This window comes from Streptomyces sp. NPDC050528 (genome assembly GCF_044457795.1).
In the GTDB taxonomy this organism is placed as follows: Bacteria; Actinomycetota; Actinomycetes; order Streptomycetales; family Streptomycetaceae; genus Streptomyces.
The window spans coordinates 109878-167062 of record NZ_JBITHH010000001.1 but is presented as its reverse complement, the minus strand read 5'-3'; the positions used below and the strand labels follow the sequence as shown (position 1 = coordinate 167062).

The following is a 57185-nucleotide window of genomic DNA, read 5'->3' as shown; positions in this document are numbered from 1 at the left end:
CTTCGCGGTGATCAGCTTGGAGACGATGTCCTTGCCGGCCGCCTGCTTGGACACGGTGACCGTGATGTCCGGGTTCTTCTTGTTCCAGATCGCGGCGACCTTGTCCATGTTCGGCGCCCAGGCCCAGTAGGTCAGCTTGACCGGCCCGCTGCTCTTGCCGGAGTCGTCGTCGGAACCGCCGCAGGCGGCGAGGGTGCCCGTGAGGCCTACGGCTGCCGCCCCGGCAAGAATGCTGCGCCTGCTGAACTGGTGGCGGTGGATCGACATCTTCATCTCCCCTGACTGAGTGCGAGCCGGTCACGGCTCTGTGACCGTGCACAGTAGAGAATTGTTTCGGACCCTTGTCAATGGATGAACCCTGGGGTTACCTACTTGTTGCTGACGGATGGACGCCGCAACCATCCATGTGCACGATCACAGAATCAGCAGCATTTCAGTCGCCGCAGTCGCCGATCCCCCGGGAGTGAACCCATGCCGTCCCCCGCCCCCCACGACCGTCTGCCGCTCGCCTTCGGAGGTGACTACAACCCCGAGCAGTGGCCACGCGAGGTCTGGGAGGAGGACGTACGGCTGATGCGGGAGGCCGGTGTCACGGCCGTCTCCCTCGGCGTCTTCTCCTGGGCCCGGCTGGAGCCGCGCCCGGGCGAGTACGACTGGGAGTGGCTCGACACGGTGATGGGCCTGCTGCACGAGGCGGGCATCGCCGTGAACCTCGGCACGCCGACGGTCGTACCGCCGGCGTGGTTCTACCGCGCGCACCCTTCCTCGTTGCCCGTGACGCGCGAGGGAGTCCGCCTCGCGTTCGGCTCGCGGGGCGCGATATGCCACTCGAACCCCGAGTACCGGGCGGCGGCGGCCACGATCACGACGGCCCTGGCCGAGCGCTACGGCAGCCACCCGGCCGTGGTCCTGTGGCACGTCCACAACGAGTACGGCGCCCCGGTGCTCGCCTGCTACTGCGACGTTTGCGCGGCGGCTTTCCGCGACTGGCTGCGGATGCGCTACGGCACACTCGGCGCCCTCAACCAGGCCTGGGGAACGGCGTTTTGGGGCCAGCAGTACGGCGACTGGGAGGAGATCACTCCGCCCCGGGCGACCCCGTCCGTATGCAATCCCACCCAGCAACTCGACTACCGCCGCTTCGCCGACGCCCAGGCCCGCGCCAACTTCTGTGCCGAGCGCGACATCCTGCACCGCCTCTCCCCCGGCGTCCCCGTCACCACCAACTTCATGGTCGCCCCGAGCCAGGGCCAGGGCGTCGACTACTGGGCCTGGGCCAAGGAGGTCGACCTCGTCACCAACGACCACTACCTGATGACGGACGGCCGCCGTACGCACGTGAACCTGGCGCTGGCCGCCGACTTGACCCGCTCGGTGGCGGGCGGGGGCCCATGGCTGCTCCTGGAACACGCCACGTCCGGGGTCAACTGGCAGCCGTACAACCCCGCGAAGCGTCCCGGCGAGATGGCGCGGAACTCGCTCGGGCATGTGGCCCGGGGTTCCGAGGGCGCGATGTTCTTCCAGTGGCGGCAGTCGCAGTCGGGCGCGGAGAAGTTCCACACGGCGATGCTGGCGAACTCCGGTACGGACAACCGGGGTTGGAGGGAAGTCACTGAACTCGGCCGCAGGGTCGGGGACTTGAGCCGGGCGGGTCTACGGGGGACCCGGACCCGGGGTGACGTGGCGATGGTGTGGTCGTGGGACTCCTGGTGGGCGCAGAGCCTGGAGTGGCGGCCGAGCCAGGACCTGGATGCGCGGGAACGGTTGGATTCGTTCTACGAGGCCCTGTACGACCGGCACTTGACGGTGGACTTCGTGCCGCCGACGGGGTTGGGGGACCTGGACCCGGAGCGGTATCCGCTGCTGGTGGTACCGCAGTTGTACGCGGCGCCGGTGGGGGTGGGGGCGGATCTGGAGCGGTACGTCTCGCGGGGCGGGACGCTGCTGGTGTCCTTCTTCTCCGGGATCGTCGACGAGAACGACACGTTGCATCCGGGCGCGTATCCGGGGGCGTTGCGGGATGTACTCGGGCTGACTGTCGAGGAGTTCGATCCGTTGCTGCCGGGTGAGGTGGTGTCGGTTCGGGGGGCGGACGGCGCGGTGTACGAGGCGGATCTGTGGTCCGAGGTCGTGATCCCGAGTGAGGGTTGCGAGACGGTCGCGGTGTTTGCCGACGGTCGTACGGCGGGTGGGCCCGCGTTGACCCGGTACGCGCTGGGGGCGGGGGCTTCCTGGTACTTGGCGACGCGGCTCGCCGGCGCCGACCTGGCCGCCGTCGTCGATCTCGCCCTCGGGGACGCGGGGATCACGCCGGTCGATCTGCCCCGCGATGTCGAACTCGTCGTACGGGAGGGCGAGTCGGGGACGTTTCGCTTCGCGGTGAACCACACCGGGGGCGAGGTGAAGGTGGTGCTGCCGGACGCGAGTCGGGCGGCGGTGCCGGCGGGCGGGGTGGAGGTGTTCCACACCCCGCGCTGATCTCGGCTCAACTCGCTGGTTTCTTTGGTCACTTACTGAAGGGAAGCTTTGTGATGCGCAGACGCAGTGTTCTTACGGCGGCGGGTGCGGTCGGTGCAGCCGCGCTCGCGGTGCCGGTGTTGGGTGCGACGCCGGCGATGGCCGCCGACCGGCGCCGGTTGGAGATCCGGGGGATGGACATCTCGTCGCTCCCCAAGGACGAGGCCAGCGGGGCGATTTACCGCCGGGCGGACGGCCGCCGGGACGACCCGATCCGCATCCTGGCCGACGCGGGCGTGACGCACGCGCGCCTGAAGGTGTGGGTGAACCCGGCGGACGGTTACAACAACAAGCGGCACATCCTGCCGTTGGCGAAGCGGTTGCGCCGGGCGGGGATCGGGATCTGGGTCGACTTCCACTACTCCGACACGTGGGCGGACCCGGCGCACCAGACCAAGCCGGCGGCGTGGGCGGACCTGGATGTGGCGGGCCTGACGAGAGCGGTCTACGACCACACCGCCGACGTGTTGGGCGCGTTGCGCCGCCAGGGCACTCCGGCGGACCTGGTCCAGATCGGCAACGAGATCAACGGCGGGCTGCTGTGGCCCACTGGCAAGAACTGGGGTGACGACGCCGGGGGTTGGGGCAACCTGACGACGTTCCTGAAGGCGGGACTCAATGCCGCCCGCGACACGACCCCGCGTATCCGCACGATGCTCCACATCGCATCCGGCGGTGACAACGGCACGTCGCGTTGGTGGTACGACAACGTGGTGGCCGACGGGGTCGACTTCGACATCATCGGCCAGTCGTACTACCCGTTCTGGCACGGTGCGCCCGAGGCGGCGGCGGCCAACTTGGCTGATCTGGCGGCCCGTTACGACAAGCCTGTGCTGATCGCGGAGACGGCGTATCCGTTCACGCTGGAGAGCGAGGACGCGACGAACGACATCATGTACGACCCGTCGCAGCTGACCCCGGGCTACCCGGCGACCCCGGCGGGCCAGGCGGCGTGGCTGCGGACGGTGGCGGACCTGATGGCGAACGTTCCCGGCAACAAGGGGCTGGGTTACTGCTATTGGGAAGGCGTGTGGACATACCGGGCCGGTGACGGCTGGGACCCGACCGACCCGACGTCCGGCAACGCGTGGGAGAACCTGGCGTTGTTCGACTTCGACGACAAGGCGCTGCCGGGGTTGCGGACGTTGGGCCGTTACCGGTCGTAATGCCCACCCGTGACGAGTCCAACCCGTACGGTGACTGTCCGGTGCTTGTCCAGTGATGTCCAGGCTGTCGACAGGGCCGTACGGGTAGGGGCGTTTGCGGCATGGCCGTACGACGGAGGGTCACGGGATGAGCGTGAACAACGAAGTGGACGAACCGGGTTGGGAGGTGGACGCGAACGACGACTGGGGATTGGCGGTCCTCGCGACGGTAGGCCGTCAACTGAGGCTGCGGCGCGAGGCGGCGGGGATGCGCGTGCCGGAATTCGCGGTGGCGATCGGATACGGGGAGGACTTGGTCTACAAGGTCGAGGGCGGAAAGCGGATTCCCCGGCCCGAGTATCTGGACAAGGCGGACGAAGTATTGAGGGCCGATGGGCTGATCTCTGCGATGAAAGAGGACGTGGAGAAAGTCCGGTACCCGAAAACGGTGCGGATCTTGACGACGTTGGAGGCCAAAGCGGTCGAACTGCTCTCGTACGGCAGCTACGCCCTCCATGGCCTGCTCCAGACGAAGGAGTTCATGTGGGAGCTGCTCGGGTCTCAGCGACCCGCGCTTACGGACAACGAGCTGGAGCAGGCGGTGGCCGGGCGCATGGCCCGGAAGAAAATCTTCCACCGCGAACCTGCCCCTGAACTCAGCTTCGTGCTGGAAGAAGCGACGTTAAGGCGCCCGGTCGGCGGCAGGATCGTGTTCCGCAAACAGCTTGAACACCTCGTGGAAATGGGTCAGTTGCGGAACGTCCAAATCCAAGTGATGCCGACGGACCGCTGGGACCACCCTGGCATGGGCGGACGGATCCAGGTGCTGAAGTTCAAGGACGGTACAGCAATTGGTCGCAAGGATGACGGGTACGGCGGGCGCCCTGTCTCCGACCTGAAACAGTTGCGGATCCTTGAGCTGCGCTATGGGATTATCCGAGCGGAGGCCCTGACCACACGGGAGTCACAGGCCTTCATCGAGCAACTGCTGGGAGAGACATGATCCGCAAGGCCCCCGCCGGAGACGCTTCCGAACTGCACTGGTTCAAGAGCAGCTTCAGCGACACCAACGACCCGAACGACTGCGTCGAGGTGGCCACCGCCCCCGGCATCATCCATGTCCGCGACTCCAAGAACGCGCAGGGTCCCCGGTTCGCGGTCACCGCAACCACCTGGACGAACTTCCTGCAACTGACGGAAGAAGCATGACCAAGCCCCCCAACCTGCCGTGGTTCAAGAGCAGTTACAGCAGTAGCAGCGAGGGCGACTCCTGCGTCGAGCTGGCCAACACCCCCAGCACCATCCACATCCGCGACTCCAAGCACACCCCCCACGGCCCCCAATTCACCGTCACGCCAACCACCTGGACGACCTTCGTGACGTACGCGTCCGGCATTTAACAGTTCGGGGCTCAACGCACCGTGCCGGACGTGCGCCGCGCTGCCACCGCTTCCGCCGCCGCTGCCAGCATGCGGTGGAGGACGGGCACCGGTATCGACGGGTTGGCGGCCGCCGCGATCGCCGTGTCGCGGTCGTGCAGCAGCGCGGCGAGGACGCGGGCCGGCAGCCGCGGATTGCGTACCGCGGTGTCGCGGACGTAGTCCGCCGGGTCGTTCAGCAGCCGTACCGCGTCGGCCGGTGACAGCCGGGTGTCCTCGGCCGCGCGACGGCGCACCTCGGCTTCCGGGTCGCGGGCGAGACGGGCGACGTCGGCGAGCGTGGACTCCGGGTCGTCCAGGACCAGGCGGCGCATCCGGCCGGCGGGGTCACCGGCGTAGCGCAGCAGGCCCGTACGGGGGAAGTTGGGGTGGCTACGGGGGCGGCCGGGATGGCTGAAGCTGCCGTCCCACCAGCGCCAGACCTCCAGCAGCATCTCGGCCGGCGCGTCATCGCACGACTCGGCTAGGAACAGGCGGACCCTCCGGTCCTCGTCCCGCGCCAGCCGCTCCACGACGTCCGGTGGAAGATGCCGCGCACGGGCCACGCTCCCGCGGACGAGCGGATGGGACGACGCGGCGAGGCGGCGCATCGCGTCGGCGTCAGCGTGCAGGTCAGCGACCCAGGGCAGAGTGCGCGACATGGACGTCGAGTCGACGTCATGGCGCACCGCGGCACGCTGCTCCTCGTCGAGATCGGGCCGCAGTGCCACCGCCGAGCGGACGTCGTCGTCCGGGTCCTCCGCCAGGACGGCGACGCCGTGCGCGCTGAGCCGAGGGTTGGCGGCCAGCGCTCGGCGCACCTCCGCGTCCCCGTCCCGGACCAGCTCCGCCTCCAACTCGGCCCCGAGACGGCACTGTTCGAGCGCGCGCCGGGGCTCGGGCAGCGCGGCGAAGACGTCCCGAGGCATGGGGACGTCGTGGTGGTGGGCGAGCAGCGCCGCCGTACGCACCGCGTCGTCGGTGTCGGCCAGCAGTCGCACCCGCAAGGGCGCGGCGAGGTCTTCCCACCGGGCGCAGGCGACCACCCGCACCCGGGGGTTCGCGTCGGCCGCGAGGCGGGGGAGGTGGTGTGCGGGGAGCCCCGGGAGTCCGGCGGCCTGAGCACGGGACGGGCCGGCGAGGAGGTCGTCGTACAGGTCCCCGGGGAGTTCGACGCCCCAGCCGCAGGCATGTTCGGCCCAGTGCACGCGCCGGCTCCGCGACGGTTCGGCGCGGATCATGCGTAGCCACTGATCGGACGTGAGCTTGGGCCGGAAGGTGTCCGCGGGCCGTGTGCGCACCCGCGGATCGGGATGCGCCACGGCGGCGTCGAGTACGGCGGGCCGGCCGCAGTCGTGCAGGAAGCCCGTCTCCACATCGAGCAGCCGGATGAGCAGCTCGTCCGGCGCGGCCGGGTTGGACCCGATCCCCTCCGCCCAGTGCAGGGGCCGGGCCGGCCAGCCGGGCACCGCCGCCCACACGTCGGCACGCTCGGCCTCCGTCTCGCGCCCGGCGGTCTCGGCGGCCTCCTCCAGTCGCTCCGGCAGTCGGTCCAGGGCCGTCACCCGAGGCCCGTCCGCGCCGGGCACCTCGGCCAGCAGCACCTGCCCGTCGAGGGCGAGCGCCACGAACCCGGGGCCGCCGAGCAGCCCCGGCACACCGCCGTCGGCGCGACGGACCCGGGTCCACCAGGAGTCGTTGCCGCCGATCCGATGTCCGAGGACGGCCACCAGGAACTCACCGTCGGCATCCGCGAGGCGGCGCCACCACTCGGCGTCGAGCGCTTCCGGGACCGCGCCGTCCGGCGCCGCGATCCCGCGCGCGATCCGCCAGCCGGCCTCCGGCGGGAACAGGCTGCCCGGGCGCATCTCCTCGACGACCGTGAGTCCGGCGCATGACAGCAGTTCGTGGAGTTTCCGTGGGTGTCGCACGCGGTCATGATCCCCACCGACTCCCGGCAGGACAAGGTCCTTGGCCCGGGCCAACCGGCCCTCACCCGCCCTCACCCGCCCTCACAGAATCGCGCCGGGTTCCCCGCCCGTCAGCAATCAGCACGTCCCTCGGAATGCATCATCAAGGCATGTTCACCCCCGAGCAACGCGACCGCACCCGCGCCCACCTCCTCGCCCGTGCCGAGGCCGACGACGCGATCGTCGGCCTCGCCCACACCGGCTCCCACGCCACCGGCACCGGCGACCGCTGGTCGGACACGGACCTCGTGCTGGCGGTGCGGGGCGATGTCGCCGAGGCCGTAGGGCGCTGGACGGCTTGGATCTACGACGAGTTGGGCGCCCGGCACCACTGGGACCTCGGTGTCGGCGCCACCACCGTCATCCGCGTGTTCCTACTGCCCGACTGGTTGGAGCTGGACCTCACCTTCGCCCCGGAGCCGGAGTTCGGCGCCCGGGGTCCGGCGTGGCGAACGCTCTTCGGCACCCCACGCGAACAGCCGCAGTTCGCCGCGCCCGACCGCAACACGGTGATCGGCCACGCCTGGCACCACGCCCTGCACGCCCGCATCTGCCTTGAACGGGGCCGCAGTTGGCAGGCCGCACACTGGATCAACGCCCTGCGCGACCAGGTGATCACCCTGGCCTGCCTACGCCTCGACCTCCCGACCGCCTACTCGAAGGGCGCCCACCTGCTGCCGGACGAGGTCACGACCCCACTGGAATCCACCCTGATCCGCTCCCTCACGGAACCGGAACTCCGCCGCGCCCTCACCGCGACCATCACCGCCACGGCAACGGAACTCGACCACTCCGACCCCCAACTCGCCGCCCTCATAGGCCCGATGCTCACGGAGCTGACGTAACGCATGGGCACGACCACCCACATCGACCTCACCCCGATCCCACCGGGCCAGGTCACCCTCACCGACCGCCGTACGCAACGGAGTTGGACGGTCGACCTCGCCCCCTTCCACCTCGGCACCCTCCCGGTCACCCAGGAGCAGTACGCCCAGGTCACCGGCGAACGCCCCAGCACCACCGCACAGGGCAACGACCACCTCCCCGTGGAGACCGTGTCGTGGCGGGACGCGGTCCTCTTCTGCAACTCCCTTTCACGGCAGGAGGAGTTGACCCCGGCGTACGACGTCGACGCCGACGGCGAGGTCGTCGTACGCGAACCCTCCTGCGACGGCTACCGCCTCCCGACCGAGGCCGAGTGGGAGTACGCGTGCCGGGCGGGCACGAGCGGCCCGCGCTACGGCCCCCTCGACGACATCGCCTGGCACCGGGGCAACTCCGAGGAGCGGCCCCACGAGCCGGGCGCCCGACTCCCCAACCCCTGGGGCCTGCACGACATGCTGGGCAACGTCTGGGAGTGGTGCTGGGACCTCTACGACCCCGAGGTCTACGGCACCTACCGCGTCCTGCGCGGCGGCGGATGGTTCGACGAGCACTGGAGCTGCCGCGCCTCCGTGCGTCGCCGAAGCCACCCGACGTTCCGCGTGGACGACGTGGGCTTCCGCGTCGCCCGGTCCGCGGCCGGCTGAACCCCGGTCGTCAACTACCCGTGCGCCGCCGCCAGATGCTTCGCCAGCCTCGGCGACGCGAACTCCGTCCCGCACACGAACCGCATCACCGGTCCGTACGACGACGCCGACGGCAGCCCCGTGAAGTAGACGCCCGGCACGGACGACACATACCCGGCGCCGAGCTTCGGCGTACCCCGGCTCACCGCGAGCTGGGTGCGCAGCTCGTGCCCGAGGAAGTCCATCGCCGCGATGTCGACCCGGTACCCCGTCGCGGAGATGACGTGGTCGGCGGTGAGCTGCTCCGTCCCCCCGCCCGGGGTCGCGACGGTGAGCGCGGGCTTGCCGTTGGCCCCGGCCGCCTCCGCCCGTACGATCCGCTCGACCTCGCTGACCTGCACCTTCCCCTCGAAGCGCTCGCGCAGCCACCACGCCCCGAGCGGCCCGAGCACCCGGCGGACCAGGTAGTGCCGGGTCTGCGCGGGGAGGTAGCGGTACGGCTGGGGGTAGTAGCTCAGGGCCCACAGCGACCAGGCGCGTCCGAAGGGTGACTCGGGGCGCAGCTTGGGCTGGTCCCACGGCGCGGCGCCGAACGCCACCCGGCCGTGCCCGCGCGAGACGATCCGCACGGTCGCGCCCGCCTCGGCCGCCAACACCGCCGTCTCCAGGGCGGATTGACCGGCGCCTACGACGATCAGCTCCTTGCCCTTGAACCCGCTCAGGTCGTGGTGCTGGGAACTGTGCGAGACGGGAGCGGCGGGCGCGGGCCCGTCGACCGCCGCGGCGGCCAGCTCCGGCGGGAGGTGGGCCAGGCCGTAGAGCCCGGTCGCGACCACGACCGCCCTCGCCGTGAACAACTCCCCCGAGTCCAGCTTGAGTTCGAAGCCGCCGCCCGTCTTGCGGTCGACGGAGACGACCCGCACCCGCTCCAGCTCGGGCACCAGCTTCTGCTGGAACCACTCGCCGTAGGCGATGAAGGTCTCCACGGGGATGATGTCCTCGTCGGTGACCAGGCGGGGGATGCCGGCCGCGTCGCAGTAGTCGGCGAGCTTGTGGCCGGGCTGCGGCGCGTCGAGGCTGGAGGCGGCGGGGGTCGACTTCAGGAGCATCCCGGCGGGCATGTGGTCACGCCAACTGACCATGGGCTCGCCGAAGACGCGGACCGGAATGCCGCGTGCCCGCAGATGCGCGGCGGTGGACAGGCCGAACGGCCCGGCGCCGATGACTGCTACCGGTTGAATCACGAAGTCCCTCCCCAGGACGTATTTCGTCACTTCGTGCGGGAGCAAGTGCCTGAACGTGCTTGCTCCCTGGGCTACTTGCTGCCTGATGCTGGAGTTACTGCCTGATGCTGGAGTTACTGCCTGATGCTGGAGTTACTGCTTGGTGCTGCTGCCGCGCCGGTTGGTGCGCCACAGTTGATACAGGTGCTTCGCTCCTGGCCGAACGAAGCGGGCGAGCATCGTGAAGAACGGCCGCAGGTCGTCACCCGCGAGCCAGGCCAGCTCCGTCCCGCTCGCCCGCGCCGGTGCGTGCGGCGTCGTATAGCCGCTGCGGCGGTAGGCGAGGAGGGCGGGCAGGTCGATGTTCTCCACGATGTACCGGTGGCCGGCGCGCTGTTCCCCCTCCGGGACGGGGCGGCCGGTCAGGTCGAGGTGCATGGCGCGGACGACGTCCACCCCCGACTCGTTCTCGAAGAGCCGGAACTGGGCGCCCATGCGGGGGTTGAAGTCGAGCAGTTTGTACTGACCGTCGCGCCGGTCGAAGCGCAGGTCGAGGTCGATGATGCCGGTGAAGCCGATCTGTTTGATGAAACGTGCGGCGAGATCCGCGAGTTCCGGATTGTCCACGACATACGCATTTGCCGTCATGCCCGCGTGCGGCGGCCAGGAGCGCACCTTGACGCCGGTGAACATGGCGAGCGGGGTCGAGTCCTGGTCGAAGTAGGCGTGCACGATCCAGTCCTCGGCCTCCTCCCTCGGCAGGTACTCCTGGAGGATCACACCGGGGTGCTCGCCCCAGTCCCGCGCGAGCGTGAGCAGCCCCTCGCGGGTCGCGATCCTCGTCGTCCCGTTCACCGCCGGCTGGGAGCGCCGTACGAACGCCTCCCTGTTCTTGGCCACGATCGGGAAGCGCGCCTTCTCCGCGAAGTCGACGATGTCGTCGTACGACTGCGGGAAGGCGGCCGTGGGACTGGGTATCCCGTGTTCCACGCAGAGTTCGTGCAGGCCCTGTTTGCTCGCGAGGTGTCGCGGCAACGTCGGTTCCACCCGCGGGAAGAGGAAGCGGGAGCCGAGCGCGTCCTGGTGCTCGGCGATCAGAACGGCGGCCTCCTCGTCCGTGGGAATGAGGACGGTGGGCCGGCCGATGCGGCGCCCGATGCGCAGCAGGCCCTCCACCAGTCGCCCGGGTTCCTCGGTGCCGGTCGTCGGCCACACGAACGCGCGCTCCAGATAACGGGACGCGGCCGCCGGCGTGTAACGGTCCTCCGTGATCGCATACATCGGGACGCCGAGGCGCCCGAGACTACGGATCGCGCCCACCCCGCCGTGATGCAGCGGATAGTCGCCGAACTTCACGATCAGGCCCGGCACTTCGCGGTCGGCCTCGAAAGGCACGCTGCTGAAGCGCTTGGCCACGGGTCCCCCCACGTGTCCCCCCTACGGACCGGACCCACCCCGTCCGTGTCCCCCAAAGGACGCTAAGCCGGAATTGCCTCTTCCGACAAGGCCTATTCGGACATTGCGAACTCTTTAGACACTGCCGGTTCGCGCAACTCACCCGTAACGTGTGGCGCGGCCACATGCGCGTACGCACGAGAGTGAGGCAGCACCTGATGCCCCCCTTCGATCTCCCCGAGGGCGACCCCTTCGGCCCGCACAACCTTCCCTACGGCGTTTTCTCGCCCGTCGGCTCGGACGAACGGACCGTCGGTGTCCGGCTCGGCGACCACGTGCTCGACGCGGGCGCTGCGGCGGAGGCACTCGGCTCGCCGTACGTCTCCCTCCTCGCCCACCCCACCCTCAACCCGCTGCTCGCCGCGGGCCACACGGCCTGGTCCGACGTCCGGCGCGCGCTGACCGCGTGGGTGACGGTCCCGTCCCACCAGGACACGATCACCCCGTATTTCCACCCCCTCTCGTCGGTGACCCTGCACCTCCCCTTCGAGGTCGCGGACTACGTCGACTTCTACGCCTCGGAGAACCACGCCCGGAACGTCGGCCGCATCTTCCGCCCCGACGCGCCCGACTCCCTGACCCCCAACTGGAAGCACCTGCCCATCGGTTACCACGGCCGCGCCGGCACGATCGTGGTCTCGGGCACGGATGTCGTACGCCCGTCCGGCCAGCGCAAGTCCCCGACCGACCCCGTCCCGGTCCACGGCCCGTCGATCCGCCTGGACATCGAGGCGGAGGTCGGCTTCGTGGTCGGCGCACCCTCGCAGCTGGGCCGGCCGGTGCCCCTCACCGACTTCCGCGAACACGTCTTCGGCCTGTGCCTCCTCAACGACTGGTCGGCACGCGACATCCAGGCCTGGGAGTACGTCCCCCTCGGCCCGTTCCTCGGCAAGTCCTTCGCCACGTCGGTGTCGGCGTGGATCACCCCGCTGGACGCGCTGGAGGACTCGCGCGTCCCCCCGCCCGAACGCACCCACGACCTCCTCCCCTACCTGGACGACACGACGGAGGAACCGGGCGGCTACGACCTCCGCATCACGGTCACGATCAACGGCCACACGATCTCGGAGCCCCCCTTCTCCACCATGTACTGGACGGCCTCCCAGCAACTCGCCCAGATGACAGCGAACGGCGCCTCCCTCCGCACCGGCGACCTCTACGGCTCCGGCACGGTCAGCGGCCCGACGGAACACGAACGCGGCTCCCTCCTGGAACTGACCTGGAACGGCCGCGACCCCCTCGAACTCCCGGACGGCAAGCGAACGTTCCTGGAGGACGGGGATGTGGTCACGCTGTCGGCGTGGGCCCCGGGGGCGGACGGGGTGCGGGTGGGGTTGGGGGAGGTCACGGGGAAGGTTGTGGGGCGGGGGTGAGGGGATGGGGGCGGGGGCGGCAGGACTGACGGGGTCGACGAGCAGATCGTGGCGCGGGACTGAGGCGACGGGGCTGGCGGGGCTGGCGGGGCTGGCGGGGCTGGCGGGGCTGGCGGGGCTGGCGGGCGGATCGTGGCGCGGGGTTGAGGTCACGAGGCCGGCCAGGTCGACAGAGTCGGTCGAGCAGCGACGGATCGACCCGGCGGGGTCGGCGGGACCGGCGGGACCGGCCGGCGGATCGTGGCGCGGGGTTGAGGTCACGAGGCCGGCCAGGTCGACAGAGTCGGTCGAGCAGCGACGGATCGACCCGGCGGAGTCGGCGGGACCGGCGGGACCGGCGGGACCGGCCGGCGGATCGTGGCGCGGGGTTGAGGTCACGAGGCCGGCCAGGTCGACAGAGTCGGTCGAGCAGCCGCAGATCGACCCGGCGGAGTCGGCGGGGTCGGCGGTACCGGTCGGCGGATCGTGGCGCGCGGTCGTGGCGCGAGGGGCGGTGGGTGAGATGTGTTCGGTGGGCTCTGTACACCTGACTCCACGCGCTCGTGCAGTCATACTGACGGCGGGCGGCACACATGTCGTGTACCCGCCCTCGGGTACAGCCGCACCCGCACCCTCTGTTCCCCCTGTTACTTCCGTTGACCAGGATCCGGAGCCCGTGGCATGACTGTCTGCCTGCTCCTGCTGAGCGTCGTCGCCCTCTCGGCCGCCGTGCCGGCTCCGCGCGCGCTGACCCGGGCCGCGTGGCCCGAACGGGAACCCGTGGTCGGCCTGTGGGTGTGGCAGTGCCTGGTCGCCACGGTCCTGCTGTGCTGCCTCGCCGCCCTGGTCCTGGGCGCGGCCGCCGTCTTCCACACCGTCCGCGATCACGTCTTCGCCCCCGCTCCCCCGGCCGTCACCGCGGCCTACGATCTCTCCGCCGCCCCCGCCTGGGCGGTCGCCCTCACGCTGTCACTGGCCTGCGGCGCCGCCTGGACCACCGCGATGCTGGCCCGCGAACTCGCCGAGGCCCGCCGCCGCCGGGGCCAGGCCCGCGCCCACCTCCGCGAACGCGCCCCCGACCTCCCGGCCGGCCTGCCCGCGGCACGCGGCCCCCTCCTGGTCCTTGAGGACGAGTACCCGGATGCCTGGTGGATGCCCGGCCACCCGCCCCAACTGGTCGTCACCACAGGCGCGTTGCACCGCCTCACCGGCCACCAACTGGACGCGGTCCTCACCCACGAACGCGGTCACGCCCGCGCCCACCACGACTGGCTCCTCCACCTCTCAACGGCACTGGCCTCCGGCTTCCCTCACGTCCCCTTGTTCTCCCATTTCTGCGACCAGACCCATCGCCTGGTCGAACTGGCCGCCGACGACACGGCCTCCCGCCAATGCGGCCACCTGACAACGGCGTTGGCCCTCATCGAACTCAACAACCACCGAGGCGTCCTCTCCTGCGCCTCCAGCCACCGCCTCCTCGGCGAACGCGTGGACCGCCTCCTGGACCCCCGCCCCCGCCTCGGCCGCCGCCACCGCGCCCTGACGACAACGGTCGCGACGTTGGTTCCCTTGCTGCCCCTGCTGATCGTGTTCGCACCTGGGCTTACGGCGTTGGGTTGAGGACGCCGGGGGCTCTGGACTGGCGGTGGCGGGGAGGGCTTTCGGCTGGCGGGTCTGGGGTGAGGTGGTGGGTTGAGGTGGTGAGTTGAGGGCGCCGAGTGAGGGCCCTGGGCTGACGGGTTGGCTGACGGCTGCGGGTGAGGGCCCTGGTGACGGCGCTGGGCTGAGAACGGTGGCCTGACCGCGTCGGGTGAGGACCCTGGCCTAATGGCCCTGGCTTTGATAGCCCTCGACTGAAGGCCTGGTTCACGATGCTGGGCTCAGGGGCTGGGCTGGGCTGGGCTGAGGCCTCGGACTCCCGGCCTGGGCTGGGGGCCCTGAACTCACGCCCCCGAACCGAACGTTGGCCCACATCCCAGCACCGAAGCACCTTGGTTCACGATCCCGCGCCGGAGACCCCGAACTCACACCCTGGACCCGTGAGACCTGGACCCACGGCCCTGCACCCGCACCCGCACCGGCACCCGCACCCGCACCCGCACCGGCACCGGCACCGGCACCGGCACCCAACCCGACCACCCGGGGCCGAGGACCATACCGGGCCACCCACGCGCCCCAGCCCCGGTCCCCTCACTCCGTCCCGGCCCCCGCACTCCGGCCCCGGCCCCTTCACCCCGCTGCCGGTCTCCGCGCCTCAGCCCCGGTCCCTACTCCCCACCCCCCTACATCCAGTCCTCCGGCTCCGGCTCCGCATCCATCTCCGGCCAGTAATCCGCCCCGGGGTCAACATCCTTGGCCGCCCGCCCCGTTGCGGGTGCCGGCACCCGCGCCGGTGCCTGTGTGGAACCCTGCGCCGCAGTCACCGTCTCAGTCACCGCCGGCGCCTCCCCCAGCCCCGCCAGTACCCCGATCACACCCTCCCCGTACGTCGCCAGCTTCTTCTCGCCGACCCCGCTGATCTCCCCGAGCTGCCCCACCGACGTCGGCCACACCGTCGCGATCTCCCGCAACGTGGCGTCATGGAAGATGACGTACGCCGGAACCCCCTGCTCACGAGCCTGTTCCGCACGCCACGCACGCAGAGCCTCGAAGGCGGGCTGCAGGGACGCGGGCAACTCCACCGCCGCGGCCTTGGCCTTGCGCTCGCCCCGGCCGGAGGACGACCCCGACTTCGAACTCGCCGGCTTCTTCGGCTCCTTGCGCAACGGCACTTCCCGCTCCCGCCGCAGCACCGTCCCGCTCGCCTCGGTGAGTACCAACGTGCCGTACTCCCCCTCGACCGCGAGCAGCCCCTGCGCCAGCAACTGCCGTACCACGCCCCGCCATTCACCCTCCGCGAGATCCTCACCGATGCCGAACACGGACAGCTGGTCGTGGTCGAACTGGATCACCTTGGCCGTACGACGCCCCATGAGGATGTCGACGATCTGCACGGCGCCGAACTTCTGACCCCGCTCCCGCTGGAGCCGCACCACCGTCGACAGCACCTTCTGCGCGGCGACCGTGCCGTCCCACGTCTCCGGCGGGGTGAGGCACGTGTCGCAGTTGCCGCAGCCCGCCGCGTCCGGGTCCTGCCCGAAGTAGGCGAGCAGTTGGCCGCGCCGGCACTGCGCGGTCTCGCACAGCGCGAGCATGGCCTCCAGGTGGGAGGCGGCCCGGCGGCGGAACGCCTCGTCGCCCTCGCTGGACTGGATCATCTTGCGCTGTTGTATGACGTCGTTCAGGCCGTACGCCATCCACGCAGTGGAGGGCATGCCGTCACGCCCGGCACGACCCGTCTCCTGGTAGTAGCCCTCCACCGACTTGGGCAGGTCGAGGTGGGCGACGAACCGTACGTCCGGCTTGTCGATGCCCATGCCGAAGGCGATGGTCGCGACGACGATCAGACCGTCCTCGCGCAGGAACCGCGACTGGTGCGCCGCACGCGTGCCCGAGTCCAGGCCCGCGTGGTACGGCACCGCCTCGATGCCGTTGCGCGACAGGAACTCGGCGGTCGTGTCGACGGACTTGCGCGACAGGCAGTACACGATGCCCGCGTCGCCCGCGTGCTCCTCGCGCAGGAAGCTCAGGAGCTGCTTCTTGGGGTCGGCCTTCGGCACGATCCGGTACTGGATGTTGGGCCGGTCGAAGCTCGCCACGAAGTGCCGGGCGCTCGGCATGTTCAGCCGCTGGGTGATCTCCTTGTGCGTCGCGTCCGTGGCCGTCGCCGTGAGCGCGATCCGCGGGACGTCCGGCCACCGCTCGCCGAGCACCGAGAGGGCGAGGTAGTCGGGGCGGAAGTCGTGACCCCAGGACGACACACAGTGCGCCTCGTCGATCGCGAACACGGAGATCTTGCCGCGCGCCAGCAGGTCCAGCGTGTTGTCGAGCCGCAGCCGCTCCGGCGCGAGGTAGATCAGGTCCAGCTCGCCCGCCAGGAACTCCGCCTCGACCACGCGCCGCTCGTCGAAGTCCTGCGTCGAGTTCATGAACCCGGCGCGCACCCCGAGCGCCCGCAGCGCGTCCACCTGGTCCTGCATCAGCGCGATCAGCGGGGAGACGACCACTCCCGTACCGGGTCTGACCAGGGACGGGATCTGGTAGCAGAGCGACTTGCCGCCGCCGGTCGGCATGAGGACGACGGCGTCGCCGCCCGCCACCACATGCTCGATGACCTCTTCCTGCTCGCCGCGGAAGCTGTCGTAGCCGAAGACGCGGTGGAGCGTGGCCAGCGCCTCGCTCTCGCCCTGTGCCGCCGGCGTCCGTACTTCGGTCGTCACAACCGTCCCGCCCATCCCGTGCATCGCTCGTCCCCCGTACGTCGTCCCTCGACCACTGCGTCCACGATAGGGCTCCGCGCTGACAGCGTCGGAGTTATCCACAGGCCGGCGACGGTGACCGGGTGTGGTCATTCGAATGGCGTCCGTCACATGGCGCGACCGTCACGGCCGGAACATGCTGCTCGGGCGGGACCGCGGAGGCCCGCCACGCCTCGAACGGACGGCGCGCCGTGCGTGCGGACGCCTCCCGAAAGTCCAAGGAGCCCCACCATGTCCCCTCGGTCCTCTCGGCCCGTGCAGAGCGCCGTCACGACCGCCCTCGCGGTGGCCACGGCCGCGGCCCTCGCGCTGACCGCCGCCCCGGCCCACGCCGCGTCCGACCCCGACCCGTCCGTGTGGACCCAGCTGAGCAAGACGACCCAGGCCACCGCCAAGTACGGGTACGAGGGTTTCGCGGCGGCCGGCGGCTACGCGCGCACCGACACCTGCGTCGCCGACCCGGCCGAGGGCGGCATGGGCTACCACTACGTCAACCCGGCGAACATCGGCTCGGTCGACCCGCAGAAGCCGGCGGCCCTCGTGTACGCGGACGGGTTCACGGACGAGTACACGGGCACGTCCACCGGCGGCCCGCGCAAGCTGGTCGCGGTGGAGTGGGTCGTGAAGGACACGGGGCAGGCCGCGCCGACGCTGTTCGGGCAGACCTTCCAGAAGGGCCAGCTCCCCGGCTACTTCACCCTGCACGCCTGGCTCTACAAGCCCAACTCGGCGGGCCTGTTCGCCTCTTGGAACCCCGAGGTCGTCTGCCCGACGGTCTGACGGCACACACGCGAAGGCCCCGGCTCCCGCGAAGGGAACCGGGGCCTTCGGCCTGCGTTCAGCGCACGAACACCCCGGCCTGGTTCGCCAGGTCCAGGAAGTACTGCGGGGCCACACCGAGGACGAGCGTGGCCGCCACGGCCACCCCGATCGTCGCCATGGTCAGCAGGGACGGCACCGCGACAGTGGGGCCGTCGGGCCTCGGCTCGCTGAAGAACATGAGCACGATCACGCGGATGTAGAAGAACGCCGCGATCGCCGAGGAGAGCACACCGACCACGACCAGCGGGGCCGCGCCACCGGCCGCCGCCGCCTTGAACACGGCGAACTTCCCGGCGAAGCCGGCCGTCAGCGGAATGCCCGCGAAGGACAGCAGGAATACGGCGAACACCGCCGCGACCAGTGGTGATCTCCGCCCGAGCCCAGCCCACTTGGACAGGTGCGTCGCCTCGCCGCCGGCGTCCCGTACGAGGGTGACGACCGCGAACGCGCCGATCGTCACGAACGAGTAGGCGCCCAGGTAGAAGAGCACCGACGAGACGCCGTCCCGGGTGGTCGCGATGACACCCGCGAGGATGAAGCCCGCGTGCGCGATCGACGAGTACGCCAGCAGCCGCTTGATGTCGGTCTGGGTGATCGCGACGATCGCGCCGCCCAGCATCGTGATGATCGCGACGCCCCACATGACGGGCCGCCAGTCCCAGCGCAGGCCCGGCAGCACGACGTAGAGGAGGCGGAGCAGCGCACCGAAGGCGGCCACCTTGGTGGCGGCGGCCATGAAGCCGGTGACCGGGGTCGGGGCGCCCTGGTAGACGTCGGGCGTCCACATGTGGAACGGGACCGCGCCGACCTTGAACAGCAGCCCCATGACGATCATCGCGCCGCCGATGAGCAGCAGCGCGTCGTTGCCCATGGTGTCCGCGAGGGCGGGGTTGATGTTGGTGATGGAGCCGTCGACGACCTGCGCGATCGTGGAGTACGACATCGAGCCCGCGTAGCCGTAGAGCAGCGCGATGCCGAACAGGGTGAACGCGGAGGCGAAGGCGCCCAGCAGGAAGTACTTGACCGCGGCCTCCTGCGACAGGAGCCGCTTGCGGCGGGCCAGGGCGCAGAGGAGGTATAGCGGGAGCGAGAAGACTTCCAGGGCCACGAAGAGGGTCAACAGGTCGTTGGCCGACGGGAAGACGAGCATTCCGGCGACCGCGAAGAGCAGGAGCGGGAAGACCTCCGTGGTGGTGAACCCGGCCTTGACCGCCGCCTTCTCGCTGTCGCTGCCGGGCACGGACGCGCCCTGCGCGGCGAACGAGTCGACCCGGGCACCATGTGCCTCGGGGTCGAGTCGGCGTTCCGCGAAGGTGAACAGGCCGACCAGTCCGGACAACAGGATCACGCCCTGTAGGAACAGGGACGGCCCGTCGACCGCGATCGCGCCCATCGCCGCGATGTGCGCCTTGGTGGTGCCGTACCCCTGGGCCGCGAGCACCACCACTGCCACGAAGCCGAGGATCAGAGCCGCGGCGGACACGAGCACCTGGGTGAGGTAGCGGGCTCTGCGCGGGACGAACGCCTCGACCAGCACCCCGATGAGCGCCGCGCCGAGGATGACCAAGGTCGGCGACAATTGCCAGTACTCGATCTTCGGGGCGTCGATCTTCGAGATCGGGTCGGCTGCGGTTGCCGCCGTTGTCCACAGGCTGTGGACGGCTGTTGCGCTCACTTGGCCGCCTCCACCGAGGGCTTGGGATCCTTCTTGTGCACGTCGGACAAGGTCTGCTTGACCGACGGGTTCACGATGTCCGTGACGGGCTTCGGGTAGACGCCCAGGAAGACCAGCAGCACGATCAGCGGGGCTACGACGACGAGTTCACGCGCGCGCAGGTCCGGCATCGAGGCGACCTCGGGCTTCACCGGGCCGGTCATCGTCCGCTGGTAGAGGACGAGGGTGTACAGCGCGGCGAGGACGATGCCGAAGGTGGCGATGATCCCGATCGCCGGGTAGCGCGAGAACGTGCCGACCAGCACCAGGAACTCACTCACGAAGGGCGCGAGTCCCGGCAGCGACAGCGTGGCCAGACCGCCGATCAGGAAGGTGCCCGCGAGCACCGGGGCGACTTTCTGCACCCCTCCGTAGTCGGCGATCAGACGCGAGCCGCGCCGCGAGATCAGGAACCCGGCGACGAGCATCAACGCGGCCGTGGAAATACCGTGGTTGACCATGTAGAGCGTCGCGCCGGACTGGCCCTGGCTGGTCATCGCGAAGATGCCCAGGATGATGAACCCGAAGTGCGAGATCGACGCGTACGCCACCAGCCGCTTGATGTCCCGCTGCCCGACCGCGAGCAGCGCGCCGTAGATGATGCTGATCACGGCGAGGACCAGGATCACGGGCGTCGCCCACTTGCTGGCGTTCGGGAACAGCTGGAGGCAGAAGCGGAGCATCGCGAAGGTGCCGACCTTGTCGACAACCGCCGTGATCAGTACGGCAACTGGTGCCGTCGCCTCGCCCATCGCGTTGGGCAGCCAGGTGTGCAGCGGCCACAGGGGCGCCTTCACCGCGAAGGCGAAGAAGAAGCCCAGGAACAGCCAGCGTTCGGTGTTGGTCGCCATGTGCAGCGAACCGTTGGCCCGCGCCTGCGCGATCTCCGCGAGCGAGAAGTTCCCGGCCACTACGTAGAGGCCGATCACGGCCGCCAGCATGATGAGCCCGCCGACCAGGTTGTAGAGCAGGAACTTGACGGCGGCGTACGACCGTTGGGTGGCCGCCGCCTCGTCGCCGTGCTCGTGCGCGCTGTCCCCGAAGCCGCCGATGAGGAAGTACATCGGGATCAGCATGGCTTCGAAGAAGATGTAGAAGAGGAAGACGTCGGTGGCCTCGAAGGAGATGATCACCATCGCCTCCACCGCAAGGATGAGAGCGAAGAAGCCCTGGGTGGGCCGCCAGCGCTTGTTGCCCGTCTCCAGGGGGTCGGCGTCGTGCCAGCCGGCCAGGATCACGAACGGGATCAGCAGGGCGGTGAGCGCGAGGAGCGCGACCGCGATGCCGTCCACGCCCAGCTCGTAGCGGACCCCGAAGGCGGCGATCCAGGCGTGGGACTCGGTGAGTTGGTAGCGGTCGCCGCCCGGGTCGAAGCGCACCAGGACGGTGACGGCCAGCGCGAGCGTCGCCAGCGAGACCAGCAGCGCCAGCCATTTCGCGGCAGTGCGCCGGGCGGCCGGGACGGCGGCCGTGGCCACCGCCCCGAGGGCCGGAAGCACCGCCGTCGCTGTCAGGAGGGGAAAGGACATCGGTATCAGACCGCCCTCATCAGCAGGGTCGCGGCGACGAGGATGGCCGCACCGCCGAACATCGAGACCGCGTACGACCGCGCATAGCCGTTCTGCAGCTTGCGCAGCCTTCCGGAGAGGCCGCCCATGGAGGCCGCCGTGCCGTTGACGACGCCGTCGACCAGGGTGTGGTCGACGTAGACCAGGGAGCGGGTGAGGTGCTCGCCGCCGCGCACCAGGACGACGTGGTTGAAGTCGTCCTGGAGGAGGTCGCGGCGGGCGGCCCGGGTGAGCAGCGACCCGCGCGGGGCGACGGCCGGGACCGGCTTGCGCCCGTACTGCGCCCAGGCGATCGCGACGCCGATGATCAGCACCACCATGGTGGCCAGGGTGACCGTCAGGGCGCTGACCGGGGAGTTGCCCTCCTCGTGGCCGGTGATGGGCTCCAGCCAGTGCAGGAAGCGGTCACCGATGCCGAAGATGCCGCCGGCGAAGACCGATCCGAAGGCCAGTACGATCATCGGGATCGTCATCGTCTTCGGGGACTCGTGCGGGTGCGGCTCGTTGCCGTTCTCGTCGGGCTGCCAGCGCTTCTCCCCGAAGAAGGTCATCAGCATCACGCGCGTCATGTAGAACGCCGTGATGGCCGCGCCCAGCAGGGCCGCGCCGCCGAGGATCCAGCCCTCGGTGCCGCCCTTGGCGAAGGCCGCCTCGATGATCTTGTCCTTGGAGAAGAAGCCGGACAGGCCCGGGAAGCCGATGATGGCGAGGTAGCCAAGGCCGAAGGTGATGAAGGTGACCGGCATGTACTTCCGGAGGCCGCCGTACTTGCGCATGTCGACCTCGTCGTTCATGCCGTGCATGACCGAACCGGCGCCGAGGAAGAGCCCGGCCTTGAAGAAGCCGTGCGTCACCAGGTGCATGATCGCGAAGACGTAGCCGATGGGGCCGAGGCCCGCGGCGAGCACCATGTAGCCGATCTGCGACATGGTCGAGCCGGCGAGTGCCTTCTTGATGTCGTCCTTCGCGCAACCGACGATCGCACCGAAGAGGAGCGTGACGGCTCCGACGACGGTGACCACCAGTTGTGCGTTCGGGGCCGCGTTGAAGATCGCTCCGGAGCGGACGATCAGGTACACGCCGGCGGTGACCATGGTCGCCGCGTGGATGAGGGCCGAGACCGGGGTCGGGCCCTCCATCGCGTCGCCGAGCCAGGACTGCAGCGGCACCTGGGCGGACTTGCCGCAGGCGGCGAGCAGCAGCATCAGGGCGATGCCCGTGAGCTTGCCCTCGGAGGCGTCACCGACGTGGCTGAGGACCGGGCCGAAGGCGAAGGTCCCGAAGGTCGTGAACATCAGCATGATGGCGATCGACAGGCCCATGTCGCCGACCCGGTTGACCAGGAAGGCCTTCTTCGCGGCGGTGGCCGCGCTGGGCTTGTGCTGCCAGAAGCCGATCAGCAGGTAGGAGGCGAGACCGACGCCCTCCCAACCGACGTACAGCAGAAGGTAGTTGTCGGCGAGGACGAGGATCAGCATCGCCGCGAGGAACAGGTTCAGATAGCCGAAGAAGCGGCGGCGGCGCTCGTCGTGCTCCATGTACCCGACCGAGTACAGGTGGATGAGCGAGCCGACACCGGTGATCAGCAGGACGAAGGTCATCGACAGCTGGTCGAGGCGGAAGGTGACGTCCGCCTGGAAGCCCTCGACGGGGACCCAGGTCCACAGGTGCTGCATGAGCGTCCGGTGCTCGGCGTTCTTCCCCAGCAGGTCGGTGAAGAGGACGACACCGATCACGAAGGAGGCGGACGACAGGATCGTGCCGATCCAGTGGCCGACGGCATCGAGCCGCCGGCCGCCGCACAGCAGGACGACCGCTCCGAGCAGAGGCGCCGCTACCAGCAGCGCAATCAGGTTCTCCACGATTCAGCGACCCCTCAGAGCTTCATCAGGCTGGCGTCGTCGACCGAGGCCGAGTGGCGGGAACGGAACAGCGACACGATGATCGCGAGCCCGACCACGACCTCCGCGGCGGCGACGACCATCGTGAAGAAGGCGATGACCTGACCGTCGAGGTTGCCGTGCATCCGGGAGAAGGTGACGAACGCGAGGTTGCAGGCGTTGAGCATCAGCTCGATGCACATGAACACGACGATCGCGTTCCGCCTGATCAGCACGCCGGTGGCGCCGATCGTGAACAACAGGGCGGAGAGATAGAGGTAGTTGACGGGGTTCACTTCGACGCCTCCTCGGTCCGCTTGAGGTTCGCCGGCTCGATCTCGGTGCGCTCCAGGCGCTCCTCGGCGCGCTGCTCCAGGGCCCGCAGGTCGCCCAGCGCCTCACTGGACACGTCGCGGATCTGACCGCGGTCACGGAGCGTCTTGCTGACCGTGAGCTCGGACGGGGTGCCGTCGGGCAGCAGGCCCGCGATGTCCACCGCGTTGTGCCGGGCGTAGACGCCGGGGGCGGGGAGCGGCGGGACGTGCTTGCCCTCGCGGACGCGCTGCTCGGACAGCTCGCGCTGGGTCTTGGGCCGCTCGGTGCGCTCGCGGTGCGTGAGCACCATGGCGCCGACGGCGGCCGTGATCAGCAGGGCGCCGGTGATTTCGAAGGCGAACACGTACTTCGTGAAGATGAGGGCGGCCAGGCCCTCCACGTTGCCGTTGGCGTTGGCCGTGCTCAGGCCGTCGAACTGGGTGAGCGAGGCGTTGCCGATGCCCGCGAGCAGCAGGATGCCGAAGCCGAGCCCACAGAGAAGGGCCAGCCAGCGCTGGCCCTTGATGGTCTCCGTCAGGGAGTCGGCGGCCGTGACGCCGACCAGCATCACCACGAAGAGGAACAGCATCATGATCGCGCCCGTGTAGACGACGATCTGCACGATGCCCAGGAAGTAGGCGCCGTTGGCGAGGTAGAACACCGCCAGGATGATCATGGTCCCGGCGAGGGAGAGCGCGCTGTGCACCGCCCTCCGCATGAGGACGGTGGACAGGGCGCCGATCACCGCGACCGTGCCGAGGACCCAGAACTGGAAGGCCTCGCCGGTGGAGGTGGAGTAGGCGGCGGCGAGCTGCGCGCTCATGCCTCCACCCCCTCTTCGGTGGGCTTCTCGCCCTTGGAGACGGCGACTTGGGGCACCGTGCCGGGCGCGGCCTCCGTCACCAGGCCCCGGTAGTAGTCCTGTTCGTCCATCCCCGGGTAGATGGCGTGCGGGCTGTCGACCATGGTGTCTTCGAGGCCGGCCAGCAGCTGTTCCTTGGTGTAGATGAGGTTCGCGCGGCTGGTGTCGGCCAGCTCGAACTCGTTGGTCATCGTCAACGCGCGCGTGGGGCACGCCTCGATGCACAGGCCGCACAGGATGCAGCGGGCGTAGTTGATCTGGTAGACGCGGCCGTACCGCTCGCCCGGCGAGTAGCGCTCCTCGTCGGTGTTGTCGGCGCCCTCCACATAGATGGCGTCGGCGGGGCAGGCCCAGGCGCACAGCTCGCAGCCGACGCACTTCTCCAGGCCGTCCGGATGGCGGTTGAGCTGGTGCCGTCCGTGGAACCGGGGGGCGGTGGTCTTCTCCTGCTCCGGGTACTGCTCGGTCAGCCGCTTCTTGAACATGGCCTTGAAGGTCACGCCGAAGCCGGCCACGGGGTTCTGGAAGCCAGGCTTCGTCTGCCCGGTCTCCTTTGGCTCCTCAGCCATCGGACGCCTCCTTTCCATCCAGAGATCCGTCACTGCCAGTGTCCGGTCCACCACTGACAATCAACTCCCGCTCGCGGCGCGAGGGGCGCCGCGGCACCGGAGGCAACTCCTGTCCCGGCAGCGGCGGTACGGGGAATCCGCCCGCCATCGCGTCGAACCCGGCGGGTTCCTCGGCGGCCCGCGCGTCCTCGTTCGCCTTCTGGCGGAACATGTCCGCGATGAAGGACAGCAACAGCAGGACGAGCACACCGCCGCCCACGTAGAGGGCGATGTCGGCGAAGTCGTAGTTCTCGTTCTTCAGGGTCCGCACGGTCGCGACGAGCATCAGCCAGACGACGGAGACCGGGATGAGGACCTTCCAGCCGAGCTTCATCAACTGGTCGTAGCGCACGCGCGGGAGGGTGCCGCGGAGCCAGATGAAGAAGAACAGCAGCAGCTGGACCTTGACGACGAACCAGAGCATCGGCCACCAGCCGTGGTTCGCGCCCTCCCAGAAGGAGCTGATCGGCCACGGGGCCCGCCAGCCGCCCAGGAAGAGCGTGGTCGACACCGCGGAGACCGTCACCATGTTCACGTACTCGGCGAGCATGAAGAGCGCGAACTTGATGGACGAGTACTCGGTGTTGAAGCCGCCGACCAGGTCGCCCTCGGACTCCGGCATGTCGAAGGGGGCGCGGTTGGTCTCGCCGACCATCGTGATGATGTAGATGATGAAGGAGACCGGCAGCAGGATGATGTACCAGCGGTCGTGCTGTTGTTCAACGATCGTCGACGTGGACATCGACCCGGAGTAGAGGAACACCGAGGCGAACGCCGCGCCCATCGCGATCTCGTAGGAGATCATCTGCGCGCAGGAGCGCAGACCGCCGAGCAGCGGGTAGGTGGAGCCGGAGCTCCAGCCGGCGAGGACGATGCCGTAGATGCCGACCGAGGCGACCGCGAGGATGTAGAGCATCGCGATCGGGAGGTCGGTGAGCTGCATCGTGGTGCGGTGGCCGAAGATCGACACCTCGTTGTCGGCGGGCCCGAAGGGGATCACCGCGATCGCCATGAAGGCCGGGATGGCCGCGATGATCGGCGCGAGGATGTAGATCACCTTGTCCGCGCGCTTGACGATCAGGTCTTCCTTGAGCATCAGCTTCACGCCGTCGGCGAGCGACTGGAGCATGCCCCAGGGGCCGTGCCGGTTGGGGCCGATGCGCAGCTGCATCCAGGCGACGACCTTGCGTTCCCAGACGATCGAGAACAGCACGGTGATCATCAGGAACGCGAAGCAGAACACCGCTTTGACGACGACCAGCCACCAGGGGTCGCGGCCGAACATCGAGAGGTCTTCGGCAGCGAGGTACGGGTACGGGCTCATGCCTCCACCTCCTTGGGGGCCTCGCCCGTGAGCGTGGCCGGGCCGATGCGGACGAGTGCGCCGGGCAGCGCCCCGGTGTCGGAGGCGACGCCCCGGCCGACGGAGTTCAGCGGGAGCCAGACCACGCGGTCGGGCATCTCGGTGATCAGCAGCGGGAGTTCGACGGTTCCGGAGGTGCCGGTCACGGCGAGCGCGTCGCCCTCCTTGACGCCCGCCTCGGCGGCCGTGGCGGCCGACACGCGCGCGTGGGCGGCGTGCCGGGTGCCGGCGAGTGCTTCGTCGCCCTCCTGGAGCGCGCCCTGGTCGAGCAGCAGCCGGTGCCCGGCGAGCACGGCCTCCCCGGCGGCCGGCCGGGGCAGCACGCCCGCGGTCTCCAGCGGATCGCTGGCCCGCGGCCCGTCCCAGGCCCCGAGCCGGTCCAACTCCGCGCGCGTGGTGCGCAGATCGGGCAGACCCAGGTGTACGTCCATGGCGTCGGCCAGCATGTGCAGCACGCGCGCGTCCGTGGGAGCGAGGGTGCGGGTCATCTGGTCGGGCTTGAGCGCCGCGTCGAAGAAGCGGACCCGGCCCTCCCAGTTGAGGAAGGCGCCCGCCTTCTCGACGACCGCAGCGACCGGGAGGACGACATCCGCGTGCTCGGTGACCTCGCTGGGCCGCAGTTCGAGCGACACCAGGAAGCCCACTTCGTGCAGTGCCGCACGCGTGCGTGCCGGATCGGGCAGATCACCCGGCTCCACACCGGCGACGAGCAGCGCCCGGAGTTCACCACCGGCGGCGGCCTCGACGATCTGGCCGGCGTCGCGGCCGTAGCGGTGCGGGAGTTCGGCGACGCCCCAGGCGACGGCGACCTCCTCACGCGCGCGTGGGTCGGTGGCCGGACGCCCGCCCGGCAGCAGCGACGGCAGCGCGCCCGCCTCGATCGCACCCCGCTCCCCGGCCCGGCGCGGAATCCACACCAGCCGGGATCCGGTCGCGAAAGCGGCCCGTACGGCGGCGGTCAGGCCCCCGGCGACGGCGGCCAGCCGTTCGCCTACGACGATCACCGCGCCCTCGGTGCGCAGCGCCTCGGAGGCGGTGGCGCCGTCATCCTCAAGACCGACCCCGCTGGCGAGCGCGTCGAGCCACTCGGTCTCGGTGCCGGGAGCGGCCGGCAGCAGGACGCCACCCGCCTTCTCCAGTCCGCGCGTGGCATGAGTGGCGAGCGAGAACACCCGCTGCCCGTGCTTGCGCGAGGCCTTGCGCAGCCGCAGGAAGACGCCGGGCGCCTCCTCCTCGGACTCGAACCCGACCAGCAAGACGGCGGGCGCCTTCTCCAGGGAGGTGTACGTGACGCCGTTGCCGTCGAGGTCCCGGCCGCGGCCCGCGACCCGGGCGGCCAGGAAGTCGGCCTCCTCGCTGCTGTGCACGCGCGCGCGGAAGTCGATGTCGTTGGTGTCGAGCGCCACGCGCGCGAACTTGCTGTACGCGTAGGCGTCCTCGATGGTGAGGCGGCCGCCGGTCAGCACACCGGTACGGCCGCGCGCCGCCGACAGGCCCTGGGCGGCGGCCTCCAGGGCCTCCGGCCAGGACGCGGGCTCCAGGACACCGTCCGCGTTGCGCACCAGCGGCGTCTGCAGCCGGTCGCGCTGCTGCGCGTACCGGAAGCCGAAGCGCCCCTTGTCGCAGACCCACTCCTCGTTGACCTCGGGGTCAACGGCCGCCAGGCGCCGCATGACCTTGCCGCGCCGGTGGTCGGTGCGCGTCGCGCAGCCCCCGGCGCAGTGCTCGCACACCGACGGCGTGGAGACCAGGTCGAAGGGGCGGGAGCGGAATCGGTACGCCGCCGAGGTCAGCGCGCCCACCGGGCAGATCTGGATGGTGTTCCCGGAGAAGTACGACTCGAAGGGGTCGCCCTCACCGGTGCCGATCTGCTGGAGCGCGCCCCGCTCGACCATCTCGATCATCGGGTCGCCCGCGATCTGGTTGGAGAAGCGGGTGCAGCGCGCGCACAGCACGCACCGCTCGCGGTCCAGCAGCACCTGGGTGGAGATCGGGACGGGCTTCTCGTAGGTCCGCTTCCGGCCCTCGAAGCGGGACTCGGCGTTGCCGTGGGACATCGCCTGGTTCTGCAGGGGGCACTCGCCGCCCTTGTCGCAGACCGGGCAGTCCAGCGGGTGGTTGATGAGGAGCAGCTCCATCACACCGTGCTGGGCCTTCTCGGCCACGGGCGAGCTGAGTTGGGTCTTGACGACCATGCCGTCCGTGCACGTGATCGTGCAGGACGCCATCGGCTTGCGCTGGCCCTCGACCTCGACGATGCACTGGCGGCAGGCGCCGACCGGGTCGAGGAGGGGATGGTCGCAGAACCGGGGGACCTCGATGCCGAGTTGCTCGGCGGCGCGGATGACCAGGGTGCCCTTGGGCACGCTGATCTCGGCGCCGTCGATCGTCAGCGAGACGAGATCCTCGCGCGGGACCGCCGCCTCCCCTCCACCGGAGGGAGCGCTTGTGGTCACCGTCATGCGTTCACCTCCGTGCGGTCGGCCCAGGCCGTGGACTTGGCCGGGTCGAAGGGGCAGCCCCGGCCCGTGATGTGCTGCTCGTACTCCTCGCGGAAATACTTGAGCGAGGAGAAGATCGGCGAGGCGGCGCCGTCGCCGAGGGCGCAGAAGGACTTGCCGTTGATGTTGTCGGCGATGTCGTTCAGCTTGTCGAGGTCGGACATCGAGCCCTTGCCGGCCTCGATGTCGCGCAGCAACTGCACGAGCCAGTACGTCCCTTCGCGGCACGGCGTGCACTTGCCGCAGGACTCGTGGGCGTAGAACTCGGTCCAGCGGGTGACGGCACGCACGACGCAGGTCGTCTCGTCGAAACACTGCAGAGCCTTGGTGCCGAGCATGGAACCCGCGGCGCCGACTCCTTCGTAGTCGAGAGGGACGTCGAGGTGCTCGTCGGTGAACATCGGCGTGGAAGACCCGCCCGGCGTCCAGAACTTGAGGCGATGTCCGGCCCGGATTCCGCCGCTCATGTCGAGCAGCTGACGGAGGGTGATGCCGAGCGGTGCCTCGTACTGGCCGGGGCTGGTGACATGGCCGCTGAGCGAGTAGAGCGTGAAGCCCGGGGACTTCTCGCTGCCCATCGACCTGAACCATTCCTTGCCTTTTTGCAGAATGGCGGGAACTGACGCGATCGACTCGACGTTATTCACAACAGTCGGGCACGCATAGAGGCCCGCGACCGCAGGGAAAGGGGGACGGAGCCGCGGTTGACCACGGCGGCCTTCGAGCGAGTCGAGCAGTGCGGTCTCCTCACCGCAGATGTACGCGCCCGCACCCGCGTGCACGGTGACCTGGAGGTCGAGCCCGCTGCCCAGGATGTTCTCGCCGAGGTAGCCGGCCGCGTAGGCCTCGCGCACGGCCTCGTGCAACCGCCGCAGAACAGGGACGACTTCACCACGCAGATAGATGAAGGCATGCGACGACCTGATGGCATAACACGCGATGACAATGCCCTCGATGAGGCTATGCGGGTTGGCGAACAGGAGCGGGATGTCCTTACAGGTCCCGGGCTCCGACTCGTCGGCGTTGACAACTAGATAGTGTGGTTTTCCATCCCCTTGGGGAATGAATTGCCATTTCATTCCGGTGGGGAAGCCGGCGCCACCGCGACCGCGCAGGCCGGAGTCCTTCACATACGCGATGAGGTCGTCCGGCGACATGGCGAGCGCCTTGCGGAGCCCCTCGTATCCCTCGTGCCTTCGGTACGTGTCCAGAGTCCAGGACTCGTCCTCGTCCCAGAAGGCCGACAGCACGGGTGCGAGCAGCTTCTCGGGGCTGTGGTCTTTCAGTTCGGGTGCCAAGGTCATCACTCCCCCTCCTCGGCGACAGGCCCCGCCGGGTGGGCGGGGTCGGAGGCCGACGTGTCCTGCGGCGCATCGTGCGAACTGAGGTGCTCGGTCGTCGGCGAGGAGTCCTGCGGAGCACCGGAGCCCCGCGGATGGACCACGCGCGCGGGTCCGGTCTCTCCCCTGGCCAGGCGGAGGCCCACCAGCGACGCGGGTCCCGCACCGCCGCTCGCCTCGACGGCCCCTGGCCGCTCGTCGGGGAAGCCGGCGAGGATCCGCGCGGTCTCCTTGAAGGTGCACATCGGCGCCCCGCGCGTGGGCTCCACCGGAGCGCCCGTGCGCAGGTCGTCGACGAGACGGCGGGCGCTGGCCGGGGTCTGGTTGTCGAAGAACTCCCAGTTGACCATCACCACCGGCGCGAAGTCGCAGGCCGCGTTGCACTCGATGTGCTCCAGGGTGACCTTGCCGTCGTCGGTGGTCTCACCGTTGCCGACGCCCAGGTGCTCCTGGAGGGACTCGAAGATCGCGTCGCCGCCCATCACCGCGCACAGGGTGTTGGTGCAGACCCCGACCTGGTAGTCACCGCTGGGCCGGCGCCGGTACATGGAGTAGAAGGTCGCCACGGCGGCGACCTCGGCCGTCGTCAGGCCGAGCAGGTTCGCGCAGAACTGCTGTCCCGTGCGCGTGACATGACCCTCCTCCGCCTGCACGAGGTGCAGCAACGGCAGGAGGGCCGAACGGGAGTCCGGGTAGCGGGCGATGATCTCCCGCCCGTCGGCCTCCAGCCGGGCGAGGACGTCGTCCGGGTAGGCGGGCGCGGGCAGTTGGGGCATGCCCAGACTGACGCCCTGCTCCGAAGAACTGGTGGTCACCGGTCGACGCCTCCCATCACGGGGTCGATGGACGCGACGGCGACGATGACGTCGGCGACCTGGCCGCCCTCGCACATCGCCGCCATGGCCTGAAGGTTGGTGAAGGACGGGTCCCTGAAGTGGACCCGGTAGGGGCGGGTGCCTCCGTCGGACACGGCGTGCACCCCGAGTTCGCCCTTGGGCGACTCGACCGCCGCGTACGCCTGTCCCGGCGGCACGCGGAAGCCCTCGGTCACCAGCTTGAAGTGGTGGATCAGGGCCTCCATGGAGGTGCCCATGATCTGCTTGATGTGGTCGAGCGAGTTGCCCAACCCGTCCGGCCCGAGCGCGAGTTGGGCGGGCCAGGCGATCTTCTTGTCGGCGACCATGACCGGGCCGGGCTGCAGCCGGTCCAGACACTGCTCGACGATCCTCAGCGACTGGCGCATCTCCTCAAGCCGGATGAGGAAGCGGCCGTAGGAGTCGCAGGTGTCGGCGGTCGGGATGTCGAAGTCGTACGTCTCGTAGTCGCAGTACGGCTGCGCCTTGCGCAGGTCGTGCGGCAGGCCCGTGGAGCGCAGGATCGGGCCGGTGGCGCCGAGGGCCATGCAGCCGGCCAGGTCGAGGTAACCGACGTCCTGCATACGGGCCTTGAAGATGGGGTTCCCGGTGGCGAGCTTGTCGTACTCGGGGAGGTTCTTCTTCATCTTCTTCACGAACTCGCGGATCTGGTCCACCGCGCCGGGCGGCAGGTCCTGGGCGAGTCCGCCGGGGCGGATGTACGCGTGGTTCATCCGCAGGCCCGTGATGAGCTCGTAGATGTCGAGAATCATTTCACGATCGCGGAATCCGTAGATCATGATCGTGGTGGCGCCGAGTTCCATGCCGCCGGTGGCGATGCACACCAGGTGGGAGGACATCCGGTTCAGCTCCATCAGGAGCACCCGGATGATCTTCGCCCGCTCGGTGATCTGGTCCTCGACGCCGAGGAGTTTCTCGACGGCGAGACAGTAGGCGGTCTCGTTGAAGAAGGACGTCAGGTAGTCCATGCGCGTCACGAACGTGGTGCCCTGCGTCCACGTGCGGTATTCGAGGTTCTTCTCGATCCCGGTGTGCAGGTAGCCGATGCCGCAGCGGGCCTCGGTGACCGTCTCGCCGTCGATCTCCAGGATCAGGCGGAGCACACCGTGCGTGGAGGGGTGCTGGGGCCCCATGTTGACGACGATGCGCTCGTCGTCGGCCTTGGCCGCGGACTGGACGACCTCGTCCCAGTCGCCACCGGTGACCGTATATACGGTGCCCTCGGTGGTTTCCCGGGCGGATGCTGACTGCGTGCTCACGAGTACGACCTCCGCTGGTCCGGAGCCGGGATCTGGGCGCCCTTGTACTCGACGGCGATGCCGCCGAGGGGGTAGTCCTTGCGCTGCGGGTGGCCCTGCCAGTCGTCCGGCATCATGATCCGCGTCAGGGCCGGGTGACCGTCGAAGACGATCCCGAAGAAGTCGTACGTCTCGCGCTCGTGCCAGTCGTTGGTCGGATAGACCGCGACCAGCGACGGGATGTGCGGATCGCTGTCCGGGGCGCTGACTTCGAGGCGGATCAGCCGGTTGTGGGTGATCGAGCGCAGGTGGTAGACGGCGTGCAGCTCGCGGCCCTTGTCGTGCAGGTAGTGGACCGCGCTGACGCCGGTGCAGAGTTCGAAGCGCAGGGCCGGGTCGTCGCGCAGGGTCTGGGCGACGCGGACCAGGTGCTCGCGTTCGATGTGGAAGGTGAGTTCGTCGCGGTCGACGATCGTCTTCTCGATCGCGTTGCCGGGCAGCAGGCCCTGTTCCTCCAGGGCGCCCTCCAGCTCGTCGGCGACCTCGTCGAACCAGCCGCCGTAGGGCCGGCTCGCCTCGCCCGGCAGGCGGACCGAGCGGACCAGGCCGCCGTAACCGGACGTGTCACCGCCGTTGTTGGCGCCGAACATGCCGCGCTGGACGCGGATCTCCTCGCCCTCGCCGCGCGGGCTGGGGAGGTTGGAGGCGTCCGGGTCGTTCTCCGGGGCGGCTCCGTTGGTGCCGTTCGCGTCACTCACCGCAGCAGGCCCTTCATCTCGATGGTGGGCAGTGCCTTGAGCGCCGCCTCCTCCGCCTCACGGGCCGCCTCTTCGGCGTTCACGCCGAGCTTGGAGGTCTGGATCTTGTGGTGGAGTTTGAGGATCGCGTCCATCAGCATCTCGGGCCGTGGCGGACAGCCCGGGAGATAGATGTCGACCGGGACGATGTGGTCGACGCCCTGCACGATCGCGTAGTTGTTGAACATGCCGCCCGACGAGGCGCACACGCCCATGGAGATGACCCACTTGGGGTTCGGCATCTGGTCGTAGACCTGCCGCAGCACCGGCGCCATCTTCTGGCTGACCCGGCCCGCGACGATCATCAGGTCCGCCTGGCGGGGTGATCCGCGGAAGACCTCCATGCCGAAGCGGGCGAGGTCGTAGCGTCCGGCGCCGGTCGTCATCATCTCGATGGCGCAGCACGCGAGGCCGAACGTGGCCGGGAAGACGGACGCCTTGCGCACCCAGCCCGCGGCCTGCTCGACGGTCGTCAGCAGGAAACCGCTCGGCAGCTTTTCTTCGAGTCCCATGGTCTAAGGCCCCTCAGTCCCATTCCAGGCCGCCGCGCCGCCATACGTACGCGTACGCGACGAAGACGGTGAGCACGAAGAGCAGCATCTCCACGAGCCCGAAAACACCCAGGGCGTCGAAGGTGACGGCCCAGGGGTAGAGGAAGACGATCTCGATGTCGAAGACGATGAAGAGCATCGCCGTCAGGTAGTACTTGATGGGGAAGCGCCCGCCGCCGGCCGGCGTGGGGGTCGGCTCGATGCCGCACTCGTACGCTTCGAGCTTGGCCCGGTTGTACCGCTTCGGACCGATCAGCGTGGCCATGACCACGGAGAAGATCGCAAAGCCTGCCCCGAGGGCTCCCAGTACGAGGATGGGCGCATACGCGTTCACCGCTCCTCGCTCCTCTCAGTCGGCACTGACTGCTGGCGATGGCATCGGGTCCGCTTCCGGCTCACGCGCCGCTCAAACCCCGTTCGTCCCAACGAAGATCGAGAACATGTGAAGCAGGTCACAAGCCCAACTGCCCCGCATCTTATGCCCGGCGCTCTGTGATCTGCGACACGGGGTATTGCACAAGCTTTGTGATCTCCACCACCCGACGAAGGATCATCGCGCCGGACGGGCGGCGATCTTCGCACGCGAAGCGCCCGACCGGTCACCAGAGGTGACATTTCCGCTCGTCATCGCAGCCCGAGGGTGGCGTCTCCATATCAAGAGGCTTCCCTTGCATGCAAATTGGAGTTGGACGGGGCGGCTTGATAGTGGACGCCCGTTCACACATCAGGGGGAGGTACGCGGCACGGTGTGGACGCGTGCACGCGTTCACGAAGTCACCCGCCGGCGGTACCCACGCAGGACGCACGCATTCCGGTAACCGTTCCGTGACCTCCGCCACACTCATGAGAGGCGCATGAGAACGGGGCTTGGCCACCTGTCCCAACAGGTGGTAGGTGGCGGGCAATTCGGGCGTACCGACGAAAGACCGTGATCACATGCCTGATCACCCAGGTCCGCAATGTCCGTTACGGCGTCAATAAGGAACGACACACCCGGGGTTGATGGGGCCCATTGAACAATTGTGGCGCAGCACACGTTTCTTGAAGGTATGGAGGAGCCCCTGATACCGGTTGGTCTCATGTCCCACACCGCTCACATACGCAGCCACCGGAAACCCCGCCGCAGCGCGACGACGAACATCGCCGTGCGGGCCGGAGTTGCCGGTGGCGTTCTCAGCATGGCGGCGGCGGGTGCAGCCTCGGCCAACGCAGCCGAGACGACACAGACCCTGCAACTGCCCACCCTGACCGCCGACCTGGCCACCCAGGTCGCCCAGTCCGCCGAGGCCACGCAGCAGGCCGCGGCGAACTACCAGCTGCAGGCCGAGCGCGACACGGCCGCCGCAAACGCCGCGAAGCAGGCGAAGGCGGACCTCGCGGACGCCAAGAAGAAGGCGGAGGCCAAGAAGAAGGCCCAGGAGGCCGCTCGCAAGGCCGCTGCGGCGCAGGCGGCGTCGCGCAGCTCGGAGAGGACCACCCTGGCCTCCACCGCGACCACGAGCGCTTCTACGAGCACCAGCTCGTCGACGGCGACCGGTTCGGCGGCGACCATCGTGGCCTTCGTGAAGGCGCAGATCGGCAAGTCCTACGTCCTGGGCGCCACCGGCCCCAGCGCGTACGACTGCTCCGGACTCGTCGGAGCCGCCTTCAAGCAGGTCGGCATCAGCCTGCCGCGTGTCTCCCAGGACCAGTCGACCGCGGGTACTCAGGTCTCCCTGAGCAACCTTCAGGCCGGCGACATCCTGTACTGGGGCAGCGCGGGCAGCGCCTACCACGTGGCGGTGTACGTGGGCGACGGCATGTTCGTCGGCGCGCAGAACCCCTCCACCGGCATCGTGGAGCGGCCGCTGTCGTACGACATGCCGACCGGTGCGGTGCGGGTGCTCTAGAACCCGCGCACGACGCCGTGAGCATGGGGCCGCTGCCGCTCGGGGGCAGCGGTCCTCTCGGCGTACCCTCCGGTCGTCCCGGACCCACGGGGCGTTCCCACTACCGGAGTTCGCGGCTCTCCTGAAAGGCTCTTCTCAAGGTTCTCAGGTTCGGCTAACCAGACAGCCGGACGCCAAACATGAGGAGAGCAAGCCATGCCACGTGTCTTCGTCCAGGGCAGCCCCGTCGACTCCTACCCCCGGCCCGCACCCGAGGCCCTGCGCGGGTCCGTGCGGCGCGTCACCGAGATCGGTGAAGAGGTCCTGCACAAGCCGTGCCGGGACGTGACCGAGTTCGGGCCCGACCTCGCCGCGCTCATCGACGACATGTTCCTCACCATGTACGTCGCCGACGGGGCCGGCCTCGCGGCCAATCAAGTGGGCGTCGATCTGCGCCTGTTCGTGTACGACTGCCCCGACGACGATGGTGTCCGGCATGTCGGACACGTCGTCAATCCGGTCCTCGACCCGCTCGACCCGGCCGGGCGCCGGCTGCTCGACGAGGGCGAGGGCTGCCTCTCGGTGCCGGGCGCCGTGATGGACGTACCGCGTCCGGACCGGGCCGTGGTGCGCGGGCTCGACAAGGACGGCACCGCGCTTGTGATCGAAGGCACGGGGTACTTCGCGCGCTGCCTCGCCCACGAGACCGACCACGTCAACGGTCAGGTGTACCTGGACCGGCTCTCCAAGCGGGACCGCAAGGAGGCGCTGCGGCAGGTGGCGGACCGGCGTGACGAGGTGTTCGCCCGCCGGGCCGCCAAGACAGCCGCGCTCAGCGGCTGATCGCGCCCGAGCCACAAGCCCGAGCCCAAGGCCAAAGCCCAACTCGATCCAGCCCTACGACTACGCCTTCGGCGCCACCTTGCTCAGCCCGTTGATGATGCGGTCCATCGCGTCGCCGCCCGTCGGGTCGGTGAGGTTGGCCAGCATCTTCAGGGTGAACTTCATCAGCAGCGGGTGCGTCAGGCCGCGCTGGGCCGCGATCTTCATGACCTTCGGGTTGCCGATGAGCTTCACGAAGGCACGGCCCAGCGTGTAGTAGCCGCCGTAGGTGTCCTTGAGGACCTGCGGGTAGCGCTGAAGGGCGAGTTCGCGGCTCGCCGGGGTCGGGCGGGCGTGGGCCTGGACGATGACGTCGGCGGCGATCTGGCCGGACTCCATGGCGTAGGCGATGCCCTCGCCGTTGAAGGGGTTCACCAGGCCGCCGGCGTCGCCGACCAACAACAACCCCTTCGTGTAATGGGGTTGACGGTTGAAGGCCATCGGGAGGGCGGCGCCGCGGATCGGGCCGGTCATGTTTTCGGGGGTGTACCCCCAGTCCTCGGGCATGGACGCGCACCAGGCCTTCAGGACCTCACGCCAGTCCAACTCCTTGAAGGAGTCGGAGGTGTTGAGGACACCGAGGCCGACGTTCGAGGTGCCGTCGCCCATGCCGAAGATCCAGCCGTAGCCCGGCAGGAGACGGTCCTCGGCACCGCGGCGGTCCCACAGCTCCAGCCAGGACTCCAGGTAGTCGTCCTCGTGACGCGGGGACGTGAAGTACGTGCGGACCGCGACGCCCATGGGACGGTCCTCGCGGCGGTGCAGGCCCATCGCGAGGGAGAGGCGGGTGGAGTTGCCGTCGGCGGCGACCACCAGGGGCGCGTGGAAGGTGACTTCGCGTTTCTCCTCGCCGAGCTTGGCGTTGACGCCGGTGATCCGGCCGGTGCGCTCGTCGACGATCGGGGCGCCGACGTTGCAGCGCTCGTAGAGACGGGCGCCCGCCTTCTGGGCGTTGTGGGCGAGCTGTTCGTCGAAGTCGTCGCGCTTGCGGACGAGGCCGTAGTCCGGGAAGGAGGCGAGTTCCGGCCAGTCCAGCTGGAGGCGGACGCCGCCGCCGATGATGCGCAGGCCCTTGTTGCGCAGCCAGCCGGCCTCCTCGGAGATGTCGATGCCCATGGCCACGAGCTGCTTGGTGGCGCGCGGGGTGAGTCCGTCGCCGCACACCTTCTCGCGCGGGAACTCGGTCTTCTCCAGCAGGAGGACGTCGAGTCCGGACTTGGCGAGGTGGTAGGCGGTGGCGGAGCCGGCTGGCCCCGCGCCGACGACGATCACATCGGCGGTGTTTTCGGAGAGGGGCTCGGTCACGGCGGGATCTCCCCAAGTTCGCAATCTGCGTGCCGACCGGCACTGGACATGGGCAGTCTATTCAGCGCCACTGATCACCAGGCTGAAGGGCTGCCCCGTGAACCGAGCTCTCCCCGCAGTACGGCTGCGTGTCCCGACCGACGAGGACGCCGTCGCCTGGCACCGGGCCTTCGACCACCCCGATGTCATGGAGTTCCACGGCGGCCGGTCCGCGGAGTTGTCCGTCTACGAGGAGCTCACCGCCCGCCAGCGCCGGCACGACGCGGAACGCGGTTTCTGCCTGTGGACCATGCTCGACGAGACGGACCGGGTCATCGGCTTCACCGGCGCCCAGCCCTGGCCGCAGGACTGGGGACCGAAGGGTGAGATCGAGATCGGGTGGCGGCTGGGGCGGGAGTTCTGGGGCCAGGGATACGCCACGGCGGCCGCGGAGGCGACCCTGGAGCGGGTGCGGGCGGCCGGGGTGCCGAGCGTGGTGGCGATGGTCCTGGCCCGCAACACCCGGTCGATCGCGGTGACCAAACGGCTGGGGATGCGCCTCGCCGAGGTCTTCACCACGCCCTCGCGCCAGGAGGAGGGGCACTGCTACCGACTCGAACTGTAACTCAGAGTAACTAACGGCTACAGAACGACACTTGACACTTCCAATCGGGACCGGACCGGGGTTACCCTTCCGGTACCGCTGGGGGTGACATCTGTGGGCATAACACCCAAAACACCTGAAGTGCGCGTGCCACGGCTCGTCGGTCTGATGGCCGTGGACGCGCGCGAGACGGCCCAGTCGCGCGGGCTGTTCATCAACTCACCGGACCGGCCCGACTTCCACCTCGTCGTCGTCGACTACGTCGTACGGCAGTACCCGCAGCCCGATGCCGAGGTGCCGCGGGACTCCATGGTCTACGTGTGGTTCGACTTCGGTGAGGGCGACGGCGGGGGCGGCATGCGTGAGCCGCGCATACCCAAGCCGCCGAGCGGCGGGATGCAGCGCGAGCTGGACGAGCCCCCGGGCGATCCGTCCTTCGAGCCGGTGATCAGCTAGCCGGTGATCAACCGGCCGAGTCCGCGCCGCCCTTGAAGCCGCGGTGCAGGGCCACGATCCCGCCGCTCAGGTTGCGGTACGCGACCTTCGACCAGCCGGCCTTGCGCAGCCGCTCCGCCAGCGCGGGCTGGTCGGGCCAGGCGCGGATGGACTCGGCGAGATAGACGTACGCGTCCGGGTTCGAGGAGACCGCGCGGGCGACCGGCGGCAGCGCGCGCATCAGGTACTCGGTGTAGACCGTGCGGAAGGGCGCCCAGGTCGGGTGCGAGAACTCGCAGATCACCACCCGGCCGCCGGGCTTGGTCACCCGGTACAGCTCACGCAGCGCGGTGTCCGTGTCCTGCACATTGCGCAGCCCGAAGGAGATGGTCACGGCGTCGAACGTGTCGTCCTTGAACGGCAGCTTCGTCGCGTCGCCGGCCGTGAGCGGCAGCCAGGGGTGGCGCTTCTTGCCCACCTGGAGCATGCCGAGGGAGAAGTCGCAGGGCACGACATAGGCGCCGCTGCGGGCGAAGGGGAGGGACGAGGTCGCCGTACCGGCGGCGAGGTCCAGGATCTTCTGCGCGGGGCGGGCGTCGACCGCCTTGGTGACCTCCTTGCGCCATCGGCGGTCCTGGCCGAGCGACAGCACGTCGTTGGTCAGGTCGTACCGTTCCGCCACGTCGTCGAACATCGAGGCGACTTCGTGCGGCTGCTTGTCCAGGGATGCGCGGGTCACGGGCCCATTGTGGCAGTACGGGCCGGGCACCCCGAAGGCACCCGGCCCGTACGGCCCCCTTTGTGAAAGAAGCTCACCCCGGCAGCAGCTGCGGTTTCTTCTTCGCCGCCACGTCCTCCACCCAGCCGCAGAGCACGATGAAGAGGGCGATGAGAATCCAGCCGATGCCGAACATGAACCACTGGCTCCCCAGCGGCAGCCACTTCTCGAAGGCGGGCACCTTCCAGAACTGGTCGGTCAGCGGCACCGCCAGCACGAGTGCGATCTCGTGCCAGAGATAGATCGTCACGGCCCGCGAGTTGAAGATCGTGACGATCCGGTCGAGCCGCTTGAACCGGGTCAGCCAGGCGAAGTCGATGTTGAAGTAGGCCTTGGCCCACATCAGCAGCATGACGTAACCGGCGGACCAGTAGGTCTGGGCGAGCGGGTTCTCGTCCAGGTCGTACGTCCCGGCCTCGGCCTGGTGCGTGAAGGCGTACCAGCCGCCGAAGACGATCGCCGCGACCGACAGCGTGACCACCAGGAACGGCTTCAGCTTCTGGAGCACGCCGTCGCGGTGGGCGAAGCCGAGGATCCAGCAGAAGAGGTACGTCGACAGGTCCCAGAGCGCGTTGCCGAAGCGGTTGTCCGGCCCCGCCCACACGAACTTGAGGATCACGATCGGCACAAGTGTCAGCAGCAGCACCGGAATCGGCGCCTTGCGGAAGATCCACAGCAGCACCGGCGACAGCATCACGAACCACAGATACGTCCGCAGGTACCAGAGGATCTCCCAGGCCTGAAGACCCCAGGCGTTGCCCGGCGGATCACCGACGGGCACGATCCAGAAGACGATCTGCCAGCCCGGCATCCAGTCGTGGATCAGCATCGCCAGGACCACGAAGAAGCCCCAGAACCAGAACGGCGGCAACAGCCTCCGCATCCGGCTCTTGACCACCTTGAACGCGGGCCGCTCCAGCGACTTCGCCATCAGCGTCCCGGCCAGCCCGAACATGATCCCCATCGAGGGGAACACCATCCCGCACCAGGCCCACCCGAAGGTGTGATAGGTCACGACCCGGATCAGCGCGACGGCCCGCAAGGTGTCGAAGTACCGGTCCCGGCCCGCCTTTTGGGGCACGGGCACGGGCTTCTCGGCAACCTCTTCCACGGCCTTCTCGGCCACCGGCTCCGGCTCGGGCACTGGCTCCGGTTCCACGACGGGCAGCGGCGCCGTCGCGTACGGCGACTGCCCGTGATCGGCGTACTGCTGCTGCTCGTACGGCTGTTGGACGTACTGCTGGGGCTGGCCGTACTGCTGCGGGTGGCCGAACCCCTCGTAGCCGTACGGTTGTTGGGGTTGCTGGGGTTGTTGCGGCGGGCCGTACCCGCCGCCGTATCCCTGTTGCTGTTGCTCCCAGGTCATCAGCTCGCCCCCGCCGGTGTGCCGACCTCGCCGGTGCGCTTGAGTTTCTGCCAGCGCAGCCGGCCGCCGGTCAGGGCGGTGATGCTGGAGTGGATGAGGACGAGGTACATCATCTGGCGGTAGGCCAGTTGCTGGAGCGGCATCATCAGCAGGTAGCGGTACTTCTCCCGGTCCAGCCTGAACGCGTAGGCCGCGCACAGGAGTTGGATGCCGAGTACCGCGAACCACATCGCGAGGGACGCCCAGAAGTCGACGAAGATCATCGAGTAGACGGTGAAGACGTCGATCAGCGGGGCGAAGACCGGCGTGATGATCTGGAAGATCACCACCAGCGGCATGCCGACCCGGCCGAAGCGGCCCGAAGGCCCCTTGTCCGTAAGGGACTTGCGGTGCTTCCACAGCGCCTGCATGGTGCCGTAGGACCAGCGGTAGCGCTGCGACCAGAGCTGCTTGAGGGAGGCCGGGGCCTCGGTCCAGGCCTTGGCGTGCTCCTGGTAGACGACCCGCCAGCCCTCGCGGTGCATGGCGATGGTGATGTCCGTGTCCTCGGCGAGCGTGTCCTCGCTCATGCCGCCGACCTGGAGGACCGCCTCGCGGCGGAACGCGCCGATCGCGCCCGGGATGGTGGGCATGCAGCGCAGCAGGTCGTACATGCGGCGGTCGAGGTTGAAGCCCATTACGTACTCGATGTGCTGCCAGGCGCCGATGACCGTGTTGCGGTTGCCGACCTTGGCGTTGCCCGCGACCGCGCCGACCTCGGGGTCGGCGAAGGGCTGCACGAGGTGCCGTACGGTGTCGGGCTCGAAGACGGTGTCGCCGTCCATCATCACGACGATGTCGTAACTCGCGCTGCGCACACCGTTGTTGAGGGCGGCGGGCTTGCCCGCGTTCTCCTGGCGGATGACCCGGACGTTCGTCATGCCGAAGGAGCGGGCCGCCTCGCGGGCGATCTCGGAGGTGCCGTCCGAGGAGCCGTCGTCGACGACGATGACCTCGATCGGGTGGGTGCTTTTCGCCAGCGACTCAAGGGTGTTGGCGATGCACTCCTTCTCGTTGTACGCCGGGACGATGACGGTCACCGGGCGGGTGACGGTCGGGCCCCAGCTGAACCTGCGTTTGTTGCGCTGTCTGTAATGGCGCCGGGCGAGGATCAGCATCATCCCGAAGCGGCTCATCACGGCGACGCCGACGACGGTCAGGCCCGCCGCGAGTCCCGGTACCACCCACTCCGCGACGGTGACGGCGTAGATGAGCGCCTTGCCCTCGTAGAGGGTCATGCCGGTGGCCTCGCGGTGGGCGCCCTGGAGGGCCGAGATCCGCCCGTTTCCGGTGCCGTTGCCGGTGCCGTTGGCTCCCCCGGCGCCGCCCGCCGCGCCCGCGCCGCCTGCCGCGGCGGCCGAGTCGACCGGCGTCTGACCGTTGCCCGTGCCGGTGCCGGCGGTGCCGCCCGGTGCGGCGGACGGGGCCGCGGAGGGCTGCGCGCCGGCCTCGACCGAGCCGGTGCTCGCCCCGGCGGCCGCGCCCGTGCTCGTGACGGGCCGGTTGGCGGCGTTGTTCTTGGCGATGGCGCCGCTCACCGTGGTGAACGTGTAGCCCTTCGCCTTCATCTTCTCGATGTACTGGGGCAGCGCCTTCATGGTCTGCGAGCGCACACCACCGGCGTCGTGGAACAGCACCGAGGAACCCGAAGTCCCGGACGGCGTCGCCCACTTGATGATCTTCGCGACGCCGGGCTGCTTCCAGTCGTCGCTGTCGGTGTCGACGAAGACGCTGGTGTAGCCGGACGCGCCGAGCTTCTTGTAGACGGGGTAGCTGTAGTTGTCGATCGCGTCCGTCTCCGAGGAGTACGGCGCGCGGAAGAGCGTGGTGGTGATGCCGGCCGCGCCCGCGAGCGCGAGCTGGGTCTGCTCCATCTCCCGCTTGATACGGGCGTCGCTCTGGTAGGAGAGGTCGACGTGGGTGAAGGTGTGGATGCCCACCTCTTCGCCCTGCTCGACCATCTGCTTCACGATGCTCGGGTAGCGCGAGACCATCGAGCCCACCAGGAAGAACGTGCCCGGCACGTCGTACTTCTTGAGGATCTTCAGGACCGTCGGCGTGTAGGTGGGGTTCGGGCCGTCGTCGAAGGTGAGGACGATGGTCTTCTTCGGGATGGTCTGGGTGACCGGCTTGCCGTTGCGGAACGTCAGGATCGGGCCGCCGTTGAGGACCTTGTCGGGGACCTTGCTGGCGCTCGCGCCGTCCCGGACGCGTTCGTCGCCGCCGACTTCCGCGCGCAGGTAGCCGTCGAGCAGCATCACACAGGTGAGACCGAGCAGAAGCAACAGGGCGAGAATCACTCGGGGTCGCTGGAGCGCGGCGGCCTTGCCGGCCGCGCGTTCCATTCGAGTGGGGGCGCGTCGGCGCCCGCGCGAAGGAGTCGTCGTAGTCATGGCTGCGGTGGTGCTCCGGTCAGTGTGCGGTGGCTGAGGCGGACGGGGCCGCACCCGTGGGGGTGCCCGAGGGGATGTCGGTCGGGGCGCCGGTCGGAACACCGGAGGGCGCTACGCCGCCTCTGCCGCCGTTGGGGCCGTAGCCACCGCCGGGAGCCGAACCGGCCTGGCCGCCGCCGAAGGGCAGCAGCGAGGAGGGATTCATGGAGATGCCCCAGCCCATGAACGCCATGCCGAGTACGAACGCGTACCCGAGGCAGACGGTGCCCATGAGGAGGCCGATCCGGCGCAGCACCTTTGACCGGCGGCCGGAGTTGTCAACGAACACGGGGCCTTCTGCGGACCCGTTGCCGGCTTTGCGGCGGCGACCCCGCGCAGAGGCGGGGTTTTCGATGGCGGACTCGGATTGCATTCCCCAGACATTAGGCCGCCTTTATGTGACCAAAACTCTGATTCTCTTGTGAGCCCGCCCAGAAAAAAGCCGGAACCTGTGCACTCCCTTAGAGAACCCAGGAAATGCCTTATGAGGAGCCGGTGTCAGTAGTGTCCCCAATTTTCCGCTTCGCCGCCCGGCTTGACCGTTTCGTGTGCCGATACCCGTGAGTACCCTGTGCTCTTTCCGACTTCGTGAGACACAGCCCCATGTGCTTCATTTAGCCTTCGGAAACCGACTCTGTTTCCATCCTGAGACAGAAATCACCGTCCCGAGACGGAAAGGGTGCATGCTCATATGAGGAGTTTCCTGAAACCGGCGGCCGGGCTCACCTGCTTGTTTGCCCTCGCGGTCACCGGATGCTCCTCGGGCTCCGACGACTCGTCGGGCTCATCGTCCGGAGCGACCGAGAGTGCCACGCCCACCCCCTCGTCGTCGCCGTCGTCGTCCGCCTCGTCCGGCTCGTCGTCGACCACGTCCTACGCCCCGTACGTCAGCGTCACGACGGCGTCCGACATGGACAGTTCGGGGTCGCCTTCGACGTACAACCTCTCCTTCGCCATCGCCAAGGGGAGCACCTGCACGCCGGAGTGGAACGGTACGACCGCGATCGACAACTCGGCGGTGAAGTCCAGGATTTCGGCGCTGAAGGAGTCCGGGGCGAGTGTCCGGGTGTCCTTCGGCGGGGCGTCCGGCAAGGAGCTGGCGGAGACCTGTACGAGCGCGTCGGCACTCGCGAAGGTCTACGGCGAGGCGCTGGACGCGGCGGGCTCCACCCAGGCCGACTTCGACATCGAGGGCGACGCGCTCACCGACTCGACGTCGGTCGCGCTGCGGTCCAAGGCGATAGCCCTGCTCCAGAAGGAACGCAGCGATCTGAAGGTCTCGTTCACCCTGCCCGTGATGCCGTCCGGGCTCGACTCCGACAGCCTGGCGCTGCTGGAGTCCGCCAACGACAACGCGGTCGAGGTCTCCACGGTCAACATCATGACGATGAACTACGGCGAGTCGTACACGGCTGACATGGGCGACTACGCGATCACGTCTGCTACGGCCACGCACACCCAGCTGAAGAAGGTGTTCGGGTTGTCGGACGCCGGGGCCTGGCAGGGGATGGCGCTCACGTCGATGATCGGGGTGAACGACATCTCCGGGGAGACGTTTTCCCTCTCGGATGCGGCGCAGGTGCGGACGTTCGCTGAGGAGAAGGGGGTTGCGTGGGTGTCGATGTGGTCGACGTTTCGGGATCAGCAGTGCGAGAGCGGGTCGTCTGACGACGATGCGGCGACCGATTGCAGTGGAGTGACGCAGGATTCGGGGGCATTCGGGGAAGCGTTTGCCGGGTGACGGTGCGTTGTTGGCTGACGGTGCGTCGTGGCTGGTCGCGCCCGCGCGGCGGAGCCGCAAATGTCACAGCCCCGCGCCCCTAAAAGAAGGGGCGTTGACCTGCGCGGCGTCTGCGGAGGAGCCGCAAGACGACAAAGGCCCGTGCGCCTAAAAACCTAGCGGCGTCTGTGGACTAGCCGCCCTCCACACACCGTTGCGATGCATGTGCCGGTCTCGTCGAATACGGCGAGGTCGGCGCGGGCGGTCTCCCGAAGTACTGGGGTGTGGGTGCGGGGCAGGACGGCCACGTCGTTTCGGGCGGCGGCCGCTCGGAGTTCAGGTGTGTTGGCGTACTGCTCCAGAACTGCCACCGCACCCGTCTTCAGCACGGCGTGGATCCGCTCCCGTGGGCTCGGGGCGTCCGGGAGTGGGCCCTCGTGTACGCGGGCGGGACCCAGGACGCCCGGCCAGCGTCTCAACCGGGCGGCGGGGAACCGCTGTTCAAGGTCGGCCAGCGGTCCCACGCCCACGACCCGCGCACCCTCGACGGCGACGGCCCCGCCCTCGTCCGCCGTGTGAATCGTCAGCACGGCAGCGCTAGTTGGCGGACAGGAGCTTCAACTCCGGGTGGGCCGTGCCGCCTTCGATGGCCGTGGACGAGATGTGGGACATCACGCGCTCGTCGACCGGGTCGTTCGCGGGGTCGTCGTGGACGACGATGTGCTCGTACGTGGTCGTCCGCTGGGCGGGGACGCGGCCCGCCTTGCGGATGAGGTCGATGATCTCCATGCGGTTGGAGCGGTGCTTGGCGCCGGCGCTGGAGACGACGTTCTCCTCCAGCATGATCGAGCCGAGGTCGTCCGCGCCGTAATGGAGCGACAGTTGACCGACCTCCTTGCCCGTCGTCAGCCAACTGCCCTGGATGTGGGCGATGTTGTCCATGAAGAGGCGGGCGATGGCGATCATGCGCAGGTACTCGAAGAGCGTGGCCTGCGTGCGGCCCTTCAGGTGGTTGTTCTCGGGCTGGTACGTGTACGGGATGAAGGCGCGGAAGCCGCCCGTGCGGTCCTGTACGTCGCGAATCATCCGGAGGTGCTCGATGCGCTCGGCGTTGGTCTCGCCGGTGCCCATGAGCATCGTCGACGTGGACTCGACGCCCAGGTTGTGCGCCGCCTCCATGATCTCCAGCCAGCGCTCGCCGGACTCCTTGAGCGGGGCGATCGCCTTGCGGGGGCGAGCGGGCAGCAGCTCCGCGCCGGCGCCGGCGAAGGAGTCGAGCCCGGCCGCGTGGATGCGGGTGATGGCCTCCTCGACCGACACCCCGCTGATCCGGGCCATGTGCTCGACCTCGGACGCGCCGAGGGAGTGGATGACCAGCTGGGGGTACGCGCCCTTGATCGCGGCGAAGTGCTTCTCGTAGTACTCGACGCCGAAGTCCGGGTGGTGTCCGCCCTGGAACATGATCTGCGTGCCGCCGAGTTCGACGGTCTCCGCGCACCGGCGCAGGATGTCGTCGAGGTCGCGGGTCCAGCCCTTCGCCGTGTCCTTGGGGGCGGCGTAGAACGCGCAGAACTTGCACGCCGTGACGCACACGTTCGTGTAGTTGATGTTCCGCTCGATGATGTACGTCGCGATGTGCTCCGTACCCGCGTACCGCCGCTTGCGTACGGCGTCGGCGGCGGCGCCGAGCGCGTGCAGCGGGGCGTCGCGGTAGAGGTCGAGCGCCTCTTCGGGGGTGATGCGCCCGCCCTCGGCGGCACGGTCGAGGACGGACTGAAGCTCGGCCTTCTCGGTCACCGGGAGGTCCCTTTCGTCAAGGGTTGCGGACGGGCAGCTGGTGCTGACGGACCTTGTCAGCCTACGCCAGCGGTTTTCGCACCCCGACCTCAGGCCGTGAACGCGCCGACCAGCAGCCCGAGGAAAGCCCCGGCCAGCAGAAACGGCCCAAATGGGACGACGATCCCCCGATCGGGCCTCCCCTTCCGGGCGAGGACACCCCCGTACAACGCCCTCAGCAGGAACCCCGCGAACGCGCCCACCATCACCGTCGGCCACCCGTACCACCCGAGTACGACACCCGCCCCCACCCCGAGCCTCACCTCACCGAGCCCCAGCCCACCGCCCCCGGAGTCGATCCGGGTCAACCCGTAGTACCCGGCGCCGAGCGCGAGGCCGCCGAGCAACGCCGTCGTCCAGTGCCCCGCGTGCTCGGGCACGAACGCGACGACCCCGAGAAGAGCGAGGGCAGCACCCGCAAGGGGAAGCCCGGCGGACCCGGGCACCGCCACCGCGACGGGCGCGAGCAGCAGCCACACCGCCAGCTCGGGCCGCGTACCGGTGGCGGCGGCCAGGGCGACACACACCAGCACGACAAGGAGAGCGGTACCGACGCCGCGCCGGCCAACCCGTGCCACCACCGCCCCGGCGCCCGCGCCCCACACCCCCGCGAGGGCGATCAGCAGCTGGTCGTAGTCCACCGGCAGGCCCCCGACGCCTACTTGACCTTGGACAGCCGCGCGGTCGGGGAGCCCTCGGCGGAGCTGTCCGAGACGTACTTGAGGTCGGCGCCGGTGGGGGTGAGGGTGACGGTGTGGGCGTCCTGGTTGCAGACGCTGCGGTTCGACTGCGCACCGGCGGCCGAGGCGACGAGGCGGGTCTTCGTCACCTGCTTCAGGGTCAGTATGTCGTCGCAGACGCCGCCGAGTTGGTCGGTCTGGCGGAGGATGCCCAACTTCTGCCCCACGCCCACCTTGGCGATCGTGATCTTGAAGGTCCCGTCCGGGAGCGTGCCGCCCAGCGCGGTGCCCTCGCCCTGCCAGGTGCCGAGGTAGGAATCGGGGATGGACCGGAGCGAGGCGCCGGGGCTCGGCGCGCTGGTCGCCGTGGCGGAGGAGGTCGCCGGAGCGGAGGAGACCGGGATCGAGCCCGACCCGGAGGCGTCGCCCTTGTCGTCCGGCTGCAGCCAGTACAACCACACCGGCACCAGCGTCACCACCGCCAGCGCCGCGGCGACGGACAGCACCACCGCACAACCGACCCTGCGCCCACGCCCGTTGGGGCCCGGAGCCGCCGTGGCCGCGACGGAGACGGAGACCTTCCCGGGGCGATGACCGGAGTCCGGGGGGACGGTGTCGAACGGAAGCGCGTCACGCGGTTCGGGCACGAACCCGCCTGTCCCCACAGGTGACTTGGACATCACCGGCGCCGGCCCGAACGCCCCGCCGCCCGCCCCTACGGAGGGACTACTGAACCCGACCGGCCCCGAGGGCACCCCTTCCGCAACCCCCGCCACCTCAAGATTCAACAGCTGTACGGCACTTCGGCTGACCTGCTCCACCAACGCCCCCGGCAGCCACCCCCCGGCGACCAGCCGAGCGGCCCCGTCCGGAGCCAGCCACCGCGCCACCTCGCCCGGAGTGGGCCGCGCGGCGGGGTCCTTGGCCAGACAGGCGCTCGCCAGCTCCCTCAAGTCCCCCTCCATGGAACCCAGTTGGGGCTCTTCATGGACGACCTTGTAGAGGAGCGCGGCGGAGGAGTCGCCGGGGAAAGGGGACTCACCGGTGGCCGCGTAGGCGAGCACGGCCCCCAGAGAGAAGACGTCGGACGCCCCGATCGCGCCCTTCCCGAGGATCTGCTCGGGGGCCATGTAGCCCGGCGACCCGACGGAGACGCCGGTGGAGGTGAGGGAGGCGGTGCCGTCCGTGGCACGGGCGATCCCGAAGTCGATCAGCAGCGGCCCGTCGAGAGTGAGCAGCACGTTGGACGGCTTCACGTCCCGGTGCACGAGCCCCAACTCGTGTACGGCCGTGAGCGCTTCGGCCAGCCCCGCGCCGAGCGCCCGTACGGTGGCCGTGGGCAGGGGCCCGCCGTCCGCGACGGCGGCGGAGAGAGAGGGCCCGGCGGCGTAGGCCGTAGCCACCCAAGGCACGGAAGCCTCGGGATCCGCATCAAGCACAGGGGCGGTCCACGCACCCCCCACCCGGCGCGCGGCGTCGACCTCGCGGCGGAAGCGGGCGCGGAACTCCTCGTCGAGCGCGAAGTGCGGATGCACGATCTTGACCGCGACCGTACGGCCGCCCGCGCTGCGCCCGAGATAGACCCGGCCCATCCCACCGGAGCCGAGCCGGCCGAGCAGCCGGTAGGGCCCCACGACCGTGGGTTCGTCGTCTCCGAGCGGCTGCATGCCGTCCACCCCTCCCCCGTACGACTTCCAGCAGGGTAGTGCGCACACCCCGCCGGTGATGACGGCCGGAGCAGATCCGTCTGCTGTCTTCTACGGCTATTACGGCTGGAGCAGTTCCACGTTCACGTCGGCCGGGAACCCGGTCGTAGGACCGACGCGGCGGGCGAACTCGGCGACGGCGGCGAGCTGGGGTGCGCCGAAGCGGAAGTCGAGGGTCGTGAAGTACCGCTCCAGGACGGTCTCGTCGAAGTCCTCCCAGCGGGCGGCCTGTTCGGCGACCTTGCCGACCTCTTCGAGGGAGAGGTTGCGGGATTCGAGGAAGGCCTCGTGGACCTTGCGGGTGATGACCGGTTCGCGCTCCAGGTAGTCGCGGCGGGCGGCCCACACGGCGAAGACGAACGGCAGCCCGGTCCACTCCTTCCAGAGCGTGCCGAGGTCGTGCACCTCCAGGCCGAAGCGGGGCCCGTCGAGCAGATTGGCGCGCAGGGCCGCGTCACCGATGAGGACGGCGGCCTCGGCCTCCTGCATCATCAGGCTCAGGTCGGGCGGGCAGGTGTAGTAGTCGGGCTGGACGCCGTAGCGCTCGGCGAGGAGGAGCTGCGCGAGGCGTACGGAGGTCCGCGAGGTCGAGCCGAGGGCGACCCGGCGGCCGTCCAGCTGGTCCAGCGGGACCTGCGAGACGATCACGCAGGACATCACCGGGCCGTCGCAGCCGACGGCGATGTCGGGGAAGGCGACCAGGTCGTCCGCGTTGCGGAGGAACTCGACGAGCGTGATGGGCCCGATGTCGAGGTCGCCCTGCACCAGCTGCTCGCTGAGCTTCTCCGGGGTGTCCTTGGTCAGCTCGAAGTCGAGAAGCGTGCCTGTTCTCGCGAGCCCCCAGTACAGGGGCAGGCAGTTCAGGAACTGGATGTGGCCGACGCGCGGCCGGGTGCGAGAATTGTCCACAACGTGAGGCTAGACCTCATGCGGTACGCTCCATACTTCGGCCCCACAGTCAAGCCTTTGGCGATCTTCAAACGTCCGGGTGATGTGATCTTGGCCTCTATTGCTTTCGGCTGCCCGCGTGCTAGGCTCGCCGCAAGTTGCAGTTTGGTTTCCCTTGCAGTACAGAGCCTGCGGAGCATGTAACCGCGGGCTCTAGTCGTTTTCAGACGTATGCAGTAGTGCGGGACTTGTTTTCACACTTGCAGGGTTCTGGAGCAGGGCAACCCTTTGGGCCCAAGGAGGGCTTATGGCTACCGGAACCGTGAAGTGGTTCAACGCCGAAAAGGGCTTTGGCTTCATCGCCCAAGAAGGCGGAGGCCCCGACGTCTTCGTTCACTACTCCGCGATCAACGCGAGCGGCTTCCGTTCGCTGGAGGAGAACCAAGCGGTCTCCTTCGACGTGACCCAGGGTCCGAAGGGCCCGCAGGCGGAGAACGTCACCCCCGTCTGAGTCACCTGATCGCAGTTTCTTCGGTCTCGGAGCCTGGTGCTTTGATCCGGAACAGATAAGCAAGACCCAAGGAGCCCCGCGCCGCAAGGCGACGGGGCTCCTGCCTTTGCCTCCGGCGGTTGGGCGGGGGGCGTGGGGTGGGGTGCGAGTGGTCTTCGGGTGCGGGCCGGTGGGGGCTGGTCGCGCCCCGCGGCGGAGCCGCCAATGTCACAGCCTCGCGCCCCTAAAAGCTAAAGACGAGGCCCGGGTGTCAGTGGGGGTCGGTAGGGTCCCCGGCCATGACTTCCGCTGAGGCAGACTTCGTGACCCGTACCCGGAGCTTCTACGACGCGGTCGCCGAGGACTACGCGGAGATGTTCGCCGGGGAGCGTGCCGAGCCGCGGGACGGGGCGGTGTTGGCCGGGTTCGCCGAGCTGGTGGGCCGGGGCGGGCGGGTGGCCGACCTGGGCTGCGGGCCGGGGCGGACGACCGCGCATCTCGCCTCCCTCGGCCTCGACGTCTTCGGGCTCGACCTGTCCGAGTCGATGCTCGCGATCGCGCGCCGCGAGAATCCGGGGCTGCGCTTCCGGCAGGGCTCGATGCTGGACCTGGACATCCCGGACGGGACGCTCGCGGCGGCCGTCTCCTGGTACTCGTCCATCCACACGCCTGTGGACCAACTCCCGTCCCTCTTCGCGGAGTTCCACCGGGTCCTGGCACCGGGCGGGTATCTGCTCCTCGCCTTTCAGGCCGGCGACCAGCCCCTCACCCTCGACCGGCCCTTCGGGCACCCGGTCCGCCTGGACTTCGAACGGCGGCGACCCGAGGCGATGGCCGGGCTGCTGGAGGCGGCGGGGTTCGCGTTGCGGTCACGGACCGTACGGGAGGCCGACACGGAACTCGGGGAGTCGTCACCGCAGACGTTTCTGACCGCCCTCAAGGCTGCGGCTGTGCTCTAGGGCGCGGCGGGCGCCGATCTCGCTCGGGTACTCGCGAACGGTGAATACGGCTGCCACCGTGCCGACGCACCATGCGAAGAGTGCCGGCACGACCGGGAGCACGAGCAGCGCGGGAAGGACGAGGGCGCGGCCCAGCCCCTGCCCGCGTTGCGTCGCGTACCGCTTCTCCACCCAGGCCTCGGTAGGAGTCGGCGGATTCAGCAGCCTCTTGCGGATGTCCCGGCGCTGCTTCACCCACCCCCACACCAGGGCCACGCACGACGCGGCCGCCTGCGTGCAGTCCCACACCGTGCGCGGGACCGGGGGCAGGTGAACGCGGAACGACTGGTAGAGCCCGAGAACGACGTAGCTCATGAAGGCCATCACCACGGCCCAGAGCAGCGCACCGGAAGCACGCCGTAGCCAGTAGCGCGCGCCGCGCTTGTACCAGGTTCTGCCGAGCCCGGGCAGCTTGGGAATGTCGGAGGGGATCATGTTCTGGAGGAGCGCTCCTGCAACCAGCGCCGGGCGCCGACCTCGCTGGGGTACTCGCGGACCGTGAGCATCGCGGCACACCACCCCACGGCCCACGCGGCGAGCGCCGGCATGACGGGGGCCGCGAGCAGTACGGCCGCGCGGCCGGCGAGTGCCAACCCCGTGGAGCGACGGGCCTCGTCACGCTTGCGGCTGCGGGACTCGCCGGGAGCGGGCGGGTCCAGGAGGTCCTTGTGGTGGCCCCGGCGCTGCACCACCCAGCCCCAGATCGGTGCCCCGCACGAAGCGACCACCTGCGCCCAGTCCCACACCGTGCGCGCGGTCGGCGGCAGCACCGTCCGGAAACCCCGGTAGAGGCTGATCGCGGCGAAGCACACGAAGGCCATGACGATCAGGAGGACCACAGCTGTGCGCACCCGCCGCAGCCAGTAGCGCGCCCCACGCTCGTACCAGGTCGTGCCCAGACCCGGCAGGGCCGGGATCTTGGCAGGAATCCGGGAGGCGGAAGCGTCAGAAGAGGCTCGTGACCCCATGCCACACGTCCTTTCCCAGTCGTTCGAAGTCCTGCCCTGTCTCCGACACCACGTTGCCGGTGCCGTGCAGCAGACCGCCGACCACGCCGTGGTCATGGATGTCCTCGCTCCAGTGCTCATGGAACGAGTGGTCGATCAGACCGGTCGCCCCGATCACCACCAGGCCACCGACCCCGGCCACCACGACCGCCGGAACCTCCACCGGCAGGGCGGCCACACCCACCGCGGTGAGACCCACGCCGACCGCCAGTCCGGCGATGTTGGCACCTCCGTCCACCGCCACGGAATGCTGCCAGGACCACCCCTTGTCGTGGTCCTCGGAAGCCTCAAGCAACCCGCAGGCGCCGGCCGCGGCGACGTCCAGTACGGGGACCTCCTTGAGGAAGTCCGGCAGCTTGTCCAGGCTTTCTCCCGCGCGCAACGCGTCCGCGGCGTCGGCCAGTTTGACGTTCAGGGCACGGTCGTAGGGCAGCTTGGTGCTGCCGTAGTCGGCGCGGGCGATGTCCTCTTCCAGCGACTGGACCTTGGCGACGGCGTCGGCGTAGGCGCCCTTGGCGGGAAGGTCTTTGGGGAGCGAGCGGCCGGCCTTCTGGAACGCCTTGCGTTCGGAACGCAGTTCCTTCTTGGCCGCCTGCGCCTCGGACTTGGCGTCGTCGATCTTCGTGCGGGCCTTGGCACCGTCGACCCGCGCGTCCTCGGCGTCGAAGGCGTACAGACCACGCAGGTAGTCGACGACGGTGACCTTGTCGCCGGCGGTCACCTCCGCCGTGCCGGTCACCTCCGCGTACAGCGCCTGCAACTGGTCCGCCGCGGCCAACCGCGCCTTCTGTGCCGTGTGCAGGACTTCCTTGCGCACGGTGTCGTACTCGCTCATCGCGGAGATCGTCTTCTGCTCGTCCGCGCTGGGCGGATTCGAGGTGACCGTCGGCAGCGGGACGCCCTTGTCGCCCATCGCGACGCCCTTCGTCGTCGCCACGTGCTCGGCGTTCTGCAGGGCCGTCTCACACGTGGAGAGCGCGTCGGCGAGTGTGTCCAGGATGTCGCCCGCCTCGTGGACGAGCGCGGCGAAGGCACCGGCGGTCACGGCGTCCTCGGTGTAGGTGGCGCGGAAGGACTCCGCCGATTCGCCCTTCCAGCCCGCGTCGTCGACCAGGGCGTCCACGGCACGCGTGAGGGGAGTGATGACGTCGTCGAGTTTGTCCTTGGCGTTCTTGTACGTCGTGGCCATCGTGCGGAGGCCTCCGATGTCGCCGCCCACCCAGCTGTCGGTCATCGATCCCTCATCCCGCCATCAGGTCTTCGAACACGCCGTGCACGTCGACGTCGTGCCGGTGGAAGGAGTCACGGGCGTACGCGACCTTGTCGCCCCGGTCGTCCAGCCGGTCGGCGAAGCCGATGTGGAGGGCGACGATGAGATCGGCGACTTCCTTGATCGCGTGGTCCAGGCCGGAGTCCCCGCCGCTGACCACGGGCGGTGCCACCTGGTCGTGCAGCTTCCGGTAGTCCGTGGCCTGGTCGTGGAACGTCGAGGCCATCGAAGTCAGGTCGCTCAGTACCGCCTTGAAGTCGGCCGACATCAGCGCACCTCCCGTGCGTAGGCGGCCAGATCGGCCGGCTGCCAGTTCCGCTGCCCCGGGGCGAGGCGCGGGTCGAGCAGCACGGTCGCCCCTTGCTCACCCATCCCTTCGGCCAGTGGCCCGATCGAGGTGGCGACCCACGGCTGGGCGTCCCCCAGCGCATCGACCAACTTCTCCAGGGTCGTGAAGGCGAAGGCCACGGTCCGGGTCAAGTCGGCGGGATGCTCGAAGAGTTCGTACGCGATGAACGGCACCCGAACCGGCCGACCGTCGTCGTACGTCGTGTCGACATGCCGCGGATGCGCCGGCACGAACACCGGCGTCTCGTACGACGGAACCCCCGGCCGCGGCCCCGGCCGCCCGTCGGCCGCCGTACCGGGCCGGGGCTCCGCCTCGGCATAGTCGAGCAGGCTCGACCGACGCGCCTCGGGCACCCCCGCCGCCGCGGGCCCCTGCGTGTAGTCAAGAAGGCGTGAACGGTTCGGCTCCCCCACCGCCGTCTCCTCTTCCCCGTTGGTCTTCGTGGTCGCTGTGGACGCATTCGCGCCATCACAGTAGCCACCGAGGAAGGGCCCAAATCCGGCTATGTCAGCCCTACAAGCCCGTTGCATGCGCAATGCATACGGCCACTTGATCCCGGCCTGGCCATCCCTTGACCGGATGATGACCAGGCCGAACCGGCAGCCCTACGACCGCTACAGCGCCCCCGCCAGATCCATCCCCGCCACATACCCGAACGTCATCGCCGGCCCGATCGTCGACCCCGCGCCCGCGTAGCTGTGCCCCATCACCGCCGCGCTCGCGTTGCCCGCCGCGTACAGACCGGGAATCACCGAACCGTCCGCCCGCAGCACCCGCGCCCGCGCGTCCGTCCGCATGCCGCCCTTCGTTCCGAGGTCGCCGGGGACGATGCGGAAGGCGTAGTACGGGGCCAGCCACAGCGGAGCCAGGCAGGAGTTGGGGAGGATCGACGGGTCCGTGTAGTAGTGGTCGTACGCGCTGTCGCCGCGCCCGAAGTCCGTGTCCTTGCCGTTCGCCGCAAGGGAGTTGAAGCGCGTGACCGTGGTCCGGAGGGCTGCCGCGGGCACCCCGATCGACGTCGCCAGCGCGTCCAGTGTCCACGCCTTGTACGCCGCGCCCGAGCTGTACCAGGCATCCGGGAACGTGAACGTCGGCAGCACGTCCCGGAACAGATACCGGTTGCGGTAGTTCTGGTCGACGATCAGCCAGGCCGGGATGTCGGGCGCGGCGGGGTTGCGGTCGTACATCGTGTGGACGACATCGCTGTACGGCGCGGCCTCGTTGACGAAGCGGGAACCGGCCTGGTTGACCAACAGGCCGCCGGGGAGGGTGCGTTCGGCGAGGCAGAAGTACGGGTCGCCGGGGAGCGGGATGGTCGGTCCCCACCAGGCGTCGTCCATCAACGCCAGGGCGGCGCCCGCCCGTTGGCCCGCCTGGATGCCGTCGCCGGTGTTCTCCTTCGCGCCCACCGTCCAGTCCGTGCCGATCGGCTGGCGCTGGTACTGGGCACGCATCGCCGCATTGTGCTCGAAGCCCCCGGAGCCGACCACCACCCCGCGCCGGGCGCGCACCAGCCCGGCGGCTCCGGCCCGCGTGACGACCGCCCCGGTGACGGCACCGCCCTCCACGTACAGGTCGGTGAGCGGGGTGTTGAGCCACACCGGCACCTGCGCGGACAGCAACCCCGCGCGCAGACCGGCGGCGAGGGACTGCCCCATGGTGAGCGGCTTCTGGCCGAGCAGCGCCGCCTTCGTCCCCCGGGCCAGGCACTCGGTGGCGACGGCCGCGCCCTTGACGCTCACCGCGGCCAGGTCGAGCCACTTGTAGTCGGCGCTGAAGACGACCATGCCCGAAGGGACCGCCAGGTAGGGCGGGTTGAGGTGGGCCAGTTCGCCGCCGAGGATGTTCCCGTCGAGCTGATCCGGTTCTATGGAACGGCCGTTGGGAAGCCCGCCCGGCAACTCCGGGTAGTAGTCGCTGTATCCCTCCATCCAGCGGAAGCGCAGCGGGCTGTTCGCCATCACGAAGGAGATCATCGCGGGACCGTGGGAGAGGAACGACTGCTGGCGGTCGGCGGGGACGTCGGCTCCTACGACCGCGGAGAGGTAGGCGGCGGCCTTGGCGGGGGTGTCCGGGACTCCGGCCGCCAGGATCACCGGGTTGTTGGGAATCCAGATCCCCGCCCCCGAACGCGCCGCCGATCCCCCGAACGTCGGCGCCTTCTCCACCACCACGCAGCTCAGCCCCTGCTTGGCGGCGGTCAGCGCGGCCGTCATCCCGGCCGCCCCCGACCCGATCACCACGACGTCATAGGTGCCGAGGAGGGGAAGATCGGCGGCACGGGCGGAATCCCGCACCCCGGTCGCCACCCCGAGCGCGGCGACCGCACCACCGGCCAACACGCGTCTACGACCGGGGAGTTGTGCGTGCGTATCCGTGCTCGGGGTCATGGCCGCTCCAGCCCTACGAGGCGATGGGCTGGGAATGTCGCGCGGGGGTCTTGGGAAGTCAATGACCAGGTCCGCACCAAACCACCTGGACGGTGGCTGGCCAAACCACCCTGAACGGTGGCTAGTTGGCGTACAGCGCCTCGATGTCCCGCGCGAACTCCTGCATCACGAACTCCCGCCGCAGCTTCATCGACGGGGTGAGGTGTCCGGCCGCCTCCGTGAAGTCCACCGGGAGAACGCTGAAGCGGCGGATCGACTCGGGCCGGGAGACCAGCTTGTTGGCCTCGTCCACGGCCCGTTGCAGGACCGCTCTCAACTCCTCGTCGTTGACCAGGAGTTCGGCCGGCACCGGGTGCTTGCCGTTCATCTGGCGCCAGTGGGTGATGCCTTCGAGGTCGAGGGTGATGAGGGCGGCGACGTAGGGGCGGCGGTCGCCGACGACCATGCACTGGGCGATCAACGGGTGGGAGCGGAGCCAGTTCTCCAGCGGGGCCGGGGCCACGTTCTTGCCGCCCGCGGTGATCAGGATCTCCTTCTTGCGGCCGGTGATGGTGAGGTAGCCGTCGTCGTCGAGGCGGCCGATGTCGCCGGTCGCGAACCAGCCGTCCTGGGACGCGGGGATCACCCCGTCGCCGTGCGGATCCCAGTAGCCCCGGAAGACCTGACCGCCGGCGAGCAGGATCTCGCCGTCGGACGCGATCCGGACCTTGGTGCCCGGCATGGGCCAACCGACCGTCCCCAGCCGGGGTTTGAGCGGCGGGGTGCAGGTCGCGGCCGCCGTCG

53 protein-coding genes (2 of these 53 cut by a window edge) are annotated in these 57185 nt (G+C 69.4%); 17 read left to right on the top strand and 36 right to left on the bottom strand.

Annotated elements, in window-relative coordinates; all coding sequences use genetic code 11:
• Window positions 1-273 carry the 5' end (the start) of an ABC transporter substrate-binding protein gene (locus tag ACIBK4_RS00830; RefSeq protein ID WP_398990840.1) on the bottom strand. It extends 1062 nt beyond the left edge of the window, so 273 of the gene's 1335 nt are visible here — the first part of the coding sequence; its start codon is at window positions 271-273; its stop codon lies off the left edge, out of view.
• A 198-nt stretch (window positions 274-471) separates the two neighbouring features.
• On the opposite strand from ACIBK4_RS00830, the gene ACIBK4_RS00825 reads away from it, so the two are divergent.
• From ACIBK4_RS00825 to ACIBK4_RS00805, 5 genes are all read left to right on the top strand, one after another.
• Window positions 472-2478: a beta-galactosidase gene (locus ACIBK4_RS00825; protein WP_398990838.1), complete on the top strand. Its 2007-nt coding sequence runs from the start codon at window positions 472-474 to the stop codon at window positions 2476-2478.
• Window positions 2479-2531: 53 nt separating this feature from the next.
• Window positions 2532-3683: an arabinogalactan endo-beta-1,4-galactanase gene (locus tag ACIBK4_RS00820; protein ID WP_398990836.1), complete on the top strand. Its 1152-nt coding sequence runs from the start codon at window positions 2532-2534 to the stop codon at window positions 3681-3683.
• A 127-nt stretch (window positions 3684-3810) separates the two neighbouring features.
• Window positions 3811-4665 carry a helix-turn-helix domain-containing protein gene (locus tag ACIBK4_RS00815; RefSeq protein ID WP_398990834.1) on the top strand — a complete coding sequence of 285 codons (855 nt, stop codon included), beginning with the start codon at window positions 3811-3813 and terminating at the stop codon, window positions 4663-4665.
• A complete protein-coding gene (locus tag ACIBK4_RS00810) occupies window positions 4662-4871 on the top strand; it encodes a DUF397 domain-containing protein (RefSeq protein WP_398990832.1) in 210 nt (69 codons plus the stop codon). The genes ACIBK4_RS00815 and ACIBK4_RS00810 overlap by 4 nt, the downstream gene beginning before the upstream one ends.
• A complete protein-coding gene (locus ACIBK4_RS00805) occupies window positions 4868-5062 on the top strand; it encodes a DUF397 domain-containing protein (RefSeq protein WP_398990830.1) in 195 nt (64 codons plus the stop codon). The genes ACIBK4_RS00810 and ACIBK4_RS00805 overlap by 4 nt, the downstream gene beginning before the upstream one ends.
• Window positions 5063-5073: 11 nt before the next feature.
• Here the strand turns inward: ACIBK4_RS00805 and ACIBK4_RS00800 are convergent, their stop codons facing one another.
• A complete protein-coding gene (locus ACIBK4_RS00800; RefSeq protein WP_398990828.1) occupies window positions 5074-7011 on the bottom strand; it encodes a hypothetical protein in 1938 nt (645 codons plus the stop codon).
• 149 nt (window positions 7012-7160) lie between these two features.
• On the opposite strand from ACIBK4_RS00800, the gene ACIBK4_RS00795 reads away from it, so the two are divergent.
• Together ACIBK4_RS00795 and ACIBK4_RS00790 are read left to right on the top strand one after the other, a co-directional pair.
• Window positions 7161-7895 (top strand): hypothetical protein, encoded by a 735-nt coding sequence (locus ACIBK4_RS00795; protein WP_398990826.1) that lies wholly within the window; start codon window positions 7161-7163, stop codon window positions 7893-7895.
• 3 nt (window positions 7896-7898) lie between these two features.
• Complete coding sequence (locus tag ACIBK4_RS00790; RefSeq protein WP_398990824.1) at window positions 7899-8579, top strand: formylglycine-generating enzyme family protein; 681 nt, start codon at window positions 7899-7901, stop codon at window positions 8577-8579.
• Between the two features lie 14 nt (window positions 8580-8593).
• Here ACIBK4_RS00790 and ACIBK4_RS00785 read toward each other — a convergent pair whose 3' ends face one another.
• Together ACIBK4_RS00785 and ACIBK4_RS00780 are read right to left on the bottom strand one after the other, a co-directional pair.
• The gene (locus tag ACIBK4_RS00785; RefSeq protein WP_398990822.1) at window positions 8594-9802 is read right to left on the bottom strand and encodes an NAD(P)-binding domain-containing protein; all 1209 of its coding nucleotides are present in this window, start codon (window positions 9800-9802) and stop codon (window positions 8594-8596) included.
• Between the two features lie 132 nt (window positions 9803-9934).
• Window positions 9935-11176: an ATP-grasp domain-containing protein gene (locus ACIBK4_RS00780; RefSeq protein ID WP_398992890.1), complete on the bottom strand. Its 1242-nt coding sequence runs from the start codon at window positions 11174-11176 to the stop codon at window positions 9935-9937.
• 218 nt (window positions 11177-11394) lie between these two features.
• On the opposite strand from ACIBK4_RS00780, the gene fahA reads away from it, so the two are divergent.
• Window positions 11395-12609 (top strand): fumarylacetoacetase, encoded by a 1215-nt coding sequence (gene fahA / locus ACIBK4_RS00775; protein WP_398990820.1) that lies wholly within the window; start codon window positions 11395-11397, stop codon window positions 12607-12609.
• 660 nt (window positions 12610-13269) lie between these two features.
• Window positions 13270-14208: a M56 family metallopeptidase gene (locus ACIBK4_RS00770; RefSeq protein WP_366435968.1), complete on the top strand. Its 939-nt coding sequence runs from the start codon at window positions 13270-13272 to the stop codon at window positions 14206-14208.
• 662 nt (window positions 14209-14870) lie between these two features.
• Here ACIBK4_RS00770 and recQ read toward each other — a convergent pair.
• The gene (gene recQ / locus ACIBK4_RS00765) at window positions 14871-16922 is read right to left on the bottom strand and encodes a DNA helicase RecQ (RefSeq protein ID WP_398990817.1); all 2052 of its coding nucleotides are present in this window, start codon (window positions 16920-16922) and stop codon (window positions 14871-14873) included.
• 255 nt (window positions 16923-17177) lie between these two features.
• Between recQ and ACIBK4_RS00760 the strand changes: the two genes are divergently transcribed.
• Window positions 17178-17726: a hypothetical protein gene (locus ACIBK4_RS00760; protein ID WP_398990815.1), complete on the top strand. Its 549-nt coding sequence runs from the start codon at window positions 17178-17180 to the stop codon at window positions 17724-17726.
• Window positions 17727-17784: 58 nt separating this feature from the next.
• Here the strand turns inward: ACIBK4_RS00760 and nuoN are convergent, their stop codons facing one another.
• Genes nuoN through ACIBK4_RS00690 form a run of 14 tightly spaced genes read right to left on the bottom strand, consistent with a single transcriptional unit; the run spans window position 17785 to window position 33714 of the window.
• Window positions 17785-19443 (bottom strand): NADH-quinone oxidoreductase subunit NuoN, encoded by a 1659-nt coding sequence (nuoN, locus tag ACIBK4_RS00755; protein WP_398990813.1) that lies wholly within the window; start codon window positions 19441-19443, stop codon window positions 17785-17787.
• Window positions 19440-21011, bottom strand: a complete 1572-nt coding sequence (locus ACIBK4_RS00750) for an NADH-quinone oxidoreductase subunit M (RefSeq protein WP_398990811.1) — start codon at window positions 21009-21011, stop codon at window positions 19440-19442. The genes nuoN and ACIBK4_RS00750 overlap by 4 nt, the downstream gene beginning before the upstream one ends.
• A gap of 5 nt (window positions 21012-21016) precedes the next feature.
• Window positions 21017-22912: an NADH-quinone oxidoreductase subunit L gene (nuoL, locus tag ACIBK4_RS00745; protein ID WP_398990809.1), complete on the bottom strand. Its 1896-nt coding sequence runs from the start codon at window positions 22910-22912 to the stop codon at window positions 21017-21019.
• A 14-nt stretch (window positions 22913-22926) separates the two neighbouring features.
• Complete coding sequence (gene nuoK / locus ACIBK4_RS00740; protein ID WP_016437642.1) at window positions 22927-23226, bottom strand: NADH-quinone oxidoreductase subunit NuoK; 300 nt, start codon at window positions 23224-23226, stop codon at window positions 22927-22929.
• Window positions 23223-24068, bottom strand: coding sequence for an NADH-quinone oxidoreductase subunit J (locus ACIBK4_RS00735; protein WP_398990806.1), 846 nt, complete (start codon window positions 24066-24068; stop codon window positions 23223-23225). Before ACIBK4_RS00735 ends, nuoK begins: the two co-directional genes overlap by 4 nt.
• Complete coding sequence (gene nuoI, locus ACIBK4_RS00730) at window positions 24065-24676, bottom strand: NADH-quinone oxidoreductase subunit NuoI (protein ID WP_398990804.1); 612 nt, start codon at window positions 24674-24676, stop codon at window positions 24065-24067. Before nuoI ends, ACIBK4_RS00735 begins: the two co-directional genes overlap by 4 nt.
• Window positions 24669-26039, bottom strand: a complete 1371-nt coding sequence (gene nuoH / locus ACIBK4_RS00725) for an NADH-quinone oxidoreductase subunit NuoH (RefSeq protein ID WP_398990802.1) — start codon at window positions 26037-26039, stop codon at window positions 24669-24671. Before nuoH ends, nuoI begins: the two co-directional genes overlap by 8 nt.
• Window positions 26036-28540 carry an NADH-quinone oxidoreductase subunit G gene (locus tag ACIBK4_RS00720; protein WP_398990800.1) on the bottom strand — a complete coding sequence of 835 codons (2505 nt, stop codon included), beginning with the start codon at window positions 28538-28540 and terminating at the stop codon, window positions 26036-26038. Before ACIBK4_RS00720 ends, nuoH begins: the two co-directional genes overlap by 4 nt.
• Window positions 28537-29883, bottom strand: a complete 1347-nt coding sequence (nuoF, locus tag ACIBK4_RS00715; RefSeq protein WP_398990798.1) for an NADH-quinone oxidoreductase subunit NuoF — start codon at window positions 29881-29883, stop codon at window positions 28537-28539. Before nuoF ends, ACIBK4_RS00720 begins: the two co-directional genes overlap by 4 nt.
• Window positions 29883-30734 carry an NADH-quinone oxidoreductase subunit NuoE gene (gene nuoE, locus ACIBK4_RS00710; RefSeq protein WP_398990796.1) on the bottom strand — a complete coding sequence of 284 codons (852 nt, stop codon included), beginning with the start codon at window positions 30732-30734 and terminating at the stop codon, window positions 29883-29885. Before nuoE ends, nuoF begins: the two co-directional genes overlap by 1 nt.
• Window positions 30731-32053 carry an NADH-quinone oxidoreductase subunit D gene (locus ACIBK4_RS00705; RefSeq protein WP_327402075.1) on the bottom strand — a complete coding sequence of 441 codons (1323 nt, stop codon included), beginning with the start codon at window positions 32051-32053 and terminating at the stop codon, window positions 30731-30733. Before ACIBK4_RS00705 ends, nuoE begins: the two co-directional genes overlap by 4 nt.
• Complete coding sequence (locus ACIBK4_RS00700) at window positions 32050-32790, bottom strand: NADH-quinone oxidoreductase subunit C (RefSeq protein ID WP_398990794.1); 741 nt, start codon at window positions 32788-32790, stop codon at window positions 32050-32052. The genes ACIBK4_RS00705 and ACIBK4_RS00700 overlap by 4 nt, the downstream gene beginning before the upstream one ends.
• Window positions 32787-33341 (bottom strand): NADH-quinone oxidoreductase subunit B family protein, encoded by a 555-nt coding sequence (locus ACIBK4_RS00695; protein WP_023547484.1) that lies wholly within the window; start codon window positions 33339-33341, stop codon window positions 32787-32789. The genes ACIBK4_RS00700 and ACIBK4_RS00695 overlap by 4 nt, the downstream gene beginning before the upstream one ends.
• Window positions 33342-33354: 13 nt before the next feature.
• Complete coding sequence (locus ACIBK4_RS00690; protein WP_007383963.1) at window positions 33355-33714, bottom strand: NADH-quinone oxidoreductase subunit A; 360 nt, start codon at window positions 33712-33714, stop codon at window positions 33355-33357.
• 745 nt (window positions 33715-34459) lie between these two features.
• On the opposite strand from ACIBK4_RS00690, the gene ACIBK4_RS00685 reads away from it, so the two are divergent.
• Window positions 34460-35269 (top strand): C40 family peptidase, encoded by an 810-nt coding sequence (locus tag ACIBK4_RS00685; protein WP_398990792.1) that lies wholly within the window; start codon window positions 34460-34462, stop codon window positions 35267-35269.
• A gap of 195 nt (window positions 35270-35464) precedes the next feature.
• Window positions 35465-36091 (top strand): peptide deformylase, encoded by a 627-nt coding sequence (gene def / locus ACIBK4_RS00680; RefSeq protein ID WP_398990790.1) that lies wholly within the window; start codon window positions 35465-35467, stop codon window positions 36089-36091.
• 60 nt (window positions 36092-36151) lie between these two features.
• On the opposite strand, the gene ACIBK4_RS00675 is transcribed toward def, so the two are convergent.
• Window positions 36152-37435 carry a geranylgeranyl reductase family protein gene (locus tag ACIBK4_RS00675; protein WP_019061216.1) on the bottom strand — a complete coding sequence of 428 codons (1284 nt, stop codon included), beginning with the start codon at window positions 37433-37435 and terminating at the stop codon, window positions 36152-36154.
• Window positions 37436-37532: 97 nt separating this feature from the next.
• Between ACIBK4_RS00675 and ACIBK4_RS00670 the strand changes: the two genes are divergently transcribed.
• Window positions 37533-38039, top strand: a complete 507-nt coding sequence (locus tag ACIBK4_RS00670; protein WP_398990788.1) for a GNAT family N-acetyltransferase — start codon at window positions 37533-37535, stop codon at window positions 38037-38039.
• A 120-nt stretch (window positions 38040-38159) separates the two neighbouring features.
• Window positions 38160-38474 (top strand): PASTA domain-containing protein, encoded by a 315-nt coding sequence (locus tag ACIBK4_RS00665; protein ID WP_398990785.1) that lies wholly within the window; start codon window positions 38160-38162, stop codon window positions 38472-38474.
• A 7-nt stretch (window positions 38475-38481) separates the two neighbouring features.
• On the opposite strand, the gene ACIBK4_RS00660 is transcribed toward ACIBK4_RS00665, so the two are convergent.
• The 4 genes from ACIBK4_RS00660 to ACIBK4_RS00645 all read right to left on the bottom strand — a co-directional run bounded on the left by ACIBK4_RS00660 (window position 38482) and on the right by ACIBK4_RS00645 (window position 43357).
• Window positions 38482-39192: a demethylmenaquinone methyltransferase gene (locus tag ACIBK4_RS00660; protein WP_398990783.1), complete on the bottom strand. Its 711-nt coding sequence runs from the start codon at window positions 39190-39192 to the stop codon at window positions 38482-38484.
• A 73-nt stretch (window positions 39193-39265) separates the two neighbouring features.
• A complete protein-coding gene (locus ACIBK4_RS00655; protein WP_398990781.1) occupies window positions 39266-40597 on the bottom strand; it encodes an acyltransferase in 1332 nt (443 codons plus the stop codon).
• The gene (locus ACIBK4_RS00650) at window positions 40597-43029 is read right to left on the bottom strand and encodes a bifunctional polysaccharide deacetylase/glycosyltransferase family 2 protein (protein WP_398990779.1); all 2433 of its coding nucleotides are present in this window, start codon (window positions 43027-43029) and stop codon (window positions 40597-40599) included. Before ACIBK4_RS00650 ends, ACIBK4_RS00655 begins: the two co-directional genes overlap by 1 nt.
• Window positions 43030-43048: 19 nt before the next feature.
• Window positions 43049-43357, bottom strand: a complete 309-nt coding sequence (locus ACIBK4_RS00645) for a hypothetical protein (RefSeq protein WP_398990777.1) — start codon at window positions 43355-43357, stop codon at window positions 43049-43051.
• A 402-nt stretch (window positions 43358-43759) separates the two neighbouring features.
• On the opposite strand from ACIBK4_RS00645, the gene ACIBK4_RS00640 reads away from it, so the two are divergent.
• Entirely contained in the window at window positions 43760-44809 is a 1050-nt protein-coding gene (locus tag ACIBK4_RS00640; protein WP_398990775.1) for a chitinase, read from the top strand.
• 155 nt (window positions 44810-44964) lie between these two features.
• On the opposite strand, the gene ACIBK4_RS00635 is transcribed toward ACIBK4_RS00640, so the two are convergent.
• From ACIBK4_RS00635 to ACIBK4_RS00615, 5 genes are all read right to left on the bottom strand, one after another.
• Window positions 44965-45378 carry an imidazolonepropionase-like domain-containing protein gene (locus ACIBK4_RS00635; protein ID WP_398990773.1) on the bottom strand — a complete coding sequence of 138 codons (414 nt, stop codon included), beginning with the start codon at window positions 45376-45378 and terminating at the stop codon, window positions 44965-44967.
• Window positions 45379-45385: 7 nt separating this feature from the next.
• Window positions 45386-46585, bottom strand: coding sequence for a cyclic dehypoxanthinyl futalosine synthase (gene mqnC, locus ACIBK4_RS00630; protein WP_398990771.1), 1200 nt, complete (start codon window positions 46583-46585; stop codon window positions 45386-45388).
• 89 nt (window positions 46586-46674) lie between these two features.
• On the bottom strand, window positions 46675-47265 hold the full coding sequence (locus tag ACIBK4_RS00625; RefSeq protein ID WP_398990769.1) for a hypothetical protein: 591 nt from the start codon (window positions 47263-47265) through the stop codon (window positions 46675-46677).
• 17 nt (window positions 47266-47282) lie between these two features.
• Entirely contained in the window at window positions 47283-48971 is a 1689-nt protein-coding gene (locus ACIBK4_RS00620; protein ID WP_398990767.1) for a serine/threonine-protein kinase, read from the bottom strand.
• A gap of 99 nt (window positions 48972-49070) precedes the next feature.
• Entirely contained in the window at window positions 49071-49919 is an 849-nt protein-coding gene (locus ACIBK4_RS00615) for a menaquinone biosynthetic enzyme MqnA/MqnD family protein (RefSeq protein WP_398990765.1), read from the bottom strand.
• Window positions 49920-50205: 286 nt separating this feature from the next.
• On the opposite strand from ACIBK4_RS00615, the gene ACIBK4_RS00610 reads away from it, so the two are divergent.
• Window positions 50206-50409 (top strand): cold-shock protein, encoded by a 204-nt coding sequence (locus ACIBK4_RS00610; protein ID WP_003998944.1) that lies wholly within the window; start codon window positions 50206-50208, stop codon window positions 50407-50409.
• Between the two features lie 278 nt (window positions 50410-50687).
• The gene (locus ACIBK4_RS00605) at window positions 50688-51347 is read left to right on the top strand and encodes a class I SAM-dependent methyltransferase (protein WP_398990763.1); all 660 of its coding nucleotides are present in this window, start codon (window positions 50688-50690) and stop codon (window positions 51345-51347) included.
• Here the strand turns inward: ACIBK4_RS00605 and ACIBK4_RS00600 are convergent.
• From ACIBK4_RS00600 to ACIBK4_RS00570, 7 genes are all read right to left on the bottom strand, one after another.
• On the bottom strand, window positions 51300-51821 hold the full coding sequence (locus ACIBK4_RS00600; RefSeq protein WP_398990761.1) for a hypothetical protein: 522 nt from the start codon (window positions 51819-51821) through the stop codon (window positions 51300-51302). The genes ACIBK4_RS00605 and ACIBK4_RS00600 overlap by 48 nt on opposite strands.
• The gene (locus ACIBK4_RS00595) at window positions 51818-52354 is read right to left on the bottom strand and encodes a hypothetical protein (protein WP_398990759.1); all 537 of its coding nucleotides are present in this window, start codon (window positions 52352-52354) and stop codon (window positions 51818-51820) included. Before ACIBK4_RS00595 ends, ACIBK4_RS00600 begins: the two co-directional genes overlap by 4 nt.
• Window positions 52332-53627, bottom strand: a complete 1296-nt coding sequence (locus tag ACIBK4_RS00590; protein WP_398990757.1) for a WXG100 family type VII secretion target — start codon at window positions 53625-53627, stop codon at window positions 52332-52334. The genes ACIBK4_RS00595 and ACIBK4_RS00590 overlap by 23 nt, the downstream gene beginning before the upstream one ends.
• A gap of 7 nt (window positions 53628-53634) precedes the next feature.
• On the bottom strand, window positions 53635-53931 hold the full coding sequence (locus ACIBK4_RS00585) for a DUF6317 family protein (RefSeq protein WP_398990755.1): 297 nt from the start codon (window positions 53929-53931) through the stop codon (window positions 53635-53637).
• Window positions 53931-54425: an SAV_915 family protein gene (locus ACIBK4_RS00580; protein ID WP_398990753.1), complete on the bottom strand. Its 495-nt coding sequence runs from the start codon at window positions 54423-54425 to the stop codon at window positions 53931-53933. The genes ACIBK4_RS00585 and ACIBK4_RS00580 overlap by 1 nt, the downstream gene beginning before the upstream one ends.
• Before the next feature lie 201 nt (window positions 54426-54626).
• Entirely contained in the window at window positions 54627-56402 is a 1776-nt protein-coding gene (gene kstD, locus ACIBK4_RS00575; protein ID WP_398990751.1) for a 3-oxosteroid 1-dehydrogenase, read from the bottom strand.
• Window positions 56403-56523: 121 nt separating this feature from the next.
• Window positions 56524-57185 carry the 3' portion of an AMP-dependent synthetase/ligase gene (locus ACIBK4_RS00570; RefSeq protein ID WP_398990749.1) on the bottom strand. Its footprint extends 1252 nt past the window's final position, so only the last 662 of its 1914 coding nucleotides appear in the window; its start codon lies beyond the right edge, outside the window — the gene reads right to left on this strand; it ends in the stop codon at window positions 56524-56526.

Coding starts and splice junctions, on each gene's coding strand:
- ACIBK4_RS00735 (WP_398990806.1), bottom strand. CDS start 24,068: ATGAGCGCGCAGCTCGCCGCCGCCTACTCCACCTCCACCGGCGAGGCC.
- ACIBK4_RS00695 (WP_023547484.1), bottom strand. CDS start 33,341: ATGGGACTCGAAGAAAAGCTGCCGAGCGGTTTCCTGCTGACGACCGTC.
- ACIBK4_RS00610 (WP_003998944.1), top strand. CDS start 50,206: ATGGCTACCGGAACCGTGAAGTGGTTCAACGCCGAAAAGGGCTTTGGC.
- ACIBK4_RS00795 (WP_398990826.1), top strand. CDS start 7,161: ATGTTCACCCCCGAGCAACGCGACCGCACCCGCGCCCACCTCCTCGCC.
- ACIBK4_RS00720 (WP_398990800.1), bottom strand. CDS start 28,540: ATGACGGTGACCACAAGCGCTCCCTCCGGTGGAGGGGAGGCGGCGGTC.
- ACIBK4_RS00770 (WP_366435968.1), top strand. CDS start 13,270: ATGACTGTCTGCCTGCTCCTGCTGAGCGTCGTCGCCCTCTCGGCCGCC.
- ACIBK4_RS00650 (WP_398990779.1), bottom strand. CDS start 43,029: ATGACTACGACGACTCCTTCGCGCGGGCGCCGACGCGCCCCCACTCGA.
- ACIBK4_RS00590 (WP_398990757.1), bottom strand. CDS start 53,627: ATGACCGACAGCTGGGTGGGCGGCGACATCGGAGGCCTCCGCACGATG.
- ACIBK4_RS00810 (WP_398990832.1), top strand. CDS start 4,662: ATGATCCGCAAGGCCCCCGCCGGAGACGCTTCCGAACTGCACTGGTTC.
- ACIBK4_RS00750 (WP_398990811.1), bottom strand. CDS start 21,011: ATGTCCTTTCCCCTCCTGACAGCGACGGCGGTGCTTCCGGCCCTCGGG.
- ACIBK4_RS00815 (WP_398990834.1), top strand. CDS start 3,811: ATGAGCGTGAACAACGAAGTGGACGAACCGGGTTGGGAGGTGGACGCG.
- fahA (WP_398990820.1), top strand. CDS start 11,395: ATGCCCCCCTTCGATCTCCCCGAGGGCGACCCCTTCGGCCCGCACAAC.
- ACIBK4_RS00655 (WP_398990781.1), bottom strand. CDS start 40,597: ATGACCTGGGAGCAACAGCAACAGGGATACGGCGGCGGGTACGGCCCG.
- ACIBK4_RS00805 (WP_398990830.1), top strand. CDS start 4,868: ATGACCAAGCCCCCCAACCTGCCGTGGTTCAAGAGCAGTTACAGCAGT.
- nuoF (WP_398990798.1), bottom strand. CDS start 29,883: ATGACCTTGGCACCCGAACTGAAAGACCACAGCCCCGAGAAGCTGCTC.
- ACIBK4_RS00640 (WP_398990775.1), top strand. CDS start 43,760: ATGAGGAGTTTCCTGAAACCGGCGGCCGGGCTCACCTGCTTGTTTGCC.
- ACIBK4_RS00585 (WP_398990755.1), bottom strand. CDS start 53,931: ATGTCGGCCGACTTCAAGGCGGTACTGAGCGACCTGACTTCGATGGCC.
- ACIBK4_RS00760 (WP_398990815.1), top strand. CDS start 17,178: ATGTCCCCTCGGTCCTCTCGGCCCGTGCAGAGCGCCGTCACGACCGCC.
- ACIBK4_RS00685 (WP_398990792.1), top strand. CDS start 34,460: ATGTCCCACACCGCTCACATACGCAGCCACCGGAAACCCCGCCGCAGC.
- nuoI (WP_398990804.1), bottom strand. CDS start 24,676: ATGGCTGAGGAGCCAAAGGAGACCGGGCAGACGAAGCCTGGCTTCCAG.
- ACIBK4_RS00605 (WP_398990763.1), top strand. CDS start 50,688: ATGACTTCCGCTGAGGCAGACTTCGTGACCCGTACCCGGAGCTTCTAC.
- ACIBK4_RS00825 (WP_398990838.1), top strand. CDS start 472: ATGCCGTCCCCCGCCCCCCACGACCGTCTGCCGCTCGCCTTCGGAGGT.
- def (WP_398990790.1), top strand. CDS start 35,465: ATGCCACGTGTCTTCGTCCAGGGCAGCCCCGTCGACTCCTACCCCCGG.
- recQ (WP_398990817.1), bottom strand. CDS start 16,922: ATGGGCGGGACGGTTGTGACGACCGAAGTACGGACGCCGGCGGCACAG.
- nuoH (WP_398990802.1), bottom strand. CDS start 26,039: ATGAGCCCGTACCCGTACCTCGCTGCCGAAGACCTCTCGATGTTCGGC.
- ACIBK4_RS00595 (WP_398990759.1), bottom strand. CDS start 52,354: ATGGGGTCACGAGCCTCTTCTGACGCTTCCGCCTCCCGGATTCCTGCC.
- ACIBK4_RS00790 (WP_398990824.1), top strand. CDS start 7,899: ATGGGCACGACCACCCACATCGACCTCACCCCGATCCCACCGGGCCAG.
- kstD (WP_398990751.1), bottom strand. CDS start 56,402: ATGACCCCGAGCACGGATACGCACGCACAACTCCCCGGTCGTAGACGC.
- ACIBK4_RS00820 (WP_398990836.1), top strand. CDS start 2,532: ATGCGCAGACGCAGTGTTCTTACGGCGGCGGGTGCGGTCGGTGCAGCC.
- ACIBK4_RS00600 (WP_398990761.1), bottom strand. CDS start 51,821: ATGATCCCCTCCGACATTCCCAAGCTGCCCGGGCTCGGCAGAACCTGG.
- ACIBK4_RS00620 (WP_398990767.1), bottom strand. CDS start 48,971: ATGCAGCCGCTCGGAGACGACGAACCCACGGTCGTGGGGCCCTACCGG.